42 protein-coding genes (2 of these 42 only partly in view) are annotated in these 57,671 nt (G+C 41.2%); 22 read left to right on the top strand and 20 right to left on the bottom strand.

Features of this window, described 5'->3' with window-relative positions; genetic code table 11:
* Positions 1–229 carry the start of a 23S rRNA (uracil(1939)-C(5))-methyltransferase RlmD gene (gene rlmD / locus BM386_RS12120; protein ID WP_091694366.1) on the bottom strand. The gene continues 1,178 nt to the left of window position 1, outside the view, so 229 of the gene's 1,407 nt are visible here — the first part of the coding sequence; its start codon is at positions 227–229; its stop codon lies beyond the left edge, outside the window.
* A 253-nt stretch (positions 230–482) separates the two neighbouring features.
* Here rlmD and BM386_RS12115 point away from each other — a divergent pair, with 253 nt between their 5' ends.
* The 4 genes from BM386_RS12115 to BM386_RS12100 all read left to right on the top strand — a co-directional run bounded on the left by BM386_RS12115 (position 483) and on the right by BM386_RS12100 (position 6,949).
* A complete protein-coding gene (locus BM386_RS12115; RefSeq protein WP_091694363.1) occupies positions 483–1,304 on the top strand; it encodes an SDR family oxidoreductase in 822 nt (273 codons plus the stop codon).
* A complete protein-coding gene (locus BM386_RS12110) occupies positions 1,305–5,177 on the top strand; it encodes an AAA domain-containing protein (protein WP_091694361.1) in 3,873 nt (1,290 codons plus the stop codon).
* Positions 5,178–5,318: 141 nt separating this feature from the next.
* Positions 5,319–5,654, top strand: a complete 336-nt coding sequence (locus BM386_RS12105; RefSeq protein WP_091694358.1) for a helix-turn-helix domain-containing protein — start codon at positions 5,319–5,321, stop codon at positions 5,652–5,654.
* Positions 5,648–6,949 (top strand): type II toxin-antitoxin system HipA family toxin, encoded by a 1,302-nt coding sequence (locus BM386_RS12100; RefSeq protein WP_091694356.1) that lies wholly within the window; start codon positions 5,648–5,650, stop codon positions 6,947–6,949. Before BM386_RS12105 ends, BM386_RS12100 begins: the two co-directional genes overlap by 7 nt.
* A gap of 7 nt (positions 6,950–6,956) precedes the next feature.
* On the opposite strand, the gene BM386_RS12095 is transcribed toward BM386_RS12100, so the two are convergent.
* The 3 genes from BM386_RS12095 to BM386_RS12085 form a co-directional block, all read right to left on the bottom strand.
* Positions 6,957–8,078 carry an AAA family ATPase gene (locus tag BM386_RS12095; protein WP_091694353.1) on the bottom strand — a complete coding sequence of 374 codons (1,122 nt, stop codon included), beginning with the start codon at positions 8,076–8,078 and terminating at the stop codon, positions 6,957–6,959.
* A gap of 108 nt (positions 8,079–8,186) precedes the next feature.
* Positions 8,187–9,071: a DUF72 domain-containing protein gene (locus BM386_RS12090; protein WP_091694351.1), complete on the bottom strand. Its 885-nt coding sequence runs from the start codon at positions 9,069–9,071 to the stop codon at positions 8,187–8,189.
* A 26-nt stretch (positions 9,072–9,097) separates the two neighbouring features.
* Positions 9,098–9,868 carry a YdcF family protein gene (locus tag BM386_RS12085; protein WP_091694348.1) on the bottom strand — a complete coding sequence of 257 codons (771 nt, stop codon included), beginning with the start codon at positions 9,866–9,868 and terminating at the stop codon, positions 9,098–9,100.
* 186 nt (positions 9,869–10,054) lie between these two features.
* Between BM386_RS12085 and BM386_RS12080 the strand changes: the two genes are divergently transcribed.
* The 4 genes from BM386_RS12080 (at position 10,055) to BM386_RS12065 (ending at position 17,828) form a co-directional block, all read left to right on the top strand.
* The gene (locus BM386_RS12080) at positions 10,055–13,000 is read left to right on the top strand and encodes an FAD-binding and (Fe-S)-binding domain-containing protein (protein ID WP_091694346.1); all 2,946 of its coding nucleotides are present in this window, start codon (positions 10,055–10,057) and stop codon (positions 12,998–13,000) included.
* Positions 13,001–13,029: 29 nt separating this feature from the next.
* Positions 13,030–14,046, top strand: coding sequence for an AraD1 family protein (gene araD1 / locus BM386_RS12075; RefSeq protein WP_091694343.1), 1,017 nt, complete (start codon positions 13,030–13,032; stop codon positions 14,044–14,046).
* A gap of 249 nt (positions 14,047–14,295) precedes the next feature.
* Positions 14,296–16,539, top strand: coding sequence for an outer membrane protein assembly factor BamB family protein (locus BM386_RS12070; protein WP_091694341.1), 2,244 nt, complete (start codon positions 14,296–14,298; stop codon positions 16,537–16,539).
* Positions 16,540–16,607: 68 nt separating this feature from the next.
* Positions 16,608–17,828, top strand: coding sequence for a cupin domain-containing protein (locus BM386_RS12065; RefSeq protein WP_091694338.1), 1,221 nt, complete (start codon positions 16,608–16,610; stop codon positions 17,826–17,828).
* A 75-nt stretch (positions 17,829–17,903) separates the two neighbouring features.
* Here BM386_RS12065 and BM386_RS12060 read toward each other — a convergent pair whose 3' ends face one another.
* The 3 genes from BM386_RS12060 to hutG are packed head-to-tail and all read right to left on the bottom strand — an operon-like array spanning position 17,904 to position 21,111.
* A complete protein-coding gene (locus tag BM386_RS12060) occupies positions 17,904–18,887 on the bottom strand; it encodes an SMP-30/gluconolactonase/LRE family protein (RefSeq protein ID WP_091694336.1) in 984 nt (327 codons plus the stop codon).
* A gap of 36 nt (positions 18,888–18,923) precedes the next feature.
* The gene (locus BM386_RS12055; protein ID WP_091694333.1) at positions 18,924–20,114 is read right to left on the bottom strand and encodes a 6-bladed beta-propeller; all 1,191 of its coding nucleotides are present in this window, start codon (positions 20,112–20,114) and stop codon (positions 18,924–18,926) included.
* A 34-nt stretch (positions 20,115–20,148) separates the two neighbouring features.
* Positions 20,149–21,111: a formimidoylglutamase gene (gene hutG, locus BM386_RS12050; RefSeq protein ID WP_091694330.1), complete on the bottom strand. Its 963-nt coding sequence runs from the start codon at positions 21,109–21,111 to the stop codon at positions 20,149–20,151.
* 126 nt (positions 21,112–21,237) lie between these two features.
* Here hutG and BM386_RS12045 point away from each other — a divergent pair, with 126 nt between their 5' ends.
* Positions 21,238–21,858, top strand: coding sequence for a Uma2 family endonuclease (locus BM386_RS12045; protein WP_091694326.1), 621 nt, complete (start codon positions 21,238–21,240; stop codon positions 21,856–21,858).
* On the opposite strand, the gene BM386_RS12040 is transcribed toward BM386_RS12045, so the two are convergent.
* The 3 genes from BM386_RS12040 to hutH all read right to left on the bottom strand — a co-directional run bounded on the left by BM386_RS12040 (position 21,855) and on the right by hutH (position 26,961).
* Positions 21,855–23,864, bottom strand: a complete 2,010-nt coding sequence (locus BM386_RS12040) for a urocanate hydratase (RefSeq protein WP_091694322.1) — start codon at positions 23,862–23,864, stop codon at positions 21,855–21,857. The two genes, BM386_RS12045 and BM386_RS12040, sit on opposite strands and share 4 nt — an antisense overlap.
* 155 nt (positions 23,865–24,019) lie before the next feature.
* Positions 24,020–25,252: an imidazolonepropionase gene (gene hutI / locus BM386_RS12035; protein ID WP_091694319.1), complete on the bottom strand. Its 1,233-nt coding sequence runs from the start codon at positions 25,250–25,252 to the stop codon at positions 24,020–24,022.
* 143 nt (positions 25,253–25,395) lie between these two features.
* Positions 25,396–26,961: a histidine ammonia-lyase gene (hutH, locus tag BM386_RS12030; protein WP_091694316.1), complete on the bottom strand. Its 1,566-nt coding sequence runs from the start codon at positions 26,959–26,961 to the stop codon at positions 25,396–25,398.
* A gap of 100 nt (positions 26,962–27,061) precedes the next feature.
* On the opposite strand from hutH, the gene BM386_RS12025 reads away from it, so the two are divergent.
* From BM386_RS12025 to BM386_RS12000, 6 genes are all read left to right on the top strand, one after another.
* Positions 27,062–27,928, top strand: a complete 867-nt coding sequence (locus BM386_RS12025; RefSeq protein WP_091694314.1) for a LysR family transcriptional regulator — start codon at positions 27,062–27,064, stop codon at positions 27,926–27,928.
* A 255-nt stretch (positions 27,929–28,183) separates the two neighbouring features.
* The gene (locus tag BM386_RS12020; RefSeq protein ID WP_091694311.1) at positions 28,184–28,966 is read left to right on the top strand and encodes a response regulator transcription factor; all 783 of its coding nucleotides are present in this window, start codon (positions 28,184–28,186) and stop codon (positions 28,964–28,966) included.
* Between the two features lie 298 nt (positions 28,967–29,264).
* Entirely contained in the window at positions 29,265–34,511 is a 5,247-nt protein-coding gene (locus tag BM386_RS12015; RefSeq protein WP_091694308.1) for a BspA family leucine-rich repeat surface protein, read from the top strand.
* A 4-nt stretch (positions 34,512–34,515) separates the two neighbouring features.
* Entirely contained in the window at positions 34,516–35,484 is a 969-nt protein-coding gene (locus tag BM386_RS12010) for a PorP/SprF family type IX secretion system membrane protein (protein WP_091694306.1), read from the top strand.
* A 187-nt stretch (positions 35,485–35,671) separates the two neighbouring features.
* Positions 35,672–36,481 carry a helix-turn-helix domain-containing protein gene (locus tag BM386_RS12005; RefSeq protein WP_091694530.1) on the top strand — a complete coding sequence of 270 codons (810 nt, stop codon included), beginning with the start codon at positions 35,672–35,674 and terminating at the stop codon, positions 36,479–36,481.
* A 61-nt stretch (positions 36,482–36,542) separates the two neighbouring features.
* A complete protein-coding gene (locus BM386_RS12000; RefSeq protein WP_091694303.1) occupies positions 36,543–37,730 on the top strand; it encodes a serine hydrolase domain-containing protein in 1,188 nt (395 codons plus the stop codon).
* 50 nt (positions 37,731–37,780) lie between these two features.
* Here BM386_RS12000 and menD read toward each other — a convergent pair whose 3' ends face one another.
* Genes menD through BM386_RS11985 form a run of 3 tightly spaced genes read right to left on the bottom strand, consistent with a single transcriptional unit; the run spans position 37,781 to position 41,102 of the window.
* Positions 37,781–39,466: a 2-succinyl-5-enolpyruvyl-6-hydroxy-3-cyclohexene-1-carboxylic-acid synthase gene (gene menD, locus BM386_RS11995; RefSeq protein WP_091694301.1), complete on the bottom strand. Its 1,686-nt coding sequence runs from the start codon at positions 39,464–39,466 to the stop codon at positions 37,781–37,783.
* Entirely contained in the window at positions 39,463–40,680 is a 1,218-nt protein-coding gene (locus tag BM386_RS11990; RefSeq protein ID WP_091694298.1) for a chorismate-binding protein, read from the bottom strand. Before BM386_RS11990 ends, menD begins: the two co-directional genes overlap by 4 nt.
* Positions 40,680–41,102 (bottom strand): hotdog fold thioesterase, encoded by a 423-nt coding sequence (locus BM386_RS11985; RefSeq protein WP_091694295.1) that lies wholly within the window; start codon positions 41,100–41,102, stop codon positions 40,680–40,682. Before BM386_RS11985 ends, BM386_RS11990 begins: the two co-directional genes overlap by 1 nt.
* Before the next feature lie 53 nt (positions 41,103–41,155).
* Between BM386_RS11985 and BM386_RS11980 the strand changes: the two genes are divergently transcribed.
* Positions 41,156–41,776: a histidine phosphatase family protein gene (locus tag BM386_RS11980; protein ID WP_091694292.1), complete on the top strand. Its 621-nt coding sequence runs from the start codon at positions 41,156–41,158 to the stop codon at positions 41,774–41,776.
* Here the strand turns inward: BM386_RS11980 and BM386_RS11975 are convergent.
* The 3 genes from BM386_RS11975 to BM386_RS11965 form a co-directional block, all read right to left on the bottom strand.
* On the bottom strand, positions 41,763–42,176 hold the full coding sequence (locus BM386_RS11975; protein WP_091694289.1) for a hypothetical protein: 414 nt from the start codon (positions 42,174–42,176) through the stop codon (positions 41,763–41,765). The two genes, BM386_RS11980 and BM386_RS11975, sit on opposite strands and share 14 nt — an antisense overlap.
* 115 nt (positions 42,177–42,291) lie before the next feature.
* On the bottom strand, positions 42,292–43,077 hold the full coding sequence (locus BM386_RS11970) for a zinc ribbon domain-containing protein (protein WP_091694286.1): 786 nt from the start codon (positions 43,075–43,077) through the stop codon (positions 42,292–42,294).
* A gap of 3 nt (positions 43,078–43,080) precedes the next feature.
* A complete protein-coding gene (locus BM386_RS11965; protein ID WP_091694284.1) occupies positions 43,081–44,181 on the bottom strand; it encodes a Nif3-like dinuclear metal center hexameric protein in 1,101 nt (366 codons plus the stop codon).
* 39 nt (positions 44,182–44,220) lie between these two features.
* On the opposite strand from BM386_RS11965, the gene lpxK reads away from it, so the two are divergent.
* From lpxK to BM386_RS11945, 4 genes are all read left to right on the top strand, one after another.
* The gene (gene lpxK / locus BM386_RS11960) at positions 44,221–45,276 is read left to right on the top strand and encodes a tetraacyldisaccharide 4'-kinase (RefSeq protein ID WP_091694281.1); all 1,056 of its coding nucleotides are present in this window, start codon (positions 44,221–44,223) and stop codon (positions 45,274–45,276) included.
* Positions 45,277–45,318: 42 nt separating this feature from the next.
* The gene (locus BM386_RS11955; RefSeq protein WP_244545514.1) at positions 45,319–47,226 is read left to right on the top strand and encodes a putative porin; all 1,908 of its coding nucleotides are present in this window, start codon (positions 45,319–45,321) and stop codon (positions 47,224–47,226) included.
* 2 nt (positions 47,227–47,228) lie between these two features.
* Positions 47,229–47,840: a MiaE family protein gene (locus BM386_RS11950; RefSeq protein ID WP_170857086.1), complete on the top strand. Its 612-nt coding sequence runs from the start codon at positions 47,229–47,231 to the stop codon at positions 47,838–47,840.
* Between the two features lie 106 nt (positions 47,841–47,946).
* The gene (locus BM386_RS11945; RefSeq protein ID WP_091694275.1) at positions 47,947–49,191 is read left to right on the top strand and encodes an ABC transporter permease; all 1,245 of its coding nucleotides are present in this window, start codon (positions 47,947–47,949) and stop codon (positions 49,189–49,191) included.
* 127 nt (positions 49,192–49,318) lie between these two features.
* Here BM386_RS11945 and BM386_RS11940 read toward each other — a convergent pair whose 3' ends face one another.
* From BM386_RS11940 to BM386_RS11925, 4 genes are all read right to left on the bottom strand, one after another.
* Entirely contained in the window at positions 49,319–50,755 is a 1,437-nt protein-coding gene (locus tag BM386_RS11940) for a type III PLP-dependent enzyme domain-containing protein (RefSeq protein WP_091694273.1), read from the bottom strand.
* Entirely contained in the window at positions 50,755–52,569 is a 1,815-nt protein-coding gene (locus tag BM386_RS11935) for an FAD/NAD(P)-binding protein (protein ID WP_091694270.1), read from the bottom strand. Before BM386_RS11935 ends, BM386_RS11940 begins: the two co-directional genes overlap by 1 nt.
* Before the next feature lie 32 nt (positions 52,570–52,601).
* Complete coding sequence (gene sbnA, locus BM386_RS11930; protein ID WP_091694267.1) at positions 52,602–53,585, bottom strand: 2,3-diaminopropionate biosynthesis protein SbnA; 984 nt, start codon at positions 53,583–53,585, stop codon at positions 52,602–52,604.
* A 106-nt stretch (positions 53,586–53,691) separates the two neighbouring features.
* Entirely contained in the window at positions 53,692–54,387 is a 696-nt protein-coding gene (locus BM386_RS11925; protein ID WP_091694265.1) for a hypothetical protein, read from the bottom strand.
* Between the two features lie 852 nt (positions 54,388–55,239).
* On the opposite strand from BM386_RS11925, the gene BM386_RS11920 reads away from it, so the two are divergent.
* Together BM386_RS11920 and BM386_RS11915 are read left to right on the top strand one after the other, a co-directional pair.
* Positions 55,240–56,451, top strand: coding sequence for an AI-2E family transporter (locus tag BM386_RS11920; RefSeq protein WP_091694263.1), 1,212 nt, complete (start codon positions 55,240–55,242; stop codon positions 56,449–56,451).
* Between the two features lie 110 nt (positions 56,452–56,561).
* On the top strand, positions 56,562–57,671 hold the 5' portion of the coding sequence (locus BM386_RS11915) for a GMC oxidoreductase (protein ID WP_091694260.1). It continues 582 nt past the right edge of the window; 1,110 of the gene's 1,692 nt are visible here — the first part of the coding sequence; the start codon lies at positions 56,562–56,564; the stop codon falls past the right edge of the window.

The raw sequence follows: 57,671 nt of genomic DNA, 5'->3' as shown, positions 1-57,671 counted from the left end.
GCGAGCAGAAAGGCTCAATTCTTTCTTTGGAATACTCATGGAATTTCACCGGTTCGCCTTCCATAAAAGAGCTTTTTCCCTTGGTGATTCTTACATCTACCACATCTCCAGGAGCAACGCCCGTTACAAAAACCACTTTTTCTTCATGATGTCCCAAGCATTTTCCCTCCGAAGCTATACGCTCGATAAGGAGATTGGTAATCACTTTATTTTTCATTTTTCGCGACATGGGCGCAAAATTAGGGAAATTTGACCGTAATAATGAGTGCAAAATCTAACTTGGAATCTATATCGTTCATATTTATAACCATCGGCTAAAAAATATTCTCTTAGAAAACTTTAAAATCGAAATTTTGGTTAAGACTTGTTCCGGTAGCAAAATTGCCAATTGGTTGAGCTTTTGATATAAATCAATTTTAGATGGTTTTCGTTACTCGAACTTGAAATTTGAAAATCACAAATTGAGTATCTTTGCACAATCAATGAAAAAAGATAGCCTAAAAGATAAAGTTGTAATCATCACCGGAGCTTCCTCAGGAATTGGCGCATCTTGCGCTTTAGCTTTTGGTAAATCAGGTGCTAAAATCGTAATTACAGGGAGATACCTAGCTAAACTGAATGCTGTCAAAGCGAAGTTAGAAGCGGAGGGCATAACTGTATTGGCAATTTCCGCTGATGCTGGTGTGATCGCGGACAATGAGCGAATGGCAGAGATTGTTTTGTCTGAATTTGGGAAAATTGACATTCTGATTAATAATGCGGGAATAACCATGCGGGCATTATTTGAAAATCTTGATTTAGAGGTGTTTCATAAAGTCATGGATACAAATTTCTGGGGAGCTGTCTATGCCACCAAAGTATGCTTACCGTCAATCCTTGAGACTAAAGGTACTGTGATCGGGATTTCTTCCGTCAACGGATTTCGTGGTACGCCCGCTCGAACTGCCTATACAGCAAGTAAATACGCGATGAATGGTTTTTTCGAATCTCTTCGAACTGAAGTGATGAAAAAGGGAGTACATGTGTTGGTGGCCTGCCCGGGATTTACCGCTTCCAATATTCGTAAAAACGCACTCACAGCTCATGGTTCCGTCCAAGGCGATTCTCCTAGGGATGAATCCAAAATGATGAGTTCTGAAGAAGTGGCGGAGGAAATATTGAATGCTACATTGAAAAGAAAGCGTGATTTGACTCTCACTACCCAAGGAAAGTTGTTGAAGTTTCTTAATAAATGGATGCCTGGTCGATTGGATCATATTGTCTATAATCAGATGGCAAAGGAAAAAGACTCACCTTTCCATTAAATGCCAGAGTCAATCTTTCAGACTTACCGAAATCGCCTCGTCGATCTATCTTCCAAGAATAGGTCACTTTATTTACCAAAGGCAGAAGGTTTCGGTGTTGTTGATCTGAAAGAAGTAGATTTTTTAAATGGAGAAAATAGCTTTGAAATAATCAAAAAGGCTATTTCTTCTAAGAAGCCAATCACATTATTACCAGAATCTGATCCTCGCCTCGCTGGAGTAAATACTCTTTCGAAAATATTTTCCAGGCTTTCATTTCGTGATCAATTGACCCAGGAAGAGACTGGAGAGAAGTCCTTGTTTCTTGGTTGGCCATATGTAGAAGGGAAGTTAATCAACGGTCAGGTCCTTCGAGCGCCAATATTGCTTTTGGGGGTAAAGTTGCATCTTGAAAATGGGCATTGGATACTCTCAAAAACAGACGATTGGCAATGGAACCCTGCGTTTCTTTTGGCCTATAGTCATGCCTATGGAAAATCGCTAGATGCTGAACTTTTAAATCAAGAAGTACAAGAATTAATTGCTGATCCAACCGAATTCCGAACTGATCTTTGTAAAATTCTCAACGATAATTTCTCTATTCAGCTAAGTTCATCATTATTTGAAGATCAATTAGCTCAGTTTCCTACTTCCCAACTGAGTTTGGATTCAGGTACGTTTCAAGATGGGAAGTTGGCGTTGAAGAGTTATGCTCTCTTAGGTTTATTTGCTCAGAAAGGAAGTTTTCTGTTTACTGATTATGAAAATCTAGAAAAGGAATTTGGTGAGCTGAGTCTGGAGGAGTTGTTTACAAAGCATTTTGCAAGTGATGAAAGTCAACCTATTCCTAGAGAAGAGCAGCTTTTTCCGGTTTTCCCGTTGGATGCTTCTCAGGAAAATATTCTGGTGAAAGTTCGACAAGGAAAGAGCCTCGTGGTAGAAGGCCCGCCGGGTACTGGCAAGTCCCAATTGATTGCAAATCTGGTTTCTGACTATTGTTCTCGAGGGAAAAAAGTGTTGGTGGTTTCCCAAAAGCGTGCTGCGCTTGATGTGGTTTTTGAGCGATTGAGTAAAGAAGGTTTTGGTGATTTCTTAGGGCTGGTTCATGATTTCCGGGCCGATCAAAAAATCCTATTTCAAAAGCTAAAAGCTCAAATAGAAGGTATAGAGACCTATCAGGAGCAAAATAGAGGAATTGATTCCATTCAGTTGGAGCGAGAGGTTTCGCAGTATTCTAAGACGATTTCCAGACTTTCGGAGAAGTTTGAGATGTTTCGAATGGCGCTTTTTGAGACAGAAACAGCTGGCATTCCAATAAAAGCAATGTATCTGAATGCTGATCTCCAAAAGCCATTCTTCGAGCATTCGGATTTAATAAAGCTGAATTATGAGCGTGCTCAGGATGTTGAGAAATGGTATAAAATCCACCATTCTTACCATTCTCAGTTTAAGTATACATTTTGGGAAAGCCGTGTTTCTTTTGCCCATTTTGAACCAGCAGTTTTTTCCAGAATTTCCCAAAGTATAAAAGAGATAACTGAATTCAGATCAAATTCAAGAACTGATAAACTGCCAGATTTAGCACAGGTGATTTTAGAAAATGGTAATTTTTCGGATCAGGTGGAGGGATTGAAATCATCCTTGGGTCAGATTGAAAAGTCAGATTTAGCTATTTCATCCATTTTTGATTCAAAGCTTTTATCAAGCATGCTTAAAATTCAGAAATGGCTTTTGGTTGTTATGGAAAAGCTTCAGCATCTGGAATTGGGAATTGATGCCAAACCAGAACACCTATCAAATTTGGAAGCAGAACTTGATTTGTTGAAACCAAAAGCCAGTTCCTGGTTAGGGAAAATTCAAGCAAATCTGAGTAAAAGTAAGTTTCCGTTGACCTTCGAAATCCTAAGTAAATCTAATTTGAAGTTTGACTCAGATTCGGTTTCTAGGATTCAGAATGAAGTGGAGGTTTTGCAAGGTCTAAGCATTGAACTTTCTGAACTTCCAACGATTGAAGGATTGGAGTTTACAGCGCTTTCAGTTGATACTTTTGAAAGGCAACTCGCACTTATTAACGCTGCTTTGGAGTGGGTTTCTCGATGGAAAAAGCAGCAGGATATTCATGCCTTAACTGATTGGAATTTAATTGATTTCAGACTTCAGCTCAGCGATATTACTGAGCTGTCCAGATCATTTTCATCCCAAAAGAACAATTGGAAAGCTTATTTGAGTGATGCACAGATTTTAGAAATTCTACAAAATGGATTTGCAGGAGATAAGCTCGATTTCCAGACTAATCAGATATTTTCGGAATTGGTTGCCTTTGATCGGTTTTTAGTGACCGTAGACCAATTTTCAATTTCTATTTTTAAAAAGCTGGAAGTTGACTTTCCCGATTTGACTTTGGATGATCAGGTTTTGGTATTTTGGAATTCATGGTATTTGGCTTGGATAGCTCATTTGGAAGCTAAGAATCCGGTTTTGTCCGAAGCTGGAAGCCTTAAGATGCATCATGAGTTGTCCGAATTGAAAACTGCAATTCTGGAAAAACGGAAGATTTCCAAGCATATGGCTTTGCTTAGACTTAGAGAGCAAGTCGTGAGCGACTTGGAGTTTAATCGTCTGGGTAATCGTTTGACGTATCGGGATTTGCTTCATCAGGTAAGTAAAAAGCGTCAGCGCTGGCCGATTAGGAAATTGGTGGAGGAAATGGGGGATGAGGTTTTTCGATTGTTGCCTTGTTGGTTTGCTAGTCCAGAAACTGTTTCTGCCTTATTTCCTCTTGGTCAGAAATTCGACTTGGTGATTTTCGATGAAGCTTCCCAGTGTCAGGTGGAGCGAGGATTACCTGCGATGCTTCGAGGGAAGCAGGTGGTGGTCGCAGGAGATTCAAAACAACTTAGACCTTCGGATTTCTATCAGGTGAAGTGGGAATCGGATGAAGAAGGATTGGAATATGAAGCGGAGTCGCTGTTGGAATTGGCTGGGAATTTCTTTGAAAAACATCAGTTAAAAGGTCATTACCGCTCAGCTGATCCTGCTTTGATCCATTTTTCAAATACTCATTTTTACGACAATCAATTGGAGACACTTCCTGATTATGTTACTTCATTAGCTGGAAAACCTGCTTTCACTTGGCAGAAAGTGGAGGGTATGTGGTCAAATCAGGTAAATAAAATGGAGGCCGATGAAGTTGTTTTGAGAGTTGAATCTATACTGAATTCCAGTCCATCAGACACTGTCGGGATAGTGACTGGGAATTATTTCCAGATGGAATTGATCCGTGAAAAACTTTGGAAAGCTGGTTTTCAGGACACAGTTATTAAAGTGCGTAATATCGAAAATGTGCAGGGTGATGAGTTTGATCAGGTGATTTTATCCCTTGGCTATGCACCAAATCCTGAAGGGAAGTTGATTACTAATTTTGGGCTTTTGGGTAAGTCAGGTGCTGAAAATCGATTGAATGTAGCTATCACTAGGTCTCGGAGGCTGATGCATGTGATTTCAAGCATTGAACCTGCTGATTTCCGGCCAAGTCAACTTAAAAATCCTGGTTTAGAATTGTTGAGAGAATTCTTGGCTTTTGTCAAAGATCAAAGTAAAAACCCTTTTATTTCCGTTCCTGATGGCAAAGTTGAAGGCTATAAGATTGATTGGAGTTTAAAGAATAAACTGCTGAAGTCTGAGACTTCTTATTCAGGAGAAATTCCTTCGGCTGTGATGGATTTGATTTTCAAAGAGTCTAGCGAGGTTCAAGAGGCGATTTTGACGGATGATCAGCGATTTTTTAATGCTTCTACTGCAAAAGCGGCTTTAGCTTATCATCCTATTCTGCTTGAGCAAAAGGGGTGGGGTTATAAATGGAAGTGGAGTAGAGGTTCTTTTATAAGTGATTGATACATTTTGAATGATAATTCATTCGTTAAGTAATTATTATACTTATAATGAGTGATTTATCATTCATTTATATATTTAATGTTTGTGTTATAATTCATTCATTAAGTCGTATATTTGTTTGTAGTGAATGATATTTAAGTCATGGATTATAATCAATTAAGCGATTTAGCAGTTCTGCAAAAGCTAGGAGACTTTGTCAAGCATCACCGCATGGCTCAAAATAAGTCCCAAGAGCAACTCTCGCATGCTGCGGGGATAAGCCGGTCCACACTGAGTCTATTAGAGCGTGGTGAAAAAGTCAATCTGATTACTCTGATACAGGTGCTTCGGGTGTTGGATCAATTACAATGGTTGGAATCATTTGAAATCAAGTCTGTAATAAGTCCAATGACTTATATTAAACTTCAAAAGAAGCATGAAAAGCAGCGGATTCGTAATTCTGATATGGCCGCCGAAAAACCTCCATTAGAGTGGTAAATGCTGCCGAAATCTGGATTTGGGATAAGCTAGTCGGAGCGGTACTTTGGAACGAGTCGGAGCAGCTTGGCAGTTTTGAATTCAATCAGAATTTTCTCAGCTCGGGTTTAGATATTTCCCCTGTGAAAATGCCATTGGAACAGGGGACTAGAGTTTATGGGTTTCCTGAGTTGCGAAAATCAAGGGGAGATGCTTTTGATACGTTTAAAGGGCTGCCGGGATTACTTGCAGATATGCTTCCCGATAAATATGGTAATCAGCTCATCAATGCCTGGCTCGCCAAAAATGGGAGGCCAGCGGATAGTCTTAATCCTGTTGAACAGCTTTGCTTTATCGGAAAAAGGGGCGTGGGTGCTCTGGAAATCAGGCCTTCATTTCGTGAGGAAGCTATCAAGCCAAGTACTTTGGAAATCGACAGCCTAGTCAATATCGCTGGGAAAATTCTCAATGCAAGAGAGGGTTTTCAGTCTAATCTGAGTGTTGACGAGCAATCTGCTCTGTCAGATATCCTAAAAATAGGTACGTCGGCAGGCGGTGCCCGTGCCAAAGCGGTAATTGCTTTTAATCCCAAGACAGGAGAAGTAAAAAGCGGTCAGGTGAAAGCTCCCAAGGGTTTTTCGTATTGGATTATCAAATTTGACGGGGTTCATGATTCGCAGTTTGGAGTGACCGTAGGCTATGGGAGAGTGGAAATGGCATATTACCTGATGGCATTGGAGGCTGGGATTGATATGAATGAATGTCGGATTTTGGAAGAAAATGGGAGAGCTCATTTTATGACCAAGCGATTTGACCGAAGCGATGACGGTCAGAAAATCCATATGCAAAGCTTGTGTGGTTTGCGGCATTTTGATTTCAATCAAGTGGGCTATTACAGTTACGAGCAGATTTTTGAGACCATGCGGATGTTGCGACTATCTTATCCTGAAGCAGAGCAGATGTTTGCACGGATGGTGTTTAATGTGCTAGCAAGAAACTGTGATGACCACACAAAGAACTTTGCTTTCCTGATGGGGAAAGATGGCAAATGGAAGCTTTCTCCTGCTTATGATATCTGCTATGCTTATAGACTCGGTAGTATGTGGGTAAGTGCGCAATCATTGATGGTAAATGGAAAGAGAGAAGGAATTGAAGATTCTGATTTTTTGGAGGTAGCGAGAAAAATGAATATCAAAAAGCCTGAAGAAAAGATAGAAAAAGTAAAGTTAGCAGTTAGAAAGTGGGATGATTTTGCTGAGCAAGTGGGAGTTGATCCAATTTTAAAAGACAGTATTGCAGCTACGCTTTTGGCTTGAAACAGGGCTATAGTCTCGCCATCCAACGTGCCAATTGCACTTCATGGACTAAATAGTATCCTTCGTCTTTTACTACCAGCTCCAGTCTTTCCAGAGCTTTCAATGCAGTGCTTACGGTACTTGCTGCCCCTAGATTATGTTTTTGAATAAAGTCTTTACTTAAGGGATTTTGTAGTGGTTCCTCTTTGGCAACCGCCCGAAAGATATTCCATTGAGCTCGTGTGAGCATCTTTTGGAAATTGGCAAAAACGGCCTGTTGCTGGGTCAGAATCTGATCAAAAACCACATCCACATCTGAAAGACTTACTTTTTTGTAGTTCGCAAAAAGATGATTGCAGACTAATTGCACGGTGTAGGTCTGCCCACGGCTCCATGTATAAATCTTCTCGATTGAATCAGCTTCGATGGATTTTTTTGCGGCTTGAAAGTGCTCAGTTATAAATTTTGTATAAGCTTCCAAAGCGATGGGCTGAAGGGATTCTAACTGCGAACTTTGATAGAAAGGTCGCTTCTTCTCAGTAAATATCGCTTCCATCAGCGTGCGATGACTGCCGCTGAAGATAAACCTGACTTCAGGAATCTGCTGTACCCAGGTGCGGAAAATAGCTTCGGCATTTGCCCCTTCGTAATCAGCGATCTGCTGGAACTCATCGATGGCGATGACTATTCTCTTTTTGCGGGAAAGCAGAAAATCTCCAAGTGCTTTTAGTGATTGGCCTGGCTGCTCGGATTTATTAATGCCAATGCTTATTTCCGGCAATCCGGATAAAGCATTGAAACTTATCGTAGCTCCTATAGATGCCAAGAGCTTTTGTATGCTTGCGCTTATTCCAGCAGTGGTCCTGCCATATTTTTCATAGATAGCTGAGGCGATGGATTGTATGGCTTCATCTATATTTTGAGTTGCAAGCAGATCGATATAGATCGTTTCGCAACCTTTGGAAGTTTCTAATTCCTCAAAAAAACGATGGATTAGGGCTGATTTACCTAGTCTTCTCCATGCGTAAAGCACTACATTTCTATCATTTTCTATATGAGAAATGAGTATTTTCAGATCATTTTCCCGATCACAGAAATAGTCTTTTCCTTGATAAGTATTGATCACGAAGGGATTGAAAGGTTCTTTCATAATAATTACATCATTGATTACGCAAAGTGCGTTACGTAAATAACGTTACGTAAATTACGTAATAAATTCTTGAATTAACTACTAATCACCAGCTTTTTAGAATGAGTCCTAAAATCCAAAAGGATTGTCTGGAGAATTAGGGATTTTCAGGGATAGTCCAAGTTCTGAGTTTAGCAGTTTGATGAAATGTTCTGCAAGAAGAGGCGATTCCTTTTCGATGTTTTGGTGAATGAAAAAGTAAAGTTTTTGAAGGCCATGAGATCTCCAGACTTTGATTCTTTCAACCCAATCTTCAAGTCGGGAGTAATCACTTTTATGATTTGCGCCAACATATCGGATGAAAGCGGCATCATTAGACAGACGCATATGAAGCATGTCCCTTCGAGCTGCGGCGTCCACGATGATATTTGTGATATTATTTTTCTTTAGAATATCGAAATAAGCATCGAAGACTTCTCCTTTGAACCAATCTTCATTACGAACCTCGATTGCCAGCGGAACTCCTTTGGGGAAATTCTGCGCAAAACTTTCTACCCGATCAATAAATTTTGGTTTGAAATTGTCAATCATTTGTAGGAAGACCATGCCGAGTTTTTCTTCAAACATACTTACCGAGTCAGCAAAATCTTCAGTCAAATTCTTAACATCATTAAGTCTGCGATAGTGACTTACAGACTGAGGAATTTTTGGAAAGAACTTAAAGTCTTCTGGAGTTTTCTCTTTCCATTGCACAACCTGATTTTTGTCGGGTGAGTTGTAAAAAGTCGCATTGAGCTCAATAGAATTAAACTGCCTTGAATAATATGTCAACTCATCTTTTGTGCCTCTTGGATAGAAACCTTTAAGATCAGCTTTGTTCCATTTGGCACATCCCACGTAAACTTCAAATGGAGCATCGCTCTTATATTTCTTAAGTGTCTCAGCCGTATCTGGATGATCAGGTGGTAAGGCGAAGTCAATTTTCTCAGGGTGTTCAGTTCTGCCAAATTTCATAGTTGGTAAGTTTGAGTTTAATTATCTCAAATATACCCGACCATCTTATATACCAAAATCCCAATCCATTCCTTCGACAGTTTGTGCCAGTTTTCAATGGAAGAAGGGCCTGGATATAAAAATGCTGGAAGATCATATTTTGTATCGTGGCTATAGTAATCTGTAGGAAATGTTTCTGTTTTCAACCCAACTTTGTCGAAGCAGCCTTTCGCTCGATACATGTGAAAAGCTGAGGTGATTAATAGAAATTCTTGATTAGTATCGATTCCCTTTGTAACAAAAAAATCCTTAGTAAATGCTGCGTTTTGCGCAGTGTTTTTCGATTGATCTTCGATCATGATGTCCTCTGCGGGAACTCCTGTCATAATTAGAAAACGCTGTAAAAGCTCAGCTTCCGATTGGGGATTGACAGGGTTTAAGCCTTGTCCACCGGTGATGAGTATTTTTTTGATTTTGCCCATGCGATATAGCTGCAAGGCATGGGTAATCCTGTCAGCGCCTTTGTTGAAGAAAGTGCGGTCATATGCGGTTTTGCTTAAGTTCGTTACCCCCGTAAGTACTATGCCGATTTCATGGTTTTTGATTTCGGAAAACTCCTTGAAATCGGGTTCCCAAGCTAGCATGGCTTGATTGGAGATAAACTGATTGGAAAAAAACCAGAGTAAAATCAAACCAATCCAAAGACATCTTTTCCCCCATTTTCTCTTGATGTAGAGCAGTCCAAAAACCCATAAAAGTGAGATAATTGTTAGCGGCATAGCCAAAAAGCTCAGAAATTGGGAGAAATAGAAAAACATGAAGGTGATTTGGTATTTGCTGTAAAGAAAAGAGGGAAATGATCAATAATCAATTTTCAATGAGCAAATTCAATTTACCCGTGGGAAAAGCTTTGATAATTGAATCTTGCACATTGAGCCTTGTCCATTTCCAAATTCTTTTTCCCAACTTTTCCCTAAATCCATCTCATCGGGTTATTTTTGAACATGAGTTCAGACCTACCTAACCTATTGCCTTTGATTCAGGAGCTTTCCGCCCAATTGGAGGGAACCTTGCAATTTGATTCTTTGACAAAGACCCTTTACGCCACAGATGCTTCCGTTTACAGGGAGATGCCTTTGGCAGTAGCTTTTCCAAAATCCGAATCAGATATCCAGAAGCTAATACTTTTTGCTTTCAAAAACGGCACTTCTCTGATCCCAAGAACTGCCGGAACTTCCCTTTCAGGACAATGTGTAGGAAACGGAATTGTGGTGGATGTTTCCAAACATTTCACCAAAATATTGGAGTTGAATGTAGAAGAGCGTTGGGTGCGTGTGCAGCCTGGAGTGGTACGCGACGAGCTTAATCGCTATTTGAAGCCGCACGGACTCTTCTTCAGTCCGATTACTTCTACTGCGAATCGTGCCATGATTGGCGGGATGGTCGGGAATAATTCTTCTGGAACCACATCGATTGTTTACGGAGTGACACGAGATAAAGTCATTTCATTGGATACGATTTTGAGCGATGGGAATCCGGTGAAGTTTGAGGCACTTACCAAAGATGAGTTTGAAGAGAAGACAAAACTGAAATCATTGGAAGGGGATATTTATAGAAAAGTCCTGGAGGAATTAAGTGATGAAGAGGCTAGACAAGAGATTCACGCGCAATTTCCCAAAAAGTCAATCCATAGAAGAAATACCGGTTATGCGGTAGATGAATTGTTGAAGGCTGATATTTTCGAAGGGGAAGAAAAATTCAATTTCTGCAATTTGCTTAGTGGTTCTGAGGGGACTTTGGCTTTCACTACTGAAATCAAAATCAGTTTGGATCCACTTCCTGAACCTGTAGAAATCGTAGTTGCAGCGCATTTTGAAACGATTCATCAAAGTATGGTTTCTGCACAGACGGCCATGAAGCATCCAGCTACGGCGGTTGAGTTGATGGATAAGATTATTTTGGACTGTACCAAGGAAAGTATTGAATACAGCAAAAACCGATATTTTGTAGAAGGTGATCCTGAGGCTATTTTGATGGTGGAGTTTCGTGGTCAAACGCTGGAAGAAGCTATGGCCAAAGGCAAAGCATTGGTGGATGATTTGATAGAAACTGGTCTTGGCTATGCATATCCGATCATTGAACCTGCGATGGTTTCAACTGCTTGGGCACTTCGTTCAGCGGGATTGGGGCTTCTGGCAAATATACCGGGTGATGCGAAGGCAGTCGCCTGTATTGAAGATACGGCCGTGGATATTGAAGATCTGGCGGAATATATGGATGAGGTGGCCGAAATGATGAATGGGTTTAAGCAAAAACCCGTTTATTATGCCCATGCAGGTGCTGGAGAGATACATTTGAGACCCATTTTGGATCTGAAGAAGTCAAAGGATGTGGAGGAGTTTTATAAGATTTCAAAAGCTTCTGCTGAGTTGGTGAAGAAATACCAAGGCTCACTTTCTGGTGAACATGGAGATGGAAGAGTACGGGCTGCTTTTATTCCTCTGATGGTTGGGGAAAAGAACTATGAGCTTTTCCGAAGGATCAAATTCTCATGGGATCCTCAGAATATTTTCAATCCGGGGAAAATCGTGGATGCTGCGCCGATGAACAAGTTTCTGCGTTATGAGCCGGATATGGAGACTCCAGTTCACGATACTTTGATGGATTTTTCTAATGTAGGAGGGATTCTTCGCTTGGCAGAAAAGTGTAACGGATCGGGTGACTGCCGTAAACTTCCAGGCTCTGGTGGTACCATGTGTCCAAGCTACATGGCTACTAGAAATGAAAAGGATACTACTCGAGGTCGAGCCAATACGCTCCGTGAGTTTCTCACTATGGATAAAAAGGAGAATGCTTTTAACCATCCCGAAATCAAGGAGGCGATGGATTTGTGTCTTTCCTGCAAAGGATGTACAGCAGAATGTCCTTCCAATGTGGACATGTCCAGTATGAAAGCCGAATTCCTGTATCAATACCAAAAAACGAACGGCATTCCGCTTCGCTCACGAGCTTTTGCTTACATCAATGAACTGAATGAATTTGGCTCGAAAACCGGAGGATTGGCCAATTTCATGCTGAGTAATAGCTTGATTGGTGGGTTGATGAAGTCTGTTTTGGGCGTAGCCCCAAATCGAAATCTACCTGAAATCAGTAAAGTCAGCCTGCGAAAATGGTATAAGAGGAATTATGAGTCGCTGCCAACAGCTGCAAAGCAGATCAAGTCAGTTTACTTCTTCGTAGATGAATTCACCAACCACAATGATACTGAGATCGGGATTAAAGCGATTTCACTCCTCAAAAAGCTTGGATATGAGGTGAAAATCGTGGATCATGAGGAAAGCGGTAGATCTGCACTTTCTAAGGGTTTGCTGCCAAAAGCCAAAAAACATGCAGAGGCTAATGTGAAGGTTTTTGAGAAGCTGATTGATGGGAATACCCCTCTAATCGGTTTGGAGCCATCCGCTATTTTGAGTTTTCGGGATGAATATCCCCGGATTGTTAAAAAAGAATTGGTGGAGGCTGCCAAGAAATTGAAATTTCATGTGAAGTTGATCGATGAGTTTTTGGCTCAGGAAATTGCTGCCGGGAATATCACTTCAGATTTGTTTACTACTAAAAATCAGAAGATAAAACTTCATGGACATTGCCATCAGAAGGCTCTTTCTTCCATGACTTGGACCCAAAAGATACTTTCATTTCCTGCAAATTACTCTGTAGAAACTATCCCGAGCGGATGCTGTGGGATGGCCGGAAGCTTTGGCTATGAAGCGGAGCATTACGAGGTTTCCCAGCAAGTGGGAGAATTGGTGCTCTTTCCAGCAGTTAGAAAGGCTGATGCCGAAACAATTATTGCAGCACCGGGTACCTCTTGCCGTCATCAGATTGCTGACGGGACGGGCAGGAAAGCCAAGCACCCAGTGGAAATTTTATGGGAAGCTTTGATTTCCTAATTACTATTACATTTTTAACTCAACATATTATGAACGATAAGACCCGATTAGTACAACTTAGACATCCTGCAGAAGGACGGAAAATAGCAGTAGTTCAAGAACCTTTTTTGGTTTTAGTGAATGAATTCACGTCAATCTACCAATTGGTAACAAAATCGCTAGAATCAGGAATTTCCGTTCATGCGCTTTTAGAACACCAGCTCTCCACTTTTAAGATCGAATACGATCAAGTTTATAATGGTTTAAGTGAATGGAAGTTATTGCCTTCATTTGATAATCCAGATATACCATCCAATTGCATAGTTTCTGGTACAGGGCTGACACACCATAGTAGTGCTATGAACAGAAATGTGATGCACCAAAGTGAGGCCGGAAATTCGCTAACGGACAGCATGAAAGTCTATCAATGGGGAGTTGAAGGAGGGAAGCCAGCAGATGGGCAGGTTGGTATTCAACCAGAATGGTTTTATAAAGGAACTGGATCTATTCTCAAAGCTCATGGTGAAGCGTTGGAAGTTCCTGATTTTGGAGACGATGGGGGAGAAGAGCCTGAGATAGCAGGTGTTTACCTTGTTGACAGCAATGGACAGCCTGTCCGAATTGGTTTTACTACAGGTAATGAATTTTCTGATCATGTGATGGAAAAGAAGAATTACCTCTACCTAGCTCCTTCCAAGTTGCGAACTTGTTCTATCGGACCTGAATTAGTACTTACAGATGATTTTTCTGACCTAAATGGAGTGGTAACGGTTTCCCGCCATGAAGAAGTTTTGTGGACATCAGACATAAAGACTGGTGAAATTAATATGGCGCACAGTTTATCGAATTTGGAGTACCATCATTTCAAATATCCGGATCATCGTCAGCCACTTCAGGCACATGTCCATTTTTATGGAACAGGGGCTTTCAGCTTCGGTGCTGGTATCAAATTGCAAACTGGTGATAAAATGAAAGTGCATTGGGAAGGAATGGGTCGTGCCCTCATTAATCCGATAGAAGTTGCCGAAAATACTATTGAACTCATACAGGTGAAGTCTGGTGTTTAAGCTTTCTCCAGCATTTTAGAACAAATGATTGCTCTTTATAATTAAGTTTTAGTTCGTGTTCTCTAACCAATTAGAGGAGCCAGCTAATGTCTTTTTATTAGTATATAAGGATTTTTAGGTTTGACTAGAAAAAGTTAGGGTGCCAATTCCAACTTAAATTCTAGCAGTCATATAATTAATCTTGGAATTGGTAGTGGCGAAGTATATATTGATAAGTTAGCTTTATGCAAAATTTATTCATTATATAAAATGAAAACCCAAAAGACCCTAAGCCTATTAACCAGTATCAGTCTCGCACTACTTCTCGGGACTAATTTCAGTTGTTCTCCAGACCAAAAAAGTGAACACACCACCTGGTCACACTACGGAGGAAGTCCAGACCAATCCAAGTTTTTCAATGGTTCACAGATCACTAAAGAAAATGTGAACCAGCTAGAAATAGCCTGGAATTATCCCATCGAGGATAATAATTTCTACAGTTTTAGCCCGATTGTAGTTGATACCATCATGTATGTATATGGGAAAAACAATTCTCTCATTGCACTGAATGCAGTTACAGGGAAAGAAATCTGGATACATACTGATTTGAGAGGTTTGTCCAGAAGGGGGATAAACTACTGGGAAAGCGAGGACAAAAGCGATAAAAGACTTGTGTTCACTTTGAATAATTCGCTCCAGGAAATCGATGCGCTCACAGGGCAAAGCATCACTGATTTTGGAACTGGCGGATATGTAGATTTACGTGTGGGATTGGATCGCGACCAAACCAGTATTCGTCGGATGCAATCCATGATGCCAGGAGTAATATTTGGAGATTTGGTAATTTTGGGTTCTGCACCTGGAGAGACTTTTTTCTCACCTCCAGGCTATGTGCGGGCTTATAATGTGGTCACGGGTAAGTTGGAATGGACATTTCATACCATACCGCAACCCGGAGAATTTGGTTACGATACCTGGCCAAAAGATGCTTATAAGTACGTAGGAGCCGTCAATGTTTGGAGTGAAATGACGGTGGATGAAGAACGGGGTATCGTGTTTTTACCTGTTGGCTCGCCAACCTACGATTTCTATGGGGCAGACCGTGAGGGAGCAGGTCTTTTTGGAAATTCCCTGGTGGCATTAGATGCGAAAACAGGCAAGCGACTTTGGCATTATCAAACCGTACATCATGATCTTTGGGACTACGATCTAGCCTCAGCTCCACAATTATTGACTATAAATAAGGATGGAAAAGAGATCGATGTAGTGGCGGTAGCTACCAAGCATGGATTTGTTTTTGTGTTTGACCGAGATACTGGAGAGCCTGTTTTTCCAATTGAAGAAAGACCATTTCCTGCTAGCGAAATGCCAGGTGAAAAATCCTGGGCGACTCAGCCTATTCCCGCAGTGATTCCGGATTTTACTCGACATGAGGTAACCAAGGAAACTTTAAACCCTTATTTCTCTGACGAAGTAAAGGAACAATGGTACCAGCGATTGGATACTGCCAAATCAGCACTCTATATTCCTCCTTCCGATAAGTACGAAACCATCACCATGCCTGGAGCATTGGGAGGCGCCAGCTATGGGAATACGGGTACTAACCCAGAAAAAGGCATCATGTACATCATGGCTCAGGATTATGCTTCGATTTACAAGCTTTCAAAAGTAGTTCCTGTAGAGCCTGTACTTTCGGATGATGAAAAGAATAAAATAAGTACGCTCTACGAGGGGTCTTGCCAGACTTGCCATGGAGAAGGCATGAAAGGAAGTGGCGCAGGACCATCCCTGATCAATGCAGGTACCCGGTATTCCTATGATGAATTTAAGACTTTACTGTCGGAAGGACGAGGCAGAATGCCAGCTTTTGTCCATATTGAGGAAGCTACTATTTTGGCGATGCACCGCTACCTCGGCGGGTCCCCAAGCCGATTTAGAGGAATGATGACTGCTTCAGATGCTCCTGAAATCACAGGTCCTGTGGTAGCCTCTGGAGGTATAAAAATCCCCGATGATACCACTCGAGCTGCTCCCTTAGAGGATTATCCAGCCGATGTAGTCCATCCAGAGGATAGATACACTACCGCATACGGTACGGAATGGCAGGCTTTAACAGCTCCGCCTTGGGCATCCATTTTTGCTTATGATCTCAATAATGGAACTGTGAAGTGGCGTCAGCCAATCGGCTTGGATTCTGCTTTTTCCAAAGGAGATAAAACAACAGGTGCTCCAAGTGGAACAATTCGAAAAGGAATGGTTATCACTTCTACGGACATCGTTTTTGCTACTGGCAAAGGAGGTATTGTCTATGCATTTGATGCAGACAACGGAAAAATCCTTTGGGAAACTACGCTTGATAACGAATCGACTGGGCAGCCGGGAATGTATGTCGTAAATGGGAAGCAGTATTTAGTTATTAATGCTTCCAATCGATTTGATCCTTCGAGTTACGACTTCTCCAAAAGACCAGGCGCTCTGCCAAAAGGATATGTGGTTTATTCTCTACCAGAGTAATAAACTGAACTGATAAGGGAGCAGCTTAATCCTATTACTTCTATTTAATCTCTTAAACCTAAAATGACATGAAAACTATTTTAACCTTAGCCATTTCTCTTGCGACGCTGGCATCTTGGGCTCAGCAACCTGATACTGGAGATCGAATAATTCATAATGATCCCGTAAAATACCGGGAGCTTTCTGCTGTACATGCCGGAGCTGGAAAAATGGGCTTTACCCAATTAGTAGGGCGAAATGATCTCTCCACCAACTTTCTTTATCTCCACTCTGGAGAGATACAGGCTAAATCAGGAATAGGTCACCATTTTCACCATTCTATTGAGGAAATGTATATACTTCTCGAAGGTGAAGCAGAATTCACCGTGAATGGTCGTACTTCTACCTTGAAAGGTCCAGTTGCTGTGCCCTGCAAACTAGGTGATGCCCATGCTATTTATAATTCCGGTGATGAACCTTTGAAATGGTTGAATTATGCTGTTTCGGAAAGAAAAGCTCAGGGAGATGCCTTTGACCTGGGTGATACACGCGAAGGAGCGGAGATTGACGAAGTTCCTGTTTTTGTTTCCTACCAATTTGATCAAGCTAAACTTCGGGATGAGAATCATCCCTACGTTGGGAATGGAGCATTGGCGCGAAGAGCTTTTGGTCCAGAGGTCTTTAAAACCAATTGGAACAATGTAGATCATCTGGTAATTCCCGCGGGGAAATCAGTTGGCCCTCGGAGATTAGAAGGCGTGGAGGAAGTTTATTATGTCATGAAAGGCGAGGGAAATCTTTCGATTGAAGGAGTGACAAAACCTGTGGTAGCTGATGATGCATTTACAGGCTTATTAGGAGAAACTATCACATTGATTAATACAGGTTCAGGTGATCTTGAATTGTTGGTAATCGGTGTCGCAGTCTCTGCTGATAGAAACTCCATTTCCCAGAATGCCCTATCTGAGCCAAAAGCTATGGCTTTACAGATGGACTTTGTGGTGTTGCCGGAAAATGCAGAGGCATTCGAAAAAATGTATCATTCCATTTATGTTCCGGCGATGACAGTTCAGGATGGATATTTAAGCTCCAAACTCCTGCGTCTTTTTCCCGAGGAGCAAGCAAAAGGCATAGAAGCAGAACCAACCAAATTCAATTATCAAATCCAAATATCTTTTGATACCGAAGAGAATCGAATGAAGTGGGTGGCCAGTCCTCAACATCAAATTGCCTGGCCGGCAGCTTCAGGATTGGCTGAGGAATTCAAATGGCGAGGCTATGATGTGATGGGAGATGACGATCAGCGATAAGTTTAGCGAATCATAGTAGAATAGAATTAAAAAACCCTCCATATCAAAATTATGGAGGGTTTTGGCTTTAGTAGCCTATCGCATTTTCATGCGAAGTAGATGTTTTTCAGCAGTTATAAAAAGAGTTTTTCCGTCAGGAGTAAGCGCACAATTTGCTGCTGTCGCACCTTCCAGCTTGATCTTCCCCAATATTTCCCCTGATCTATTGAAAATCCAGATTCCCCCGGGACCTGATGCAAAGACATTGCCTTTTTTATCAATTTTAAACCCGTCACATAAGCCAGGTTCTGAGGCACTACTGGCATCGTAAAAAATTCTTCCACTGGTGATTGAGCCATCCTTAGCTAAGTCATAAGCATACCATCTTTTTTTCTCGGGGTCAGAATTAGAAACCAACAGTGTTTTCTGATCTGGGAAAATCGCGATTCCATTCGGCTGATCGATGGAGTCAAGTAACATGGTGACTTTGCCGGTTGGATCCATTTTGTAAACACCCTGATAGTCAATTTCCTTTTTTGAATCACTTGTCAGTCCATAAGATGGGTCTGTAAAATATAGATTCCCTGCTTTGGACAAAATCAAATCATTAGGACTATTTAGCTTTTTCCCGTCGTATTCCCCCGTTACGGTTGAGTATTCTGGTTTTGGATCGGAGAGCGAAGTGTTCAATTCTGCTATCCTTCTATCTCCATGCTGGCAAATCCACAGTTTTCCGTCTGGAGTGAGTAATAAGCCATTTGATCCCATAAAACCACCTCGCTCTGTTGCGCCGGTGTAGCCGCCAGGTTTTAAAAAAACTTCTTTTCCTTCGGCTTCAGTCCATTTATAGATGGTGTTGGCTGGGACATCGGAAAGTAAAAGCATTTTCTCCTTTGCCACCCAAAGTGGTCCTTCGGTAAATTGAAAACCTTCGGCAATGACTTCAACTTTCGCATCTTTTTTTATGATGCCGGAAAGTTCTTCAGACACATATTCAACGGTGGTAGTAGGATTAATGTCTTGTGCTCCAGCTGAATAGAGTAGCGCAAAGGCTATCAGGGTTAAAATAGGTTTTTTCATAGGTATAGGTTTATTGTATTTAGGTTAGTTGATCACTTATTCATTCATTTTTACTTGATATTTGATCAGAATGGGGTCTTCAAAGTCTCCCATATCGCTAATGATTTGTTCAAGTTTTTCGCCATATTTTCCAAGAGATCCTTTCTCAAGTGCATAGAGCCAATCTTCAGTCCGAAGAACATCGTAGAAATACCCGTCTTTGGCAAAGCCATTTCCATTGGACCAGCCAGCGAGTGACTGGAAAGCTATAGCTCTTTTGGATTTATGATCTATGAAAACCTCATGTACTGGGAAAGTACGCATATTCGTAATATCCATTTCAGGGTTTTTGGCAAGAGCAAAGGTTTTAAGGCGTGAAACATCCTCGGTATGCCAGATTTTGCCCATATTGATTACAAAAGGCTGGCTTGTAACTGTGGCCTCGAACTTTTCCCCATCCATTTTCAGATCTTCCGCACTCGGCTTTCTTGCTCCAAAATCTAGGCTTATCAGTGGGGTTGATTTTTCATTTTCAAAGTGATAGAGTGTGTCTGAAAAAGCATAGTTGAGAAGTAATGAATGCTCTCCCAATCTTGCAAATTCTCCTTCACTAATTTCGGCAGTTATGGGCGTGCCAGTAATGGGCAGCTCTGTGATTTCTCCCGTGGAGCTATCCAGGATTTTAAAAACACCAAACTCACCGTTTTCATTTAAGTTGCCATCAAACATGGGGGAAGTCAGCCACTTGTTTGAAGAAATTTTTGTGAAATAAGGAATGAAAAGGGCGTTTTTATCCAAAGTAACAGTACCAATAAATTCAAAATCCGGAAAGGAATACTGCTTAATAACGCCGCCGCCAACAGTGATACTCAAAGTGTCTTGATTCAGATCAACACCTTGTAAATTTTGATATTCTTCTGGACCATTTCCAATTCTTTGGAAACTCTTGATATAATTCCCCCTTAAATCAAATAGATGGATTTTAGCCTCAGGGTTACAAATGGTAGAATAGACTAGGAATTCCTCGGTGACTTTTAGATTCCAAACACTGCAATTCAAGTTTACTGGAGAGTCCTCTTGATTCTTAAGCGGAATAAATTCAATGGAAGAAATGGCCTCATCTATCGCTACGATATTGCTTTCAGTGATTTCAACGCTTGGTAATTCGTCATTATTCTCACTCGGTGAGCAGGCAATAACTGAAAAGGAGAGTAGCCAAAGTATATTTATTCTACTTCGAAGAATCATAAGGTCACAAGTTTAAATAGTTGTTTTTTGTTTATTAAAGTAATCCCAATACCTTCCTTGCCACATATTCTGCGCACCTGGCGGCCAATCTTGCCGTAGCATGATCGTGGTCAAAAGCTGGGTTGAGTTCTACCACATCCATGGAAATCAGTTTTTTGCTGGATGCGAGCAATTCAAAAACCTTGAATGCGAATTCAGGTCTGAAACCCATGGGAGATGGTGCAGATACGCCGGGTGCAAAAGCCGAAGAAAAACCATCCATGTCCACGCTGAGATAGATTTTGTCCACTGAGTCGAGAAACCAAAGAATTTTTTCCTGAATCACTTCCCAGTTATTCAATCTGAAATCCTCCATCACCATCCATTTTGCACCAACTTCATCGGCGGTTTTAAAAAGTGATTTTGGATTAACCGATCGCTGCACGCCTAAGCATAAATATTGAAATGTATCCTTATTCTCCTGAGCAAGTTGAAGAAAGGGAGAACCTGAATGCCCCAGTCCATCGATGGTAGGCCGGAGGTCAAAATGTGCATCCATATTGATGATGCCAAGCTTTTGATTTTTGGAAGCTAAATGCTGATAAATACCTTTTCCATGTGCCAAAGCCAAATCATGCCCGCCTCCTAATAGGATAGGGAAATGCTTGGTTTCCAATAATTCCAAAACGGTTTTTGTTATCAGGTCGTGGCTGGACTCTAGGTCAGAATTTTCCGTGTAAATATCTCCATAATCAAAAATTCTACTTTTCTCAGGAAGGTGAAAAGCTAGCATTCCCAGGCTTTTTCGGATAGCATTTGGACCTTCCGCGGTTCCTAATCTGCCTTGATTTCTTTTTACTCCCTCTTCTCCTGCGTATCCTAAAATGCCAACTTTTGGAGTTTGCTGACCTTCGTCTAGCTGGAGGTCTCTCACCGAAATCGCAGCTTGGTGCCAGTATTCAATGGTTTCCGATTTTCTGCCTGTCCATAGGGAAGGATTTGGGTTTTGATGAAGCATGTTGAGTATTTTGTAATTTTATAGTAACTTAAAAATTGCGCTTTGATATTCTTAATACCAGAAACAATGTATTCTGTTTTTAGGTAATATTCAAAAGATGTGCTTTAAAACCCAGTTCCTCCGGCCATGAAAGAATATAGGATTCCGCAGAAAGAGAATGTTGATTTGGAAGCTTTTGAGGAGCCAAGTAGTTCCTTTGCAGGGTATTCTTATGCTGATTATCTCAAATGGGATTATGAGGAGATTGTTGAGTTGATCAAAGGAAAGATTTTTGCAAAGGCGGCTGCTCCCAATCGAAGGCATCAAGAGGTTTCCGGTAATGTTTTTTTTAAAATTTTCAGTTTTTTAAAAAATCACTCATGCAAAGTTTATTCGGCGCCTTTCGATGTGAGGTTTTCCAAAGATCCTGATTTTTCAAAAACTGACTCGGTAGTCCAGCCGGATATTTCTGTGATTTGTGATCCGTCAAAGTTGGATGATAAGGGCTGTTGGGGAGCTCCAGACTTGATAGTCGAGATACTTTCTCCAGGAAATAGTCGGGTGGAACTTCAAAATAAATATGACTTGTATCAGGAATACGGAGTCAGAGAATATTGGGTTATCCATCCTTCAGAATGCACCCTTTTGATATATACTTTGATAAATGGCGGATTTCAGCCTTCTAGACTATTTACATTCGGAGATAGAGTAACATCCGCGGTAATCCCCGGATTTAAATTGGATTTGGAAGAGGTCTTTAGATCTTAGATTACTTTGTCCAAATTTTTGAAAATTTCCTCATCAACCAAATTTGGAATGGTGACCTTCAATCCAGGACTTCGATCCATTTCCCGTTGAATCGCTTCCAAAGATCCTGAATTTCTGGCCCAAGCTCTTCGGGCAATTCCATTATTTACATCATAAAAAAGCATTGACTTCAGCTTTCTTTCTGCATCCTCCGACCCGTCTAGTACCATCCCGAAACCCCCATTCATCACTTCTCCCCAGCCTACACCGCCACCATTGTGGATCGAAATCCAGGTTGCTCCTCTAAAACTATCTCCAATCACATTATGAATAGCCATATCTGCGGTAAACTTACTGCCATCGTAGATATTGCTTGTTTCACGGTAAGGTGAATCTGTCCCGCTTACATCATGATGATCTCGACCCAGCACAATCGGAGCAGAAATCTCTCCAGATAGAATTGCATCGTTGAATGCTTTGGCGATTTTCGCTCTGCCTTCAGCATCAGCATAAAGTATCCTAGCCTGAGAACCAACTACCAATTTGTTCTTTTCAGCCTCTTCGATCCAAGTGATATTATCCTGCATTTGCTGCTGGATGGATTCCGGGGAATTCTGCATGATTTCTTTCAAAACTCTTGCGGCAATCTGATCTGATTTTCTCAAATCTTCGGCTTTGCCAGAGGTACAAACCCACCGAAATGGACCAAATCCATAGTCAAAACACATTGGTCCCAAAATATCCTGAACATAGGAAGGATATCGGAAATCAATACCATTCTCCACCATAACGTCTGCTCCAGCTCTTGAAGCTTCCAGCAAAAAAGCATTCCCGTAATCGAAATAGTAGGTTCCCTTTGCAACATGCTTGTTGATCGAAGCAGCATGTCTTCGTAGGCTCTCCTGAACTTTAACTTTGAAGGCCTCTGGATCTTCTGCCATTAGCTTGTTTGACTCCTCAAAGGAAAGCCCAACAGGATAATAACCTCCAGCCCATGGATTGTGGAGTGACGTCTGGTCAGAACCCAGTTCCACGAAAATTTCCTCTTTGTCAAATTGCTCCCAGACATCTACGATATTCCCGATGAAAGCCAGAGAGACGATCTCTTTGTTACGCTTAGCTAGTTGCGTACGGAGAACCAGTTCATCCAGGTTTTCAATCAATTCATCCACCCATCCTTGTTCATGTCTTTTCCTCGCTGCGGCAGGATTCACTTCAGCGCAAATGGTGATACAACCTGCGATATTCCCAGCTTTCGGTTGAGCGCCGCTCATTCCGCCTAGCCCTGCTGTTAAAAATATTTTTCCTGCTGGCGTTTCTCCTGCTTTCAGTTTTTTGCGAAAAGCATTCATCACCGTAATGGTTGTACCATGTACAATTCCCTGCGGACCTATATACATAAATGAACCAGCAGTCATCTGTCCGTATTGTGTCACACCCAGTGCATTATATTTCTCCCAATCATCTGGCTTGGAGTAATTCGGAATCATCATCCCATTGGTTACGACAACTCTAGGAGCTTCTTTGGAAGAAGGGAAAAGGCCCATGGGATGGCCGGAATAGATATGCAATGTCTGCTCATCTGTCATCTCTGAGAGATATTTCATCACCAAAAGATATTGAGCCCAGTTTTGGAATACAGCTCCATTTCCTCCGTAGGTGATTAGTTCTTCTGGGTGCTGAGCGACTGCCGGATCCAAGTTGTTCTGAATCATTAGCATAATTGCCGCTGCTTGTTTCGACCTGGCTGGATAGTCTTCGATAGGTCTTGCCCGCATTTCGTAATCCGGCATAAATCGATACATATAGATCCTGCCAAAATCCTTCAGTTCTGCTGAAAACTCACTTGCCAATTCCGCATGCCATTCTTTTGGGAAATAGCGTAAAGCATTTCTCAAAGCCAGTTTTTTCTCTTCTGTCGAAAGTATATCCTTGCGCTTAGGAGCATGGCTCAAAGTTGTGTTTCGGGATCTTTTTGAAGGAAGTTGTGAAGGAATGCCTTGGGTTATTTGCTCTCGGGAATTCATGTGATTTACGAATTGGGGTTGCTCGCGGCGGCGCAACGGCGCAGCGAAAATGGGTTTTGACAGATAATTTTAATATTCTCCCTCAAAGCCATAAAGGAGAAAAGTTTCTTGAATCTTGGATCTGATCTTAATTCTAACGTCTTAAGTCTATTGTCTTAAATCTTAACACCTTTTTTCCAAACCTGTGCTGGTTTCAATTTGCCTTGGTGATACAAGATTTCTCTATAATCTGAAGTTGGGAAAAGGTTGAAGTCAGCTAAAAGACCAGTTTTCAAAACTCCTCTGTCTTCCAATCCTAAAGCTGAAGCTGCACGGGAAGTCAGTGCTGAAAGAACTTCTACGGTGCTGAGTTTCTCGAAAGTTGCTAAAATGGAAGCTTGAGCTAGCAAATCTCCCATGGGAGCGGAACCTGGATTCCAGTCACTTCCAATTGCCAAAGAACCACCTTGATCTAGGATTTTGCGGGCAGGAGTGAAAGCACAGCCTAGTCCAATTGAAGCTCCCGGAAGAGCAACTGCAACGGTATTTGAATTTGCTAAAAGTGCTATTTCTTTTTCAGTCGAAGCCTCCAAATGGTCGGCAGATTTTGCGTTGAATTTCACAGCAACTGTAGATCCGCCTGTAGTGAATTGATCGGCATGAACAGTAAGATCGAAGCCTAACTCTTTCGCTTTTTGATAATATCTCTCAATCTCTTCAGGAGAAAAAGCGCTTTTCTCGATAAAAGAATCGATCCTGTTGGCAAGGTTTTCTGATTTTAAAATGGGGAAAAGATCCTTTGAAATCATTTCCAGATATTCCTGATTAGTTCCCTCAAAATCCCGTGGTTTCATGTGAGCTGCCAGGCAAGTTGGAATTAAGTCGGCTTTAGTTTCTTGACCAGCTTGTTTGATAGCGCGAAGCATTTTGAGTTCTTCAGCAACTGTCAAGCCATAGCCGCTTTTCACCTCAATCGTCGTCACACCTTCACTCAGGTGTCTTGTGGCATTAGTAACAGTTCGCTTTGCAAGTTCTGATTGAGGGAGTTTTCTTGTTTGTGTCACTGTATCCCAGATTCCTCCGCCTGCCTCCGCGATTTCCAAGTAGGATTTACCGGCATTCCTCATGGCAAAATCCTGAGCCCGTGTCCCTCCAAAACAAATATGCGTGTGACAATCGATCCAACCTGGAAGAGCCACAAAATCTTTCTCCAACTCAATGACCTCGGCATTTAACGATTTTGCTTTGGCTTTTAAATCATTGAAATTTCCAATTTCCAGAATCTTTTCTCCTTCCATCAGGATCCCAGCATACTCCAGAATCTCCAATTGCTCATCTTTCAACGCACCTTTTAACGGGAGTTTGTCTAGAGTCAATAGTTGTGATATAGGGCCGATTAGTTTTTTCATGGTTTGTTGGTTTTTAGAAAGACCACCGTTGTTTCTATTAGTTTCCCGCAGATTTACGCTGATAAGGGGTGCAGATAAAAGCGCAGATTTTTACAATTTATCAGCGGAAATCTGCGGGCAAAATTACCTTTCCGCTAGCAATTCTATAAGCTAAATAATTCACCCCACTCAGTTTCAAAAGGTAAACCTTCTTCTTTGGCTACCTGATTAGCAATTGCAATCAACTCACCACTTTGAATCATCTCGATTGCCGCTTCCATATCCTCAGTCATCACCCGATCATTGATTACAGGAGTGATTTTGGTTCGGACGTGCTCATGAATCGCGGTCATTACTTTTCCTGATTTCAAAGGAGCGTGAAAGTCCATAGCCTGAGCAGCGTAGAAAAGCTCAATTCCCAAGATTTTCTCCACGTTTTCAATTACCCTTAAAGCTTTTCTAGCACCTATCGAACCCATACTCACATGGTCTTCCTGTCCTAATGAGGTAGGTATGCTGTCCGCAGATGCAGGAAAGCAAAGGCCTTTGTTTTCTGATGCCAGAGCTGCGGTGGTGTATTGTGGGATCATCAAACCGGAGTTCAAACCAGTTTCTTTCAATAGCAATTTTGGTACGCCGGGAGTATCTCCTTCTAGGGAAAGATAGATTCGCCGATCTGAAATATTTCCCAATTCTGAAGCAGCAAGGCAGGCATAATCCAAAGGCAAAGCGATGGGTTGGCCATGAAAACTTCCTCCGGAAATCGTGTGATCTTCGCTGAACACGACAGGATTGTCAGTAACAGAATTGATTTCAGTTTCGATAGCCTCCTTCAGGTGCAACCAAGCATTTCTCGATGCTCCATGGACTTGCGGCATGCATCGCAAAGAATAGGGATCTTGTACTCTGGCACAATCCAAGTGCGAGTTGACGATTTCGGACTCATGAAGTAAGTTCAGGATTGTCTGAGCTACGTGCTGGTTACCTGCGAATGGTCTAAGCTGATGCAATTCAGGGGAAAATGGTTTGATCGAACCCATCAATCCCTCAATCATCATTGCTCCGGTAATGTCAGCATGGACAAGCAAATTGTGCAGGCGATCCACGATTTTTACTCCATAAGCCGCCATGAATTGCGTTCCGTTGATTAGGGCCAAACCTTCTTTTGGTCCAAGAGAAAGTGCTGATATTCCTAGCTTTTCAAAAACTGCGGAAGTTTGTTGGATCTTTCCTTCGAAATGAACCTTGCCAAGTCCAAGCAATGGCAAAAACAAGTGAGAAAGTGGAGCTAAATCACCGGATGCCCCAACTGACCCTTGGATGGGCACGACTGGAATCACCTCATTTTCCAACATCCAAATCATTCGATCCAAGGTTTCCAGTCGAATTCCAGAATATCCCTGCGCCAAAGCCTGTAGCTTCAATACAAGCATGAGTTTGGAAATTTCTATCGGCACAGGTTCTCCCAATCCTACGGCATGACTTTTCAATAGATTCTCCTGCAAAGTCTGTGTGTCAGCAGCAGATATTTTGCTGGTGCAAAGAGGGCCGAATCCTGTATTGATTCCGTAAACTGCCTTTTCACCTTTGGCGATATTGGCAACCGCTTGTGAAGAAGCTTGAACTTTTTCCCGGGTTTCAGGGCTGATAATTCCTTTGAGTTCTTTCCTCGCAAGCTTTAATGCTATGCCGGCTGTCAGATGTTCTAATCCGTAGTTGAAAGTTTCCATTACTATTTGGGTAAATATTCTAGGGTCTCTACAAAGATACCAAGCCTTTATGATAATTTTTGATATCAATTTTGTCAATATGTGATACCTTTGAGGTATCATGGAATTGAGGCATCTGAATTATTTTAAGGCTGTAGCAGAAGAGTTGAATTTTCGGAAAGCAGCTGAGCGCTTATTTATTTCGCAACCTGGATTGAGCCGACAGATTAAGCAGTTGGAAGAGATTTTTGAGGTTCAGTTATTTGAACGGGATCAGAAACATGTGGCATTGACTGTGGCTGGGACTTACCTCAAAGGGGAGGTTGATTTTGTGCTCAATCATCTGGAGATGACCAGAAACCAGCTGAAGTTAATAGCTGCAGGGAAAATTGGAGAACTTAGAGTTGGGTTTTTGGGATCAGCATCCAATCAGGTTTTGCCGGATTTACTTTCAAAATTGAATTCTCAACAGCCCTTGATCAGCACGAGTTTGGAGGAGCTTAGTAACGCTGTTCAGGTGGAAATGATAGAGAAAGATAAGTTGGATCTGGGTTTTGTAAGATTGGCTTCTGTGCCGAGTGATTTGGAAATGAAGGTGGTTTTGCGAGATAGCTTTTCACTGGTGGTGCCCACAAATCATCCGCTTCGGGAGCGAGATTTTATTTCCGTCAATCAATTCAAGGATGAACCTTTTGTGCTTTTCTCCTCAGACTATAGCAATCTATATTATGAACAGATTATGGGGATTTGTCGGGATGCAGGTTTTTCTCCCAGAATCAGGCATAAATCCGTGCATGCTTTGACGATTTTCAAGCTAGTGGAAAATGGAATGGGAGTGGCCATTGTACCCACTTCTTTGAAAGAAGGATATGAATTGAATGTGCGATTTATGCAGATTCCGAATATTCCGCAATTCACCGAGCTTTCAGCGATTTGGAAGGCTGAAAATAGAAATCCTGCATTAAAGCAAGTTTTGCCTTTGATCTAGCTAAATCCTTAAATTGAGCCTTTATACCCAAATGTCGGGTCAAAACAAGTCTATTTTTCTTTCCTATCTCTAGCATTTTGTGTTTTGGGGCAAGAATATTAGGGTGATATTAATTAAATGATTTGTAGGAAGTTATGTTTAATAAGATGTTTTTGAAGTAAAGAATCTCTAGTTTTTTGGAATAAAATCCAGTTTGATTCCTTTAAATGGATTATTTTAAAGCTGTATTTAACTGCGATCAATTTTTTTTTTCCTATGAAGAAAGCTAAAGACATTTTGGAATTATATAAAGGGCACCAGGGATATCTTGCAAATCGATCAGACAGGATTCCCATTCCTCAGTTTGAAAGTATTTTGGGATCAATTTTTACTCCAGGTCCTTATTATTACTATGTATTGGATTCGGCAAGTCTCACATTTGATTTTTGCTCTCCATCAACTAAGAAAATATTAGGCATAGATTTGACAGGAGCTCATTTGTCTTCATTGGTGGGAGTGTTTCATTCAGAAGATATGCCTTTTGTATATGCCAGCGAAAACCAGGTTGCTACCTATATAAAAACGAAACTGAATGCATCTGAAATAATTAATTATAAGTTCAGTTATTCTATTCGTGAGCAAATTTACGATGGGACTTTTAGGTTGTTTTTGATGCAGACAATCACTTTGGCAACTAACGAAGAGGGAGCTCTTGAAAAAGTTCTGGGGATACATTCAGATATATCCCACATTACCCAAACGAATTCCTATAAATTATCCATTACAGATTTGACCGGGGAAAGGGGCAATCTGGTTATTTCTGGGTATTCTAACGAATCTTCACAATCGGAAGTTGATAGCTTTCTTCCAAAGTTCACCAAGAGAGAGCGGGAGATAGTTATTCTGATAGGTGAGGGTTTGACCACTAAAGAAATCAGTGTTCAACTTTTTGTTTCTGAAGAAACGGTTATTTCCCATCGTAAAAATTTACTGAAAAAGTCTGGCTGTAAGAACACAGCTCAGTTGGTGTTTTTTTGTGTCAAAAATGGATTGATTTGAAGAAAATCTAAGTGTTTCTAATTCAGTTTTTTGATAAAATTCCCCATTTATGGGGATATGCATTGAGTTTCTGAACGGATATTTTTGGTGTTAGAATATGAATCCATTTGGTAGATGACTTTTTAAAAAGTGTTTTCCATAATCTCAGTTAACTGTGCCGAATTCTAATTCTGACTTGTTAAAAATTGGGTAAGACTGAATATTAGTTGGCAATTACTTGAGTTTTGATCTAAATAAATCACATTAATTCAATGTTTTGATTCCTTTAATGGCTTTTAAGCCGAAATAGTTAAGCAAAATGAAATTAACACCATTTTTGATTTTCAGTTTCAAATTTCTGGTATTGATGATTATCATCAATATTGGGTTCTCCTTTCTAAATCAGGCATTTGCCCAAGAAAAACCATTTGTGTTTAAATGGAATGTGCATGAAGGGGACTATCCTCAAGTTGGTTTTTCAGTTTATGGTACTGGTCTAACGATTGATTGGGGCAATGGAAAAAGCTTAACTATACCTGACGCAAATGAGGGAATGGGAGTGTCGAATTTTTATGATAACCCAGGGGAATATACTATCAGTATATCAGGAAGCTTGACCAGGGTTTCACTTGAAAGCTATTTGAACCCTGGACAGCCTTATCATCTTGAAGAAATCGTTCAATGGGGGGGTGTTGAATGGAATAGTATGGAGGATATGTTTAATGGGACTGATGTTCAATTTGGTATTTCGTCGATCGATAAGCCAGACCTCAGCCAGGTAACTTCATTAGCGAGAATGTTTCGAAATGCTAGGTTTGATGAGAATCTTGGGGATTGGGACATCCGCATGATAACAGATATGAGTGAGATCTTCAGTGGATCAACACTATCTCCACAAAACTATGACGCAACGCTGATCGGCTGGGCTTCACAAAATGTCCAGCGAAATGTGGTGGTAGGAGCAGAAGGGTTGGTTTTTTGTGAAGGGAAGGTAGCTAGGCAGAAGCTAATCGATGAGTATGGGTGGACGTTTGTAGGGGATGTGGAGTTTTGTGAGCATTTGACCCAAAGACCATTTATTTTTTCAGTTTCTCCCGATATAAATGAAGGCAACTTTAGTTTTACATTGCAAGGAACTGATGTATTAATGAAAGTAATAGAATCAACTTCCCTTGGTGATATAAAATCTACTTACTATAAATTTTTGCCAGAAGGAGGCCTATACCGGATAGAAACTTTCAATCAAGTTACCATTGAAGTCTATGGTGGTTTAACTTCAGCTGACCTCAAATTGTGGCCTAACATAGGGATTGTTCAGCAGTGGGGTGATATCAAGTGGAAAAATTTAGATTCTTTTGGCTTTGAGTTAAACATCAGTACTCATGATTTGCCGGATTTATCAGGAGTATCTAGTTTGTATTATACGTTGGCTGGAAGCTATTCTGTTCCATTTAACCTTGAAGAATGGGATGTGTCTACTATTTCAGTTATGAATGGAACTTTTGGAGGAGCACCTTTGAATGTGGATTTAGGCTCTTGGGATATCCGAAATATTATAGACATGGCCCGTATTTTTGACGGATCCTCCCTTTCTCAGGAAAATTACGATAAGACATTGATAGGCTGGGCTAGTCAGGACGTGAAGCGAAATGTGATGGTAGGTGCAGAAGGGCTGACTTTCTGTGAAGGCAAAGCTGCCAGACAGAAATTGATAGATGAGTATGGGTGGACTTTCGTGGGGGATGCTTTGGCGGAAGAGTGCCAAGTGGATGATCCGGATGCGTTTGTAACCATCTGGGGGGCAACGAACAAAGAGATTTATATCCCCACTGCAGATCCTAACTATTCCTACAACTACACGATAGATTGGGGTGATGGGACCATAGAGGAGGGGCTTACAGGTCGAGGTTTTCACCGCTATGATAATACAGGCCCATATAAAATCAGTATTACTGGACAATTTCCAAAACTATGGATCAATGGAATCGCAAGTAATCCTTCAAAAATTATATCTGTAGAGCAGTGGGGGGCAATCCAGTGGAAGGATGGATCCAAAGCGTTTGAAGAAGGCGAATTTATGGACATCAATGCCACTGATGCGCCGGACTTAAGTCAAGCATTTACTCTTAACGAAATGTTCTACAAGACCGGGATTACCACACCTGATCTGAATAACTGGGATGTTTCGACAATAGAAAACTTTGAGCAAATGTTTTCTAATGCTCGATTATTCAATGGTAAAATCGATCAATGGAATATGCGCAGTGCGTTAAGTCTAGCTCATATGTTTTATGAAGCCGATAAATTCAATCAAGATATCTCAGGTTGGGATATGTCATCAGTAGTTAATATTTCCTATATGTTTGCCGAAGCTGATTTGTTTAATCAGCCAATTGGTAGTTGGGAATTTAATAATCTGCAAAATCTCAATAAAACTTTTGAAAATGCCGTTTCTTTTGACCAGTCTCTAGCAAATTGGGATATTTCGAGTGTCATTTCAATGGAGGGGATTTTTGATGGGTCGGGTCTGTCCCAAGAAAACTATGATGCTACCCTGATCGGCTGGGCTTCCCAAAATGTGCAGAGAAATGTCGTAGTGGGAGCAGAAGGATTGACCTTCTGCGCCGGTAAGGCAGCTAGACAGAAGCTGATAGATGATTACCTCTGGAGGTTTGAGGGGGATGCAGAGGCTACCGATTGCAAGGAACTGATCACTGGTATCACATTCGAAGATGCAACATTCACCTACGATGGAACTCTGAAAACGATTACCATTATCGGTGAGCTTCCAGATGGAGTGACTGTCACTTATGAAAATAATACAGGAACTGAAGTTGGATCCCAGACTGCCACAGCCTATTTGGATGGAGGGGAAAATTATGAAGATTTGACCCTGACAGCTACCCTGACCATCGAGGAAGGCGAGGCGCCTACAGCCACAGCATCGGATATTCAAGTGGAAAATAGGGAAGTATGCGCTGGAGAGATAGTTCTACTGGAAGCTATTTCAACTTCAGTGACCAATCCGGTTTTTACTTTTTACCTAGATGCAGATTTGACCCAAAAGATAGAAAGTTCGGAAATTGAAGTATTCCAAGATACTCAAGTTTTTGTCACAGTCAAGGGAGATGGAGTCAATGAAAATCTACCCGAAGAGGCAGTGATTATTGATATCAAAGTAAACCTGGTCGAAGCACCTGTTTTCTTAGTGTCAAGTCAAGAATTTTGCTCCGAAAATATGCCTACCTTGGATGACCTTGTCGTCGAGCCGATCACTTCTGGTGCTACGATGGAATATTACGCAAGTTTGGAAAGCAACGAGCCTTTGGCTTGGAATACGCCACTTGAAAACAAAACTTATTATGCAGAGGTCTATGATGGCGTGAATGGCTGCGGTTCTGCTCGAGTACCGATCACTGCGGTCTTGAAAACCTGCGAACAAGAGCCGGGAGAAAAACTTCCGATTGACGGAATTACTTTCGCAGACGCGACTTTCATCTATGATGGCACAGAGAAATCCATCCAAATATCAGGAAATCTGCCTACAGGAGTGACTGTCACTTATGAAAACAATACAAGAACTGAAATAGGATCGCAGACCGCAACCGCCAAATTGGATGGTGGTGAAAGCTATGAGAATCTAACCCTGATAGCTACTCTGACAATCGTGGAAGGCGAGGTGCCTACAGCCACAGCATCGGATATTCAAGTGACTGAATTGGAGGTTTGTTTGGGAGAAGTCCTAGACTTGACAGCTTCCAGTACCACGGTCACCAGCCCGATTTTCACCTTCTATTTGGATGAACAGTTGACTCAAAAAATCGAAGATGACAAGATCCAGATTTTGGGAGATACCCAGATTTTTGTCACTGTCAAAGGTAGTGGAATCAATGAAAATATTCCTGGTGAAGCAGCTGTTTGGCAGATAGCAGTTAGAACCGTAGAGCCTCCTGTATTTTTAATGGTTACTCAGGAGTTTTGTGTGGAAGACAAAGCTACTTTGGCACAAATAGTAGTACAAGGTATAGGTGAGGAAGAGCAGCTCAACTATTACTCAAGTGAGGATGCTTCAGAGCCACTCGCGATGTCAGCTTTGCTGGAATCCAAAACTTACTTTGCCGAAAAAGTGGATCTACTCTCTGGCTGTAGTTCTGTGAGAATCCCAGTGGTGGTAGAAGTAAATACATGCCCGCAAGAATCAATCAACTTCTCTATTTCGAAAACTGCAGATGTGAGCACAGTCTTGCCGGGAGGGCAGATTACTTACACCATCACGATCCAAAATGATTCGGATCAAAGCACAGGTCAACTCAATGTCAGTGATCAATTGAATGAATTTCTTACATTCATTTCTGCCAGTCACAATGGACAACTGAACGGTGAAAATGAAGTAACTTGGACAGTCGATAACTTGGAAGCCGGAGCGAGTATTCAACTGAATTTATTAGTAGAAGTATCCCTGGATGTTCCTGTAGATCAAGTGATTTCCAATGTGGCGGAAGGAAAATTGGTGGATGATCCAGAACAAGTCAAACCTTCAAATACAGTAGAAGTTTTGGTCGATGGAGTAGCCCAAACGGCTGTCAGCATCCAAAAAAATCAGAGTGTCAATGGGGAAATCTCTCCTGGAGAATCCATAGAATACCAGATTACCGTAACCAATACCGGTGAGTCCCCAGCTTTTGATTTGGTGATAGAGGATGTGTTTCCACAAGAATTAGTGTTGACCAATGCTTCTACTGGAGCAGAGGTCGAAAATTCCAAAGTCACCTGGTACTTGGAAGAATTGGCAGCAGGTCAATCTGTGAGCTTTACGTTGAGTTTTGATGTACTAGGTGAGCAAGGAAGCTTGATCAATTTTGCCTCAGCTAGTGGCGAAAACTTCCCTGCCGTCAGTGATCAGACTGATCCCGTGACAATCAAAGAAATACCTTCACCAGATCTGATGATTTATCTAGAAAGTGCTCCTGAAATGGTACTGAAAGGAAAAGAATACCAGATCAAGATTCAAGTAGTCAATACTGGTTCTGTCGGTTCTGGACCTTTAGCAGTAGATCATTATTTCTCTGATTTGGTCGGATATGTAAGGGTATCCTCAGAGGTAGGTGACATCTCTTATGATTCATCCAACAAGTATTTGATATGGACTATCGATGAGATCAGTCCGGGAGATACCTTGGAATTGATTCTCGAGCTGAAAGCCAACGAGGAAGGTTTGGTCGAAAACTTCTTCCAAGTGTATTCAGACACGCCAGATCCGGACTATTCGAATAATGAATTGGTATTTACGATCAATCAATCTGAGCTAAGGATTCCAAATGTATTTACTCCAAATGGTGATGGAATCAATGAATCCTGGAGGATTGAGCAGTTGAATGAGCTTTTTGCCAGCAATCAGCTGGTTGTCTTCGACAGAATGGGCAAGACGGTTTTCTCTACAGATAACTATCAAAATGACTGGAGCGGAACCGGACTTACTCGAGGTACTTATTTTTATGAATTGACCACAATAGATTTTGAAGGGAATTCATATCAGTTTTCAGGATTTGTCACTTTAATCTATTGATGTAATGAAAAGGTTTTTTAAAAATACATTGATTTTATGTCAGCTTCTGATGGCTTTGGTGGCTCATGCCCAAAACCCATCCAGATACAATCAATACTTATTTAATCAATCGTTTGTCAATCCTGCATATGCTGGATATAGGCAGGGAATCGGAGGGGATGCCTATTTTAGAAGACAATGGATGGGGCTCGATGGAAGCCCGACGACTATGGGCATAGCGGTAGATGGAGCAATTCCTGCCGCCAATCTCGGAATCGGGTTTCAGGGATTTACGGATAAGATCGGTGTGCAAAGTACGACAGGAGCCCAATTAAACCTTTCCTATCAATTGAGACTCGGTGATTACCGGTACTTAAGTTTTGGAGTAGGAGGAGGGTTTCTACAAAATACCTTTGATGTGGGAGAGTTGGACCCGGGAAATGTAGAAGATCCAATTTTGGGAGCTGGTTTGGATAATTCCATCCAGCCTGATATCAATGTCGGTCTGTTTTACTTTTCCGAATACAACTACCTGGGACTATCGGTCAGTCATGCTTTGGCCACTGTCTTGAAGCCAGATGAATCTAGTTTTGCGCAAGTCCTTACTCCTCAGATGAATCTAACAGGCGGTATTTTGCTCGATGTGGGAGAGACGCTTTCGTTTGTGCCGAGTTTCTTTTACCGGGATGATTTTGAGAATTTTGCCTCCGTGGATGTGAATGGTACTTTTGCGTTCATGGATGTGTTTTGGCTCGGAGCTGGATATCGTACTTCCTTGAAACTTCCATGGAATAAAGACCAGCAGATCCAGCAAGATTTTTCCTCCTTGATAGGACAGATCAAATTTTACTTTTTGGATCAGGTCCGGGTAGGCTACGTGTTTGATTATGGTCTTAAAGGCTCCAATCAAAGAAACTTCAGTAGCCATGAAGTTTCGGTAGGTTTCATTCTCCCGGCCAGGTCCTCCCGTGATGATATGTTGCGTTTGTTTTAAAATATAGTTGATCCTACAAAAACATCTCTATGGAAATGGAGATGTTTTTTTTGTAAATGGGCTTTGCGGACTTATAGCACTATTTTTTTACATTGTCGGGCAAATGTCGGGTCAAAACCGAGCCTATTTCGTCTTAAGTCCCAATTCAATCCCAGAAATTGCCATGGTAAATCAAAACTTATTTGAAATGAAACAACCAGAATTAGGCAAGAAAATCTCTGAAATGAGAAAGGCAAAAGGATTGACTCAGGAAGAGTTGGTCGAGATGTGCAACCTGAATGTGCGCACGATACAGCGCATAGAAGCAGGAGAGGTGACTCCGAGGAGCTATACGATAAAGGCACTTTTTGAGGCGTTGGGAGCTCAGCTGGAGAATATAGAATCGGAGAAGCATTCTGTTTATCCAAAATCATTAGTTCAGTGGCTTTACACAGGTTTAGGTGCAGGGTTAGTCTATTTCTTTTTGAGCTATTTTGATATCAGTATGGAAGTCGAGTGGATGGAAGGAAGCTATACCAATTCTGTAACTTTTGGATTAGTAAAAGTTGGTGTTTTGATCACTTTTTCTTTATTCCTTTTAGGATTGATCAAAATGACTGGAACTTTTCCAAACAAGATACTTCAGATAGCACTTTGGGTGATGCTGATTGCAAATGGACTTTGGTATTCAGTTGATTTGATTTCCCTTGCTACATCTTCTTTTAGAATGGAAGATTACTACGTGGTTAAGTTAGGAACCTTCGGATTAGCCTACGGATTTATAGGTGCTGGATTTCTATGCTATAAAAACCTCTGGTCTAATATCCCTCAGATTTTAGGCGGATTAGGAATAGTTTCTGGAATATTGATCTTTTCAGTGGTAGGAGCTCTTTTAGCATTGATTCCTTTGACGATGTTTGAGATTGGAGAACTAGCATTTCTGATTTGGGGTGTAAATAAAATCGGGAGAACTTCTTCTCCCGGTTCTACTTTTTCAGCTGAGTTTCAAAGTCAATAATCCATTCAGATATTTTTTATCGATTCTTTCTTAATCATTTCATCTTTTGATAATTAATCAAATGAAAAAAATAGCGCTAACTATTAGCTTATTTTCGATTGTAATTCTTGCCTATTTTCTTTTTGAACCAGTCTTTACTTATTATTTCGGCAGATCCATAACGCTAAACCGACAGAGTTTACATCCGGATATAAGCCATCTGGATTCTGTCAGAAATAAAGCAGATGAATTGCTTGCAAGGGAATTCCAAACTATAAATGCACCTTCGCTCTCAGCCTCCATAGGCATGGGTGACTCAGTAATATGGTCAAATTCAATAGGTTATTCTGATTTGGATAACAATCTTTTGGCAGATACCGCTACCAAATATAGAATTGGAAGTGTTTCGAAAACCATCGCCTCAGTGGGATTGGGCTTGCTTTTCCAAGACAGAATTCTGAGTCCAAATTCTACTGTAGGAGATTACGTGACCTACGTCTCTGGGAGTGTGGCCAACCTGACGGTAAAAGAATTGGCTTCCCATACCTCGGGAATAAGAAACTACGGTATGTGTATTTGTTTTCCGATTTGGGAATATTATAACAACGACCAGTTTAATACCACTGAAAAAAGTGTTTCCGTTTTTGCAGATGATAAGCTTCTCTTCACTCCTGGACAGGATTTTAGCTATAGTTCTTATAATTACACTTTACTGACTACGGTGATGGAAGGTGCATCAAAAACGGGTTATAATCAATTCATACAAAGCAGAGTACTCGAGCCATTAAACCTCCAACATACGATTCCGGACAATGCACTTGATCCAGTTCCTAACACTGCGATTTTCTATGATAGTGAAGAGAGTTATTTCAAGAAATCCTATCCGGTTAATAACAGTAATAAATGGGCCGGAGGTGGCTATCTATCCACGCCGACAGATCTGGTCAAATTTGGCAACGGTATTTTAAACTATAAATTAGTTAATTCGACTACAACAGAATTATTGTTTAACCCTGTAGAATTAAAAAGCGGGGAGGTGAATGTGCAAAACTATGCCTTGGGGTGGCGTAATGACCTTATCCATAAGGTGTTTGATGATGGAAGAGAGGTGGTAGTAGTTCATCATGGGGGGACTGCTGTAGGATCTACCGCTATCTTGATGTTGTTACCAGAATATAATGTAAGTATAGCATTGGCAATGAATAGCAGCGGAGAAACCACTGATTTGTTTGCATTAGCCTATAAAATAATAGACTTGTTTTTTGAATAGAAATCTAGGCAGAACTAAAATCGGGAGAACTTCTTCTCCCGACTCTACTTTTAGCTCTCAAGTGATAGCTTGATCCTTTCTTTTACTGACTTTAAAATCTCAGCATTCTCCAGGCTTGAAGTTTCGATTTCCAGGATTTTTGGATGCAGGGAGTCTTCATAAAAGTCCTCTAGCGAAGCTTCCAGTTCTTCCTGATTCACCACTTTGGAATAAAAGAATCCAAACTCAGTCGCCAAATGATTAGCAGTCAATGTCTGTTTGGTTTCAAAGAACTCTTCCAATTCTGGCTGATTTGCAGGGCCATCGATCAATCGGAATATCCCCCCCGCATGGTTATTTAGCAGAATGATGCGAAGATTTGGGGTAGCGTAATTGTGCCAAAATGCATTACGGTCATAGAAGAAAGCCATGTCGCCTGTCACTAGGGTTACAATTTCCTTGGTCGTGAGGGTGCAGCCCACTGCTGTGGAATTGGAACCATCAATACCGCTGGTACCGCGGTTGCAAATGATTTCCTGATTTCTTTTTCCCAGTAAATTCAAATAACGTACCGCCATGCTGTTGGCTACATGGATTTTGGAAGGAGAAGGTACTTTTTCCAGACAAAAAGCTAAAGCCGAGTACTCTCCGAAGGGTTGTTGCCTTAGTACCTGATGGAGATTTTTTGAGACTGCCTTCTCGAGGAAATGCCAAGCTTGATAGAATTGACTGTTCTGTGCGCCAAGGTTTTGATTTAACCAATTGAGGAAAAATAAAGGCGTAGCTGCTATATTTCTGGTCAGTTTTTGGAAGGTATCCTTTGCCTTTCCATCTTCCTGAATATGCCAGTGAGATGCCTGCGATTTTCGAAGGAAAAGCTTGAGTGACTTTGAAATAACTGATTTGCCAAAACTGATGATCAAATCAGGTTTTAGGTTTTCGGAAACTTCATAATGTCCCAACCAGTGATCATGGAATGAAATTGTTTGATCAGACTGCAAATTGCTAATCGTATCGGTGACGATTACAGCGTTTTGATTTTTACTGAGTTGATCTAGAATGGCTTGAATTTGTGGATTAGGTTTTTGCTGACCAGGAACTATCAGAATTTTCTGTACAATATCCAGTCTGCTCTTGAGCTTGATCAGTGATTCCTCTGTCAGCTCAGTTTTGCTTTTCACCAAGTTAAAAACCCGTGGTTTTTCAGGAAAAAGCAATTCTTCACCCTTCTCAGGATAGAAAGGTTCTCGAAGTGGAATATTGATATGAACTGGGCCAGTAGGAAATTGCTTGGCCAGGTTGATCGCTTCATTTACAATTCGTGAGGATTGCCATAGTTGATCTGGGAAAGTACTGGAATCCGGTAGCTCGAAACTTCCTTTCACATGCTTTCCATACACATCCGGCTGGAAAATCGTCTGACCGTCGTACTGATCGATCCACTCAGCAGGTCGATCTGCTGTCAATATCAACAAAGGAATCTGCTGGAAAAATGCTTCGGCCACTGCGGGGTAATAATTCAACGCAGCGGATCCAGAGGTGCAAACCAGTGCCACAGGTTCGTCTAATTGCTGCGCCATGCCTAATGCTATGAAGGCTGCGGTACGCTCGTCAGAGATGGTTCTTGTATGTATTTGCGTATGCCTGGCAAAAGCTATAGTCAAAGGCGCACAGCGTGACCCAGGAGAAAGGATTGCGTTTTGCACACCCTTTTTGGCACAAATCGCCACTAAATCGACTATGGATGGAAGTATCAAACGCTTGGTTTTTGGATGAATTTACCGATGATATCACACTTCAGTTCAGTTTCTTCCCATTCTTTTTCAGGGTCAGAATCTTCTGTCACACCTGCACCAGCATATAGCGTCGCTTCATTGTCATGCAAAGTAGCAGTCCTTAGATTTACATAGATAGAAGTACTTCCCTGAATGTTCACTGGCCCGATAAATCCCGAGAAAAAGGAACGGTCAAAGCCCTCAAATTCTTGAAGGAAATCATGAGCTTCTCTTCTAGGCATTCCACAAACTGCGGAAGTAGGATGGAGAAGTCCCAGCATGATAGATCCTAGTTCAGGAAATCCAGTTTCTTGCATATTGATTTTAAAATCCGATCGTAGATGCAATAAGTTTCCTGCAAGCACCGTCTTTGGCCCATGTTCTTCGTACTCCCGAAGTCTTATTTTCTTAAAGCAGGAAACAATGTATCGACTAACTAAAGCTTGCTCTTCTATTTCTTTTTGCGTCCAAGCGACAGATTTAAGCGGATTGTCTCCAGTTGCTTTTTGAGTGCCAGCCAATGACATAGTAGTGAAAATATCCCCTTTTGTTTCGATCAAGGTCTCAGGTGAAGCGCCTATCCAAGTGCCGACATGAGGTAAATGGAAGAAATTGATAAAAGCATTTGGGTAGGAATCCATCAAGCTCAGGAGTGTACAACTCAGGTTGAAGTCTGCAGGAATGGAAATAGTCTTCGTGCGCGCGGGAACAACTTTTTCAAGTGTGTTGTGCTGGATTGCTTTAATTCCTTCCTGGACCAGCTGAATGAAATGCGTTTTGTCTTCGCTTAATTTGGAAGTTTTGACCTTGCTGATTAATGTTTGATTGATCAGTAATTCTCTGATTTCTTCTGGGGAAAGCGTTTCTTGATTGCTTAATTGGACTTTGGCCCATTCGGGAAGTTCATCGGAAGCAAGTTGTTTGTCCAGCTCAAAAGCGAAGTATTTATTCGCTTTTATGAAATACGCCTTTTTGTCCGCCTGATCAGCAAATGGATGCACTATAAATCCAGGTTCTAGATTTTCTAGATTCAAATCCACTTTTATTGCTTCTGCCGTTTCATTCAGGACGATTTCAACGGTATTGGATTTTGGTTTTCGCCAGATGGCAAAAGAACCACCAGAAGTCAGTCCCAACTGTAGAAGAAGTTGGATGATCTCTGTTTTAGTATGATTAATAGCTACTTGAGTATGCATTACTTTTTGTCTAAAATCGCGAGGGTGATTCGTGAGATGCAACAAAGCTGACCTTGCTCATTGGTGATTTTGATTTCCCAGACCTGTGTGCTTTTTCCAATGTGGATCGGAGTGGTGATTCCAGTGACCAGTCCTGACTTAACGCCTTTTAGGTGATTTGCGTTTATTTCCAGACCTACACAAACTTGTTTTTTTAAATCAATAGTAAGTGAAGCTGCCACACTTCCCAGCGTCTCTGCCAGTACCACATTCGCTCCTCCGTGCAACAAACCCATAGGCTGTTTTGTTCGCTCATCTACAGGCATGATGGCTTTCAGGAAATCGTCTGCAATTTCTGTAAAAACAATTCCCAAATGCTCAGTCATGGTGTTTCTTCCGCTCTGATTGATTTGTTCCAATGAAGGCTTTTGGGAGAATACCATGAATTATAAATGTAAATGAGTTTTCTTTGGGGTGAAGACAAAAATAGAGAATCTTGAATCGAAAAAAAATTTACCTAGTAAGGCACGGACAAACAGATTACAACTTAAAAGGTGTAGTGCAAGGAAGTGGAATAGATGCTCCGATCAATGAAAATGGTAGGAGACAAGCAACAGCTTTCTTTGAGGCTTATAAAAGCGTCCCTTTTGATCAAGCCTATTACACTGGATTGCAGCGTACTAAACAGTCCATCCAATCATTTTTGGATCTGGGAATTCCAGCTATTTCTACTACTGACCTCAACGAGATTTCTTGGGGAGATTATGAAGGACTTCCGATGTCTCCAGAGGAAAGCCAATATTACCAGCACATGCTCAATGAATGGCAAAAAGGGAATCTTGATTATTGTATCGCTGGAGGAGAGAGTCCAAATATCGTCGCCAAGCGCATGCAGAGAGGTATAGATGCGATACTAAATGGTCCGGGGGAAACGATTCTAGTATGCATGCATGGGCGTGCGATGCGGATATTTTTAAGCCTGATTATGAAGCAAGACCTCTGTCACATGGATATGTTTGAGCACAAGAATCTTTGCTTGTATCTGCTTGAAGAAAAAGAGGATGGTACTTTCGAACTACTGAGGAGAAACGATACTGAGCACCTTAAGGAGCTGTAGTATTGCGCTTGTCATTTTTCTCTTTTTTCTGACTGTCCTCAAAAGCAGTGACGTAATTGTCCAAAGACTTTTGATTGGCAGTCATGTCTATAAGACGGAACGCAATCTCCTGTAGTCTAATCTCTTCGCCTTGATCAAGGGAAACTAACACTTGTCCAAGAAAGCAAGCATCAAATTCACAATTTGGGATATCTATAATCAATGCCAACTCGGAATTGCCTGAATAACTCCTTGTTTTGTAAACAGAAGAAAATTGTGACTGAATGTCTTTCAGTGAGGTATTAAGCGATTTTAATTCCTTCGACTTGAATATTACCAAAAAAGTTTTGGACTCAGTCTCTTCTGCCATAGCAGCAAGAGAAAGGAATAGGGTGAAAACTAGGATTCCAATACTTTTCATAGCTCTCAATATAGAGATATTATCAGGTTGAAAGCAAAAAAATATGATGAAAAAAGAAAACCCCAGACTGAGAGTCGGGGGTTTCTTTAAAATTATATGTCTATAAAACTCAGCTTTAAGCTTTTGCTTTAGTGGACTTAGTAGCTCTTTTTTTCTTTGGTGCTACTTCCTCTACGATTTCATCTTCTACACCAGCAAGGATTCTACCGCAATGCTCACAAACGATCAATTTTTTCTTCTCACGAATGTCAGCTTGTCTTTGTGGAGGAACAGTATTGAAACATCCACCACAAGCTCCTCTTTTCACCATTACTACTGCAAGACCATTTTTTGCATTAGCTCTGATTTTAGAATATGATTTCAAAAGTCGCTCATCAACTTTCTTTGTTGCTTTTTCGCGATCATTTTTCAATTTCGCTTCATCAGATTCGCTTTCAGTTACAATTGAAGTCAATTCACTGTTTTTCTGATCCAAATCTTTCTGACGATCCTTCTTCACTGCACTTAGTTCTTCCAAATCAACCTTTTTAGTATCGATTCTGTAACCTGCTTCAGTGATTTTCTTTTTAGCAACCTGAATCTCTAGATCCTGAAGCTCAAGCTCTTTGGTGATCGCATCGTATTCGCGGTTGTTGCGAACATTCATCTGCTGCTCCTGATATTTCTTAATCAGTTTTTCAGAGTCCTTGATGCTTTCTTTAAGCGCCTTTATTTCGTTTTCAAAAGAATCTATTTCACTTTGAAATTTCTCCAATCGGGTTTCATATCCAGCAATTTCATCTTCTAAGTCTTGAACCTCTTCTGGAAGAGCTCCGCGAACCTTGATGATGGCGTCTAGTTTTGAATCTAAAAGTTGAAGGTTGTGAATAGCTTCGAGTTTCTGTGCTACTGTACTTTCCATGTACTATCGGTAGGATGTGGGATTTGTAACTACTTTTGTCAAATAGAGTGCAATATTAGGAAAATTTTGTGACAAAAACTCGTAGAGTAATTCTTTTGTGAAAATTTCACTCTCGTAATGTCCGATGTCACAAAGAATTAACGCGCCGTCTGCATCGAAAAACTCATGGTATTTCACGTCAGCGGTCACAAATACATCTGCACCTGATCTTATGGCATCTCTTAAAAGAAAAATCCCTGCACCTCCACATACTGCCACCTTTTTGATCTTTCGGGAGATCAGCGAAGTATGTTTGATCACCTCCAGATTCATTCGAGTTTTCAGGTAATCCAAAAATTCCTCTCCATCCATTTCCTGAGATAAATTTCCCACCATTCCGGCACCCACTTCCTGATTTTCATTTTCAAGACTTTGTACATAGTAGGCAACCTCTTCATAGGAATGAGTCTCCTGCATTTTCCTTAATACTTTTGGCAAAAGGTGATTTGCCACCAAAACTTCCACGCGGACTTCCTCTTCCTCTTGTGGTTTTTCTCGCTCACCTAAGGTTGGGTTTGATTTTGCCGAAGGCGTAAACGTGCCTTTTCCTTTTACTTGAAAGGAGCAATCCGAATATTCACCGATTTTCCCCGCTCCGGCAGCGTACACAGCTTGGAGAACTTTGTCCTTCTCTGGTTCTGGCACGAAGAACACGAGTTTATTTAGCAATTGCTTTTTGGGCTGTAAAATCTTGGTATTCACTAGTCCCAATCGATCCGAAATTCGCTTGTTCACTCCATGTGCTACATGATCCAGATTGGTGTGAATGGCATAAATCGCAATATCATTTTTGATCGCTTTTATTATCGTCCTCTCCACATAGTTCTTTCCAGTGAGACTTTTCAATCCTTTGAAAACTATCGGATGGTGCGCCACGATCATATTAGCTCCCAGCGCTATCGCTTCTTCTACGGTGGATTCTACGCAGTCAAGAGAGCAGACGATCCCAGTTACTTCAGCATTTCTATCGCCAGTGATCAAAGTGGCGTTGTCGTAAGATTCCTGATAGGATGGAGGGGCGATTTGCTCCAGGTAGGAAATCACATCGCTAATCTTGTATCCCATATTTTTTCTGTTTATTTGATCAAAAATAGTAATTCTCGAATGCGCTGGTACGCTTTTTTGCTTTATCCTTTTGCTTTGCTGTACGATTTGGTCACTAAAGTGCGGAATTGGTTTTTCGATTTAGGCTGGCTGAAAAGTGCCTCATCTCCGATCCCAAGTATTGTAGTAGGGAATCTGAGTGTGGGCGGAACGGGCAAAACACCCATGGTAGAGTACCTGATCCGAATGCTAGACAATCAGATGAACGTAGCAACATTGAGTAGAGGCTATGGGAGAAAAACCAGAGGGTTTCTTGAAGCGAATGAGCAAACTACTCCGCAGCAAATCGGTGATGAGCCTTTTCAGATTTTCCAGAAGTTTGGAAGTGAGGTCTCTGTATTTGTGGGTGAAGATCGGGTGAATGCACTTGAGATTATAGCATCAAAAAGCGTGGTTCCGGAATTGGTGATTTTAGACGATGCCTACCAGCATCGCTATGTAAAAGGGAATTTGACTATACTTTTGACTACTTATCAATCATCATTTTTTTCAGATTTTCTTCTGCCCATGGGAAGACTCAGAGAAAGTAGAGCTGGCGCAAAAAGAGCCGATGTGATCATAATCACGAAGTGCCCAAGAGACTTGGCAAGTTCTGCGAAAATTGAATTGACAAGGCAAGCATCGGATTATAGTGAGCCATATACTCCTGTTCTATTCTCTTCAATTTCTTACGGAGAACCAGCTCCTTTGCAGGATTCAATGCCTTTTTCTAATAATGTAATCCTACTTACTGGCCTGGCAAATGATCAGCCACTTGTAGAATTTGTAAATGAGAAATACGAACTGATGGAGGTCCTGAGCTATCCCGATCATCATGATTACACTTTAGCTGATTTTAGTAAAATTCAATCCCTCGTAAAGCAACTGGCGTCAGAAAATCCCGTTGTACTTACGACCGAAAAAGATGCGGTAAAAGTTAAATCCAATGCACCCACAGGTTTTCTGGAAGAAATTCCGATTTTTGTGCTTCCCATTGAAGTTAGTTTTTCAGCTGATGATGAACTTACTCTAGCCAAACTAATCCAACAAAAAGTCTTAAATAGAGACAATAGCTAAGTGAATAAACGGATACTCTGTTTCATATTTTTCCTCAGTGTTGTGAGTCTAAACTCCGCTTTTGCGCAAGTGACTACTCCCCCAACACGACAAAATCCTAACCAAAGGAACCAAGAAGTGACAGACCCGGACGAGGAAACTGGAGAGAGAAGATCGTTACTCGATGATAGCACGAAGATGGTTTATGGGCCGAATACGAGTTTGTACTTTTTTGAAAAAGATATCAAGCGGAATAACCTCATCCTCTACCCGCAGGATACAGCTTTGAATAATTTCCACAATTATGCGCCAGTATCGAAAAGTAATTGGAAATATCAGGATTTAGGAAATATCGGGAGTGCGACTAAGCCTATTTTCTATGAAATACCGGATGTAATAGGGACGAGAGCGGGTTTTTCAGTATATGATTTATACTTCCATGCACCAGAGGACAATAAGTATTTTGATACGAAATCACCATTTACTGAGATGTCTGCTTTTTTTGGTGGAGGCCAGCGGAATATGCTTGATTTGGCATTTGCCAGAAATATCAACCCCAGATGGAATGTGGGATTTGATTTCCATACCATTCGAGCTCGAAAAACGCTGAATCCTAACGCCAGAGACGATAATATGACCGTGCAGAATTCGTATTCTTTGCATACCAATTATCGCTCAGAAAACGGAAAGTATTGGTTTTTGGGGAATTTTTCAAGAATGCTTCATAAGGTAAATGAGATAGGAGGGATCATTCCTCCTGAGGTGGATACTACTTCAGTATATTTCACCTATGAGGATGCGAAAGTTTGGCTGAGTAATACCCAAGCGAGTGATTTGCGTCAGGAATATAGGTTTTATCATGAGTATAGCATCCGGGATGAATTGCAGATCTATCATATTTTCGACCAAAAGAATAAGAAGTTTTCCCTTTCTGCTGCGTTAACCAGCAGTGATTCTCTTTTTTATCCTACGGAGAGGCTAAATGCAACACCGGAAAATACACAGGCGGATACCACTAGAAATTACAGTGACTTCAAAGAATTCGGTAATGAAGTGGGCTTCAAGGGAAGTTTTAAGGGCTTTTATTACAATGCGCACGCAAAGTTCAGGGCGGGAAGAATGAAAAGTACTTTTTACCCTGATAGAAACAATTTCAACGAAGTTTACCTAGGAGGTGAGCTGATCGGGAAAATTTCCGAAAAATGGTCCATTAGTGCCGATGGGGAATACCTGATTCCTGGAGCTTTTAGGCTTCATGGCTTGTTTGTGTCTCCTTGGCTTGAAGTTGATTATACCAAGGCAGTCTATAAGCCTACTGCCATGCAGCAGATGTATTATGGTAATCACTACCAATGGGATAATGATTTTGACAACATAGGTGTGGACCAGATTCGGGGAGTTTTTAAGATCGATTTCAATAGAATCAAGCTAAGGCCTTCTTTGACCATTAACCGGGTGAATAATTATGTGTATTTCAATGAAAACCGGGAAGCTGAGCAGGCTAGTGGAGAGGCATTTATGCTGATTCCCGGCTTGAAATCCAGTATCAGGGTTGGTCAGAAGTTCCAGTGGGATACAGAGGTTATTTTCACTCAGATTTCAGGTGAGTCGAGTGATAATTTTAGGATTCCCCAGCTGTACGCCAATACTAAATTCTATTTTGATAGCCCTATGTTCAATGAGAATGTATATGTGCAATTGGGTGTAGATATACGGTATCACTCCGATTATTATGCTGAGGCATATAATCCTTCTACACAGCAGTTTTACCTTCAGAATAGCTTCAATATCTATGCTTACCCCATCGCTGATGTTTTCCTTGATTTCCGTATTAATCGTACCCGTGTTTTGCTGAAATACAATCACTTGAACAGCGGATTGATGAGTAATGAGGGCTATTTTGTGACTCCGGATTATACTGGTTATAAGTCTTTTATAGACTTGGGGATTACTTGGTATTTGTTTGATTGACGATGAGCTGGGAAGAAAGTACGAGACAAAAGATGTTGAATTTGAAACTACCTACCGATCCGAGGTGGGTGGGTGTAGCAGAGATGAATTTGCAGGATGTACTTACAGATCATGCCTATTGCGAGCAAAAGGCAGCATCTTCCTGCATCAGTTTGATTTTGAGATTCAACGATTTGGATGAGCTGGTGGATACTTTGACTCCAATTGTGTCGGAAGAATGGGGGCATTTTGAGCGTGTGCTTGAGCAAATCCGGTCTAGAGGGCTGCAGTTTGGCTTTCCCAGAAAAGATGAATACGTAGTCGCCTTGACGGGTTTTGTGAAAAAAGGAGGAAGTAGAATGCAGCAGCTTACCGAGCAATTGCTAATGAATGCTTTGATCGAAGCTAGGAGTTGTGAGCGGTTCAAGCTTCTTTCCAATCATCTGAAAGATCCTGAGCTAAAGAAGTTTTATTACGAACTGATGGTGTCTGAAGCGGGGCATTATGTGACCTTCATCGAGTTGGCAAGAAAATACCAAGATCCTGATTTAGTAAATGAGAGATGGCGGGAATGGCTAACTTTCGAAGCTGAGGTGATGAAGAATCTTGAAGTACGTGGGGATCGAATTCACTAGCCAAACCTTAAATTTCCTAGTCGAATAGAGAATTCCGCTGTAATTATTTATACTTGAGTTATCTAGGCATCTTTGCCTTACAAATCCGTTCCATTACGAACACACTATGAATTTGATCGAAAACGTACGGGAAGCAGTACGATCCATAAAAGTAAACTTGCTAAGAACAGTTCTCACAGGAGCTATCATTGCCATTGGCATTTCATCTCTTGTTGGGATGCTTACTGCCATTGATGGTATTAAAACCCAAATTGCTGATAGTTTTTCGGGTTTGGGAGCAAATTCTTTTGATCTCAGAAACAAGGGATTCAGTGGTGGCAGAGCGATTCAGGATGGTAAAACAGAAAAAACCTACCCAAATCTCACCTATAGGGAAGTAATGAGCTTCAAGGAGAAATACAATGAAATAGGTATTTCCACTGTTTTTGTGTCAGTCACCGGAGCAGCTGAGGTAAAAAGAGGTTCCAAGACTACTAATCCTAATGTCAGAGTTCGTGGTGGGGATGAGAATTACCTAAGTATTAAAGCAATGAAACTAGAGTTTGGCAGAAATTTCACCAGTCTAGAGGCTCAAAACGGTTACAATATCTGCATCATAGGTAAAGAACTTAGAGAAACACTTTTTGAACAAAATGAAGAACCTATCAATCAAAAGATAACTTTTCTAGGTAGGCCATATACCATAATAGGTGTGTTAGAAAAGCAAGGTGGGGTAGGGCCTGACCAAGGTGCTGATCGACAAATCCTAATTCCAATTGAAAATGCAAGTCGTCTGGATCAGAGAGGAAGTTTCAATTACAATGTCACTGGCGTTGCTTCGGGACCTGATCGCATAGACTATGAGATGGGGCAGGCTATCGGAATGATGAGAGAGATCCGTCAAGATCGTGTCACTCAGGAGAATTCGTTTGAACTAGCGAAAAGTGAGTCTGTAGCAGAAAGCCTGGAAGAAGTTGCTGGCTACCTAAGAATGGGTGGTTTTGGAATAGGTTTTATCACCTTGCTAGGGGCCTCCATTGGTTTGATGAACATTATGTTGGTTTCTGTGACTGAGCGTACACGGGAGATTGGTATCCGCAAGGCTCTAGGAGCCACGCCGCTGAGAATACGACAGCAATTTCTTCTTGAAGCAATCATGATCTGTATCCTAGGTGGTGCGATGGGAGTTATTCTGGGAATATCCATAGGTAATATCATCGCATTGGTAATCGGTGTAGGGGGATTTTTGATTCCTTGGTTATGGATGATTGTCGCCTTTATAATATGTATTGCAGTAGGGTTGATGTCAGGATATTTTCCAGCTTTCAAAGCTTCCAAATTAGATCCTATTGAATCGTTGAGATACGAATAGAAACTACTTAAAAAGCTAAAGTCAATTTCTTCATTTGTAAGATTGATGCTTTTGTTATCTCGTAATATCTCTTTTGGTTGATCTTAAAGTAGATTTCTGGTTTTGAAAGTTTTTAGTCAGTAAATTCTTAAAGATTCTCGTCATTTTGAAAATGTGCTAGCTCAATTTTCCCATTTTCTGTAGTTCTGTTCCAAGTCAGATTGGTAGCTAAAGGAAAAAGATGTGCACTGGATTCGAAAAAGTGCATCATGTATCCAGCAGTATTTACAAATACCACCAGATCTCCGATTTGAGGTAGGGATTTTAACGGTATTTTGCGTTTCAGCAACACATCTCTTTCCAGACAATATGCTCCGGTAAAGAAGACTTCCACAGGGTTATTTTCCTCTTCTTTTTCCTGATATAGAACGAACGGGTCCAGTAGAAAATCAGCACTTCCACTTAGCATCTGAGTCATGTTCATTTCAAGTCCTACCAGCCAATCTCCTTCGGAGTCCTGCTTTCTAAAAGCCACTTTCGCAACAGTTAAACCCACTTGATCGAGCATAGAGCGGCCTGGTTCCATACGAATTTCTATTCCAAGTTCATTAGCTAGTTCAGCCAAAGTTTCCTGCGAATTATTTTTATAGGTTAGGATTTTACGAAGGAAATCGCCTTTGGTGACGGGGCTCCAGAAGGGGTAGGTTTTCAACTCTCCGTGCAAGACACCTGCCAGTGATTCCAGCCCTAAGCCTTGATTCTCAAATGTTATTGGCCTTACTTTTCCACTGACCGCCTTGCGAAGTTGTTGATTGAAATAATCCCATTCAGTTTCGTGTTTCAGATAGTTCATGAGAATTCCCCCTCCAATGTCGATGAATTCTGTCTTCAAACCTTTTCTGGCAAGTACCTGAGAAAATGACAAACACTGGTTCAAAGCAAAACATCTGTGCTCGATGGAATATCCATTCAGATGAAAATGTAAGCCTTTGTATTCTAAATGATTAAATCGGTCCGACTCGATAAGGTTGGTGGTGATGAATTTGTCGATTTCCAATAGATCAAAGCCAAATCTGCTGTAAAGTTTCCTTTCCTTCAAAAAAAATCCTCCAATTCGGAATCCGATTTTTGCCTTTGTGTTGCGTTCGGAAGCTACTTGCTGCACTAATTCACATTCATCCTCATTATCTATGATAAGTAAACTGCCATTTTCCACTACCTTTTCTACTAGCAATTTGTTTTTAACCGCTGCGGTGACGATCAAGTCTTCCGGTGAGATTCCCATTTCTAAACACTGCATATACTCTTGAAGGCTGGCAGTGTCTATACCCATTCCTAATGCTTGGGCTTTCTGTACCACGCATTTGGTCTTATTCGCCTTTCTTGCAAAGAAAATTTTGTGCTTCAGATCCAGCTCTTCAAAGGCGCGATGATATGAATTATAATTCTCTTCCATTGCGTCGGTTTGATGGATGTTAATAGGAGATCCGAATTTGTCAATTAGCTGATTTAAGACATTCATTTCGCCCATAAGCTCATGCATCCATGGGGAAGTAATAGGGGTCAAAGTAGGTAAAGTAGCCATTAGTAAAGGTTTGAGTTGAGTTGTGATTGGGCTGCGATGGTTTGAACTGATTCTGTCACTTCTTTTGCCCAAGCGCTGACAAAGTCATTTCTTTTGCGTGAAAGGCTGTCATTATCATAGGTAAGGCCTTCTGTGGGTGTTCCAGTGAAGGTTATGGCGCTGTTGGCAGATTCAGTTTCATCTATAGGATGTCCTTTTTCATTGATAGCTATGCAGCCGGGTCGATAATCCAGACGTCCTTCTTGCCGATTTGTATAGGGATGGATTAGGCCTTTCTCTATCAAATTGCCAAAAAAACCGCCAGCACAACGATTCAGGTTTATTTTCGGGATTCGAGCATCTATCAGGAATTCAGCTTGAATGGATTTTTGTTCTTTATTAGTAAGACTATAGGTGGTGGATGCAGAGATTTCCGGATTCTGCGCAAAAGAAAAATCGATTAAGCCGGCTTTAGCTATTGCTTCGATTTTCTTCATGTTTTCAATGGGTGGTCCGTAGGAGATCCTATTTAGGTGACCTGCATATTTTTCAAGAAAAACCCTTTGGGACTGAGGTTTTAGACCACCGAATTTATACAGCTCATTAAAGGATTCACTCAGATGTCTCCAGAGGTCCGCAGTGGCAGCAAAGGCACTTTTCTCTATACCAATCTCAGCCTCTAGAATACTTTCTTGAATATACTTCAGGGTGGATGAATGCACATCTTCTCCAGTTGGTGATGCTTCAAGAAAACTGTTGAAATCAAATCTGATTATATCAGGAAATTGCTCATGGAAATGTTCGATTTGAAGTGCCACTTCGGCAAAATCCCGGCTCAATTTGAGCTCAAGTCCTTTGGATAGGAATAATTTGGAATAATACACAGCTTTGAATTCCTCTTCAATCAAGGGGAGAATTTGTCTTTCAAAATCATGTTTTCCATCTAGAGCTTCTACAAAATCCAGTGATTCTTTGGTGAAGAAAAGCGGGGAATGGAGAGGTTTTCCAAATGTGTTGCCTCTAGGAATCATCGGCAAACCGGATTTTGAAAAGGGGTAAATTATCTTAGGTTCTTCCCCGGATTTGAGGTAAGTCAGAATCCCATAGTTATCTTCCTTGAATTTACCATTTCTGCCTTCTGTAAGGGCAAGAACAGCATCTATAAAAGTTAATCCCATTCCTTTGATCGCCACTGTGCTTCCCGCTGTTACTTGGGCTAATCGCTGAGTAACAGGATAAATAAAATCTATATAATTGGAGCTAGAATGATTTTCAGGGTCATTTATACAAGGATGCCCAGTAGCAATCAGGATATTTTGAAATCCTTTTTCCATAAATTCTGAACCTGATGATGACTCTTGGTAGCTGATATGATAATGATCATCCGATTTATCTATATCCTTCACTTCACCCACATGCTTGATTAGGCTGATATATGATGGGCAAGCATCGATTAGAGCATTGAATCCTTCGGTCAGGTATCTTCCTACAGTAGCGCGTGACGAAAAAGTATAAGCACTTGCCTCTGGGAATTCATGGTTATGATCTCTAAGCCATTCGACGAAAGATTTTGGATGGGAAACAATGGGTTCTGGCAATTGATCAGGCCACATGTTGATGTAGCCATTTACATAATTCATCATCAGAAATCCAGGTTGATCAACCCTGTAAATGTCCCCTGCTCCAAAGGAATTAGATTTATTGAACAGATGAATTTCAATCGGAATTGCTTCCTTGCCCTTTACTAGATTAGCAAGCAGACGCTCTAAACCGTAGAGTCCTTTTGGTCCAAGTCCTATAATGCCAATCTTTACCTTAATTTCTTCTTCTGTCATTTTGATTCTTTCTTTGTGAGTGCTACGTGTCTTTAGATCAGGGTATGCTCTAGCTGATCAATATTTTCGCTTACCCAGTTTTCGTTGTAAATAGTGTCCAGGTACCGTTCCCCACGATCACAGAGGATCATTGCGATGCTGGAACCCTCGGGTATCTGGGAAGAGAATTTTTCTACCGCATGAGTTACTGCTCCTGAAGATCCTCCGCAAAGAATCGCTTCTGAATCTAAAAGTCTGTGACAGCCGGCTACGCATTCTGAATCGCTCACGTGAACTACATCGTAAATTGAATCTCGCTTCAAAAATTGGGATTCTCTACCTGCACCGTGGCCTGGGATCTTCCTTTCTCCGGCGGGTGTTCCGAAAATCACGCTGCCCACTGCATCCACAGCGATTATCTTGGTCTTTAGCTTATTCATTTTAATGTACTCAGCGCAGCCCATGAGCGTGCCACAGGTGCTGGTAGCAGCAAATAGATAATCGGGAGCCTGACCCAGATCCTTCACTATCTCATGCATCGTTTGCTTATGTGCCGTCGGGTTTTGATGATTTGCGTACTGATTCGTCCAGAAGCTTCTGGGGTTGGAAGCTATTAATTGCTGAACTCTATCAAGTCGTGCTTGAAGAAACCCACCTACTTCGGCTGGCACAGTTACATAGTTTACTTTAGCGCCATAGGCTTTGATGATTTTGATGTTTTGTTGGTTTACCATGGGATCTACCACTACTTCTAGTTTCAAGCCGAAATAGTTGCAGGTTTGTGCCAGACCTATTGCCATATTGCCCGAGCTGGATTCTACTACTGTATCACCCTTTTTCAATTGCCCGTTTTCCATTGCGTGAGTGATCAGCTGGAGGGCTGTTCTGTCTTTGATACTACCTCCCGGGTTGAAGGCTTCCATTTTTGCAAATACCTTGAATTTAGATTTTGGAAATAATCTGTTTAGCCTGATCAGTGGAGTTCCTCCGACAGCATCTAGTATTCTGGAAAAGTAAGGTTGGTGTGGATAGGTCATAGTTGGTTGAATTAGAGGAGTCAGTGCTTTTATGCAATTTTCAGATTGCTTCTTTTTGCTTATCTAAGGCTGATTTTTTGGGTTAATTATCACCAATTGGTATCTATCAACACGCTATATTTTTGGTAGATGGCTGGAGGACAAGCGTAGGAGTTTCTGATGTTTTTATCCGAGTGTTCACACCTTTAGCTGAAAATAGTCCCTGCAAAGCCTTTTCATAAAACTTACTGTTCCTGCTCCATTCATCTTCAGATTCCATGTCGAGCTGCAGGTATTCTATGGTGTTGAGAAAGTGGCTGGAGATCAATTTTGTGATCCATTCAAAATCCACAGTCTGAATTCCTCCTAAGCCCACCTTTTTTCCATGGTACTGAGCCCAAGTAGCTGTGAACACCACGTCTTCAGTGAAAATGTTTTCAAACATTTCTTCTTTTTGCCTTATAGAAGGATTCCTCCAGAGTTCTATAAGGTTGAAATATTGCCCATGTCTGAGAATAAAGTGCTCCACAATCTCAGAGAAGCTATGTTTCCGATAGGATGTCTTAATTCTCTCACTTGAAAAATTATCAAAGCAAAGTTCAAGATTAAAGTTTTTTGCCAAAGTAGGAACAAGCCAATCGTACCACTTTAAGCCGTTTTTGGTGTTGAATTTTGTGCATTCTATGCCAAGCTTCAGAGAAGTGACCCCCTCAGATTTGAGTCTTTCAATTTCGAGATTTACTTCTCGTTTGCTTTTTACGCGAAACCAAGTTGCACATTCCAGTTCTGAAGGGATTTTTGCTGCACTTAAGTCAGGGTTCATAATAGTTGGATTTTTGGTTTCTATACTTTAAAACTCTTCATGATAATGGAGATATCACTTGTTAATTCAAAAAAGTAACCAAAAGCAAAAGCCTCTTCAAAAGTCTTTAAAAGGCAGTTTCTAAATTCATGCCTGGCAAATGAGAGACTAATTTTACTCATTTTGAGGAGTAGATTTGAGGAAATCAACAACTTGGAAAAGTTCTGAAAATGAGGTCTGCGAACTGACTGCTAGGGGTAAGGAGGGTTTTAGTTTAAGTGTTGTCCAGCTTCAAATAACTCATAAATCTGCATGTTCTTGTTTTTTTAGTTCAAGAGATCACAGTCGTGTACTGTAGGCTCGATTTGGGAATATTTTTTCACACAAGACCTGTAGGAAGGCTGATTTTACGATCTTCAATAGCATTAAGTGGCTGAATCCGCTTAAGAAAGACCTATTTCCGCTTTTGGCTGTATGATTGATCCATACGATGGAAATCCACAAGCCAACTATTCAAAATAGTATGTGGCAACCTTCCCAATCAATCCTCCATTTGTCATTGATGATGCTTGTGTTAAACTATGGGAGATACCCTGCTCCGGAGTTTTGTGAGGTTACAATCAGGGTTGTCAGACACTTTATTTAAATTACTGAAATGAAATCGAGCCTGCCTGAGGCAGACAGGCATGTCGAAAACGACACACAGAAGAATGATTATTCACCGTGCGAGATTCCTCCCGATAGCTATCGGGATGGCCTTTAAAAATCAAATTATAAACATATGAAATCGAGCATGTCGAAGATAGTAAAACACAAGGATGATTATTTCTCATGCGAGATTCCATATGACCATAAAAAAACAAAAATAAACATATGAAATCAAAGGAAATACTTCTTATAATTACACTCTTAGTCTTGGGTACGTACTTTTCTGTTGTGGGAATTATTGAGGCAGGGGGCTTTTTAAAACCTCTAGCTATCGCTGCTTTGTTGACCTTGATTTGTATTCCTCTATGTAGAAGAATGGAAAGCTGGAAGTTTCCTAGAGGCCTTTCAGCACTTTTAAGTGTGCTTTTGAGTTTTTTAGTTTTCGTGTCTTTCTTTCTCATTATTTCTGCGCAAGTGGCAAATATCTCTGATCGATGGCCTGAGTTAAAGCGTCAAGCAAAACCAAAATTGGAGGAGTTGCAGAAGACAGTCACCGAGAAAACCGGACTTAACCTGCAACAACAATTAGGGGTGTTTGGCTTTTCTGGGCAATCCCCACAGAATGACACTGAAGCTGAGGCTAACCAATCACTAGGAGAAAGCCAGTCTAGCGAAAAGACTACGTCAGATTCACAGCCTACGCCAGAGAAGGTGGTTTCCAATGCTTCTCAGGAAATCGGGAATATAGTGATGAACTTCTTTAGCTTTCTTTCCAGTGCTGCACTGACATTGGTTTACTTATTCTTTTTGCTGCTCTATAGAAAGAAAGTGAAGCTTTCGATCCTGAGGTTTTTCAGTAAACAAAACCGAGAGGAAGCTGAGGAAGTTATGAAGCATATCATAGAACTAGCCTTGAATTTTATTGTAGGACGATTTATACTGATAGTCTTTTTAGCTATCATTTATAGTATAGGTTTGTCTGTTTCCGGTATTGAAAACGCCGTTTTGATAAGTCTAATAGCTGCAGTTTTATCCTTGGTCCCTTTTGTAGGAAATATAATAGGATATGTTTTAGCTCTTACTATGGCAGTTTTTTCAGGCGCACAACTGGGAGGGATTGTAGGAGTGACACTGACCTTCGGATTAGCCCAGTTTGTTGAAAGTTATATTTTGGAGCCCTATGTGGTGGGTAGCAAAGTTGAGGTCAACCCACTGGTCACGATTGTAGCAGTCATACTTGGAGGATCTATTTGGGGTATCGTTGGAATGATTCTGAGTATTCCCATTGCTGGAATAGCAAAGATAGTTTTTGATGCTACGCCTGCCCTCAATCCTCTCGGTTATGCACTAGGTGAAGAGGATGTAGAGGGAGCAGATGAACAGAATTTTCTTAGCAAATGGGGGGAGAAGCTGTTGGATAAATTCAGTAAAAAATAAGATACTCTGGTTGGCAATGCGGTACTTTACTACCACCTTTTTTATGATGTCTTTGAAAACTTCGTGGAATTTTCAAGAAAAGCCTCCGCTAATTTCAATAAATTTCCTTCATGAAATCGAATCAATTTGATGCAATTGTGGTAGGCTCAGGGATCAGTGGAGGTTGGGCGGCAAAGGAGCTTTGTGAGAAAGGATTGAAAACTTTGGTGCTGGAGCGAGGAAGAGATGTCACACACCTGAAGGATTATCCCACGATGACCGCAGCACCTTGGGAGATGCCACATCGCAATCAAATTCCCAGAGCCGATAAACTTGAGAATCCTGTTGTAAATCGCTGCTACGCTTATAAAGAAGATACGCAGCATTTTTTTGTCAAAGATTCGGAGCATCCTTATGTACAGGAAAAGCCATTTGATTGGGTGCGAGGCTATCAGGTTGGTGGTAAATCGCTGATTTGGGCGCGACAAACTCAGCGCTGGAGTAAATATGATTTTGAGGGGCCAGGACGAGATGGTTTTGCAGTGGATTGGCCGATTCGCTATGAAGATTTGGCTCCCTGGTATAGCTATGTGGAAAAATTTGTGGGAATTAGCGGAAGCTATGAAGGTCTCGATACGCTGCCGGATGGGGAGTTTTTGAAAGCATGGGAAATGAACTGCGTAGAAAAGGAGATTCAGCAGCGGATCAAGGCTGCCTATGATGATCGGGATGTAATTATCGGCCGATGCGCTCATCTCACTGAGCTAAAAGATGTTCATCTCGCCCAAGGGAGAGGGCAATGTATGGCAAGAAATCAGTGTTATCGTGGCTGTCCTTTTGGAGGTTACTTCAGTTCCAATTCTTCTACTTTGCCTACAGCCGCCAAAACGGGAAATTTGACTGTGAGACCGGATTCAGTTGTCCACTCGATTATTTATGATGAGCAAAAGGGCAAGGCAACTGGCGTTCGTGTCGTGGATCGCATCACAAAGGAATCTTCGGAGTATTTTGCGGAAGTAATTTTCATAAATGCATCTGCTCTAAACAGCAATTTGATTTTACTGAATAGTGCTTCAAGTAGATTTCCTAATGGGCTTGGGAATGACTCAGGGGTACTTGGAAAATACATTGCATTCCATAACTATCGGGGATCCATCAATGCCAATTACGAAGGGTTTGCTGACAAATACTACTTTGGAAGAAGACCTACTGCGGTGATGATGCCCAATTTCAGAAATGTC

This window comes from Algoriphagus locisalis (assembly GCF_900116615.1).
GTDB lineage: Bacteria > Bacteroidota > Bacteroidia > Cytophagales > Cyclobacteriaceae > Algoriphagus > Algoriphagus locisalis.
Note: the sequence above shows the minus strand (reverse complement) of the source record. Positions and strands in the feature narration are given on the sequence as shown.

Coding starts and splice junctions, on each gene's coding strand:
- BM386_RS11975 (WP_091694289.1), bottom strand. CDS start 42,176: ATGAAAAGTATTGGAATCCTAGTTTTCACCCTATTCCTTTCTCTTGCT.
- hutI (WP_091694319.1), bottom strand. CDS start 25,252: ATGAAAAAACTAATCGGCCCTATATCACAACTATTGACTCTAGACAAA.
- BM386_RS12065 (WP_091694338.1), top strand. CDS start 16,608: ATGAAAACTATTTTAACCTTAGCCATTTCTCTTGCGACGCTGGCATCT.
- BM386_RS11940 (WP_091694273.1), bottom strand. CDS start 50,755: ATGGCTACTTTACCTACTTTGACCCCTATTACTTCCCCATGGATGCAT.
- BM386_RS11985 (WP_091694295.1), bottom strand. CDS start 41,102: ATGGTATTCTCCCAAAAGCCTTCATTGGAACAAATCAATCAGAGCGGA.
- BM386_RS12060 (WP_091694336.1), bottom strand. CDS start 18,887: ATGAAAAAACCTATTTTAACCCTGATAGCCTTTGCGCTACTCTATTCA.
- araD1 (WP_091694343.1), top strand. CDS start 13,030: ATGAACGATAAGACCCGATTAGTACAACTTAGACATCCTGCAGAAGGA.
- BM386_RS11925 (WP_091694265.1), bottom strand. CDS start 54,387: ATGAACCCTGACTTAAGTGCAGCAAAAATCCCTTCAGAACTGGAATGT.
- BM386_RS12095 (WP_091694353.1), bottom strand. CDS start 8,078: ATGAAAGAACCTTTCAATCCCTTCGTGATCAATACTTATCAAGGAAAA.
- BM386_RS11990 (WP_091694298.1), bottom strand. CDS start 40,680: ATGCATACTCAAGTAGCTATTAATCATACTAAAACAGAGATCATCCAA.
- BM386_RS11945 (WP_091694275.1), top strand. CDS start 47,947: ATGAATTTGATCGAAAACGTACGGGAAGCAGTACGATCCATAAAAGTA.
- BM386_RS12040 (WP_091694322.1), bottom strand. CDS start 23,864: ATGAATTCCCGAGAGCAAATAACCCAAGGCATTCCTTCACAACTTCCT.
- BM386_RS12080 (WP_091694346.1), top strand. CDS start 10,055: ATGAGTTCAGACCTACCTAACCTATTGCCTTTGATTCAGGAGCTTTCC.
- lpxK (WP_091694281.1), top strand. CDS start 44,221: ATGCGCTGGTACGCTTTTTTGCTTTATCCTTTTGCTTTGCTGTACGAT.
- BM386_RS11920 (WP_091694263.1), top strand. CDS start 55,240: ATGAAATCAAAGGAAATACTTCTTATAATTACACTCTTAGTCTTGGGT.
- BM386_RS12010 (WP_091694306.1), top strand. CDS start 34,516: ATGAAAAGGTTTTTTAAAAATACATTGATTTTATGTCAGCTTCTGATG.
- BM386_RS12005 (WP_091694530.1), top strand. CDS start 35,672: ATGAAACAACCAGAATTAGGCAAGAAAATCTCTGAAATGAGAAAGGCA.
- BM386_RS12115 (WP_091694363.1), top strand. CDS start 483: ATGAAAAAAGATAGCCTAAAAGATAAAGTTGTAATCATCACCGGAGCT.
- BM386_RS12110 (WP_091694361.1), top strand. CDS start 1,305: ATGCCAGAGTCAATCTTTCAGACTTACCGAAATCGCCTCGTCGATCTA.
- BM386_RS12045 (WP_091694326.1), top strand. CDS start 21,238: ATGAAAGAATATAGGATTCCGCAGAAAGAGAATGTTGATTTGGAAGCT.
- BM386_RS12025 (WP_091694314.1), top strand. CDS start 27,062: ATGGAATTGAGGCATCTGAATTATTTTAAGGCTGTAGCAGAAGAGTTG.
- BM386_RS11935 (WP_091694270.1), bottom strand. CDS start 52,569: ATGACAGAAGAAGAAATTAAGGTAAAGATTGGCATTATAGGACTTGGA.
- hutG (WP_091694330.1), bottom strand. CDS start 21,111: ATGCTTCATCAAAACCCAAATCCTTCCCTATGGACAGGCAGAAAATCG.
- BM386_RS11965 (WP_091694284.1), bottom strand. CDS start 44,181: ATGGGATACAAGATTAGCGATGTGATTTCCTACCTGGAGCAAATCGCC.
- BM386_RS12055 (WP_091694333.1), bottom strand. CDS start 20,114: ATGATTCTTCGAAGTAGAATAAATATACTTTGGCTACTCTCCTTTTCA.
- BM386_RS12085 (WP_091694348.1), bottom strand. CDS start 9,868: ATGTTTTTCTATTTCTCCCAATTTCTGAGCTTTTTGGCTATGCCGCTA.
- BM386_RS12105 (WP_091694358.1), top strand. CDS start 5,319: ATGGATTATAATCAATTAAGCGATTTAGCAGTTCTGCAAAAGCTAGGA.
- hutH (WP_091694316.1), bottom strand. CDS start 26,961: ATGGAAACTTTCAACTACGGATTAGAACATCTGACAGCCGGCATAGCA.
- sbnA (WP_091694267.1), bottom strand. CDS start 53,585: ATGACCTATCCACACCAACCTTACTTTTCCAGAATACTAGATGCTGTC.
- BM386_RS11970 (WP_091694286.1), bottom strand. CDS start 43,077: ATGGAAAGTACAGTAGCACAGAAACTCGAAGCTATTCACAACCTTCAA.
- BM386_RS12020 (WP_091694311.1), top strand. CDS start 28,184: ATGAAGAAAGCTAAAGACATTTTGGAATTATATAAAGGGCACCAGGGA.
- BM386_RS12015 (WP_091694308.1), top strand. CDS start 29,265: ATGAAATTAACACCATTTTTGATTTTCAGTTTCAAATTTCTGGTATTG.
- BM386_RS12000 (WP_091694303.1), top strand. CDS start 36,543: ATGAAAAAAATAGCGCTAACTATTAGCTTATTTTCGATTGTAATTCTT.
- BM386_RS12070 (WP_091694341.1), top strand. CDS start 14,296: ATGAAAACCCAAAAGACCCTAAGCCTATTAACCAGTATCAGTCTCGCA.
- BM386_RS11950 (WP_170857086.1), top strand. CDS start 47,229: ATGAGCTGGGAAGAAAGTACGAGACAAAAGATGTTGAATTTGAAACTA.
- BM386_RS12090 (WP_091694351.1), bottom strand. CDS start 9,071: ATGAAATTTGGCAGAACTGAACACCCTGAGAAAATTGACTTCGCCTTA.